A 56,419-nucleotide genomic window follows, 5' to 3' on the forward strand; every position below is an offset into this window, starting at 1 on the left:
CCATGCATCGCGGTCGACCGGACTTGGCGCTTCAGCGCTTGGCCCGGTCCCATGCATCGCGGTCGACCGGACTTGGCGCTTCAGCGCTTGGCCCGGTCCCATGCTTCGCGGTCGACCGGACCTGACGCCTCGACGCTTAGTCCGGCCGCATGCCTATCTATCAGCGCAGCGCGATCGTCATGTTCACGCCGCCGGCCGTCGCATCGTCGTCGAACCAGCGCGCGGTGACCGTCTTCGTCTGCGTGTAGAACTGCACGACTTGCTTGCCGTACGGGCCGAGATCGCCGAGCTTCGAGCCGCGCGAGCCCGTGAAGCTGAAGTAGGGCACCGGCACCGGAATCGGGATGTTGATGCCGACCTGACCGACGTCGATCTCGCTCTGGAACTTGCGCGCGGCCGCGCCGCTCTGCGTGAACAGCCCGACGCCGTTGCCCATCGGGTTGCGGTTGACGAGCGCGATCGCTTCGTCGAGCGTGTCGGCTTCGAGCACGACCACCACCGGCCCGAAGATTTCTTCCGTATAGATCGACATGTCGGTCGTCACGCCCGAGAAGATCGTCGGGCCGACGAAGTTGCCGCGCTCGTAGCCGGGCACCTTCACGTTGCGACCGTCGAGTTCGAGCTTCGCGCCGGCCTTCACGCCTTCGTCGATCAGCGACAGGATGCGTTCCTTCGCGGCCTTCGACACGACCGGGCCGACGTCGGTGCCGGCTTCCGCGCCCGCATTCACCTTCAAGAGCTTCGCCTTCTCGACGAGTTCGGGCAGCCAGTTGCGCGCCTGGCCGACGAGCACGACGACCGACGTCGCCATGCAGCGTTGGCCGGCCGCGCCGAAGCCGGCGCCGACGAGCGCGTTGATCGTCTGCTCGCGGTGCGCATCGGGCAGCACCACCGCGTGGTTCTTCGCGCCCATCATCGACTGAACGCGCTTGCCGTGCTGGCTGCCGAGGTTGTACACGTGCGTGCCGACGCGCGTCGAGCCGACGAACGAGATCGCCTTGATGTCCGGATGCGTGCACAGGCGGTCGACCACCGTCTTGCCGCCGTGCACGACGTTCAGTACACCTTTGGGTACGCCGGCCTCGATCGCGAGTTCGACGAGCTGCATCGTCGACAGAGGGTCCTGCTCCGACGGCTTCAGCACGAACGTGTTGCCGCACACGATCGCCATCGGGAACATCCACAGCGGGATCATCCCGGGGAAGTTGAACGGCGTGATGCCCGCGCACACGCCGATCGGCTGGCGCAGCGTGTAGGTATCGACGCCGCCCGCGACGTTCTCCGCGAATTCGCCTTGCTGGAGCGTGCCGATCGAGCACGCATGCTCGACCACTTCGAGGCCGCGGAAGATGTCGCCTTGCGCGTCGGGCAGCGTCTTGCCTTGCTCGGCCGTCAGCGTGTGCGCGATCCGTTCGAGATTGCGGCGCACGAGATCCTGGAACTTCAGCATGATGCGCAGCCGTGCGCCGACCGGCGTCGTCTTCCAGGTCTGGAATGCGCGCTGTGCAGACGCGATCGTGGCGTCGACCTCGTCGAGCGTCGCGTACGGCACGCGGCCGATCGTTTCCTGCGTCGCGGGGTTGACGATGTCGCCCCATTCGGTGCTTTGCGATTCGACGAACGCGCCGTCGATCAGCAGCTTGGCGGTGGGCAGGGCGAGGGTGGTCTGGGGAACTGCGGCGTTCATGGAACTCTCCGGGGAAGGAAGCGATGTTGCGATGAAAAGGCAGCCTGTATCCGCCGCACGTGCAGGCGCGGCAGACAGCAGGACGAACCGGGTTCGGACGGATGCCGGCCGGGCGTGCTCAGGCGCGCGGCGGCCGCATCAGTGCGGTACACACGAGCGCGAACACGCCGAAGCCGACGAGGTACGCAATGACGTAATGCGGCTGGCCGCCGCCGGCCTTGAGCAGCGACGTCGCGATCATCGGCGCGAAGCCGCCGCCGATCACGCCGGCGAGTTGCACCGACAGCGAGATGCCGCTGTAGCGGATTTCCGCCGGGAATTGCTGTGCGAACAGCAGCGATTCCGGCGCATAGAGGATCGGGAACACGACGCCGAGGCCGAGCACGATCGCCCACCATGCGTACGACGTCTGCTGCGTGCCGAGCATCATGAAGAACGGCGCGGCGAACGCGCACATCAGCACGAGGCCGATCGCGAACATCCGGCGCTGGCCGATGCGGTCGCTCAGGTGGCCGCACAGCGGCATCGTGACGAGCGACAGCACGGCGCCGGCCGTGATCGCGTGCAGCATCTCGGCCTTCGGCAGATGAAGCTGCTGCGTCGCGTAAGCGAGCGCGAACGTGACGACCATGTAAAACCACGTGTTCTCGGCGGCGCGTGCGCCGACGATGGTCAGCACCTCGCGCGGATGGCGGCGCAGCGCGGCCGTCACCGGCGACTTCTCGGCCTTGCCCTGGCGCCGCATCTTCTCGAAGTCGGGCGACTCGGGCACCTTCGCGCGGATGAACCAGCCGAGGCCGACGAGCGCGATGCTCGCGAGGAACGGCACGCGCCAGCCCCACGACAGCATGTCCGCTTCCGGCAGCGCGGCCACCGCGGCCATCGCGAGCGACGACAGGATCAGGCCGAGCCCGACGCCCGTCTGCGGCAGGCTGCCGAACAGCCCCTTGCGGCCCTTCGGCGCATGCTCGACGGCCATCAGCACCGCGCCGCCCCATTCGCCGCCGACGGCCATCCCTTGCAGGAAGCGCATCGCGATCAGCAGCGCGGCCGCCCAGTAGCCGATGCTGTCGTACGACGGGATCAGCCCGATGATCATGCTCGGCACGCCCATCAGCAGCAGCGTGATCATCAGCATCGACTTGCGGCCGATCCGGTCGCCGAAGTGGCCGAACACGATGCCGCCCATCGGCCGCCCGATGAAGCCGACCGCGAACGTGCCGAACGCGGCGAGCGTGCCGACCACGGGGTCCAGCGACGGGAAGAAGATGCGGTTGAACACGAGCGCGGCGGCCGTGCCGTACAGGAAGAAGTCGTACCACTCGATCGTCGTGCCGGCCATGCTGGCCCAGCCGGCCAGCAGGTAGTGCTTCGCGGTGCGCTCGGGGGCCGGCGTCGCGACTGTCGCATGCTCATCGAGGGTGGATCGGGTCTGCATGGTGTCTCCGTGGTGGGTGCCGCGGCTCATGGTCCGCAGGTCACGGTCGAGTATAGTTATGCGCAGATTCATGATGTACCGATAAAGAAACCGGTTGGATGTGCATTTATGCATATCGACGGCCGGCCCGGAGACTTCTGCCCCTTTTTCTCTCGCCGATGCGACATGCCACCGAGCCGGTTTCCGGCAACCTGAACTGGGACGACCTGCGTTTCTTCCTCGAAGTCGCGCGCACGCAGCGCGCGAGCGGCGCCGCGAAGCGGCTCGGGGTCGACTACACGACCGTCGCGCGGCGCGTTCGCGCGCTCGAGGCCGCGATGGGCACGCTGCTGTTCGACAAGTCGCGCTCCGGCGGCTTCACGCTGACGGCTGAAGGGCAGCGGCTCGTCGCGTATGCGGACGCGATGGAGACGACCGTGCAGTCCGCGTGCGACCAGGTCGCGAACACCGGCGAGGCGCTGTCGGGCCACGTGCGGATCGGGTCGACTGAAGGGTTCGGCTGCTTTTTCCTGGCGCCGCAGCTCGCGCGGTTTCGCACCGCGCATCCGCATGTGACGGTCGACCTGCTGCCGGTCCCGCACTTCGTCAACCTGCCGAAGCGCGAGGCCGACCTGGCGATCACGCTCGAGCGGCCCGAGCGCGGGCCTTACGTGGTCACGAAGCTGTGCGACTACCAGTTGCGGCTCTACGCGACGCGCGACTATCTCGCGAACCATGCGCCGATCACGTGCACGGACGATCTCGCGCGGCACGCGTTCATCAGCTATGTCGACGATCTTGCGTTCAGCAACGAGCTGCTGTACCTGGACCGCGCGGTGCCGGGCGCGACGGCCGGGCTGCGCACGACGAGCGTGATCGCGCAATATTTCGCGGCGCTGCAGGGCGGCGGGCTCGCGATCCTGCCGTGCTTCATGGCGGCCACGCAGCCGGCGCTGGTGCCGGTGCTGCCGGACGACGTGGTCGTCACGCGGTGCTTCTGGCTGACCTGCCGCGAGGATCTGCGCAAGCTGCGGCGCGTGACCGCGCTGTGGGATTACCTGCGCACGGCGGCGGAGGCGAACCGGGAATTGCTGATGGGCGAATCGGGGACGTTGAAATTCGTCGGCGAGGCCGATTAGCCGGTGATGGAGACGGCGGCGATTCGCGCGGCGCTCGCGCGGGGCAACGCGGACGCGAGGGTTATCATCGCGTCATATCCGCACCGACAGCCGTCAGGAGAGTGTCGTGGAAATTCATTCGCAGTGGACGTTCGATTGCCGGCCCGAGCATGTGTGGCCGCATTTTCTCCATGCCCGGATGGACGACACGCGGCCGTTTCTGTTCCGCCTCGGCGTGCCGAAGCCCGTCAGTTGCCGCGTGCTCGAAGGCACGCCGGCCGTCGGTAATACGCGGCAGTGCACGACCGATCGCGGCACGATCGACCAGCGGATTCTCGTGCTCGACGAGAATCGCCGGCTGCGTTACCGGATGGTGTCGTCGACGGTCTGGTGTCGCGACTGGGTTGGGCTGCTGGAGGATGAATTCACGCTGACGTCAATCGAAGGTGACAAGACACGCGTCGAGCGGCGCACGGTGTTCAGCGCGCGCGGCATCTTCAAGCCGGTTCGGCAGATCGGTTTGTGGTTCGCGTTGCAGCAGGCCCACCGATACGCGGCGCGCAACTGGCGGCGCCTCGCGATCGCGGCGAAGGGGCGTGCCGTCGCGACGGAGCCGGCACCCGGGGCCTAGCGCCTACGTGTAATAGATTTGCCCGATATCCGTGTCGCGCATTTGTCCCGTGCGTTCGGCTTCCTCGCGGGCGACGTCGAAATCGCGCTTGCAAAGATCCGGGCGGCCCAACGCATGAAAAATACTCGACGTGCGCCACGCCGGCAGCCAGTCGGACCATGAAAGCCGCACGCCGATGATCAGCGCCAGCAGGACGCCCATCATCAGCGGCCCGCCCAGCAGCATGAACAGGTCGAGCTCGAGATCGGAAAACCCGCCGTCGCCGGTCCAGAGCACCAGGATCATCATCGGGACGAGCAGGCAGTTCACGCCGATGAACGACCATTTCCAGGCCAGCCACAGCGAGCGCGTCAGGCCGGCCAGCCCCGTATCGCCACAGGTGTAATCCATGGCCATATAGCGCCGATCGGGAGACGACAGCGCAAACAGGCGGCCTTTCCGGTTGATGACGGCCACGACTTCGTCGCCGACCTCGAAGCATTGCCCGCCCAGAAAGCCGCGATATGTCGCTCCGCCGATTTCGATCTCCACCGGAAGTTTGGCCAAGATGATCCTGCCGTTCCTGCCCACGGTCACATAGGCGTTTTGCGATGCGAAGGTCTTGCTGCCGCGCAGATTCGCATACGACCACGTCGCCGGGTGCTCGATCTTGTCGGCGTCGGCGTTCAGCTTGGCCAGGATGCTGTCTTCGTTGTCTTGTTCAAACATCAGCGCGTTGGCCGCGGCGCCGTTGCCGGTCAGGGCGGCCATGATCGGCACCACGTGGTGCGTGAACCGGTAGCCGAGCGATTTTTTCCTGGCCTCCGGGTCCGCCGGCGGGACCCGATGGCTTTCGGAAGGATCCTGATCCGGGCGTTCCAGGAAGCGCAGCGCGGTCAGCTTGCCTTCTACCAGATGCAGCGGAGATGACATGTGGGCGAATCGGAAAGGGCGGTGGTTGCGGAGTCTAGCAGTCGCCGGCCTCGCCGTACCGCCCGTGCGGGAATCGTCCGGGGCCGCGGGCGTTCAACCCGGGCAACCGAGCCGATCCGCGAGTTCGTTCAGGTCCCTGACATCGAAGTCCCATGCATCGTCGGCTTCCAGGTCGGTCGTCTGGCCGGGTCCGTGTTCGGTCGGCCGCAGCACGAACGCGGTCGACAGCCCGAGCCGGCGCGCGGCGGCGAGATCGCCGTTGTGCGCCGCGACCAGGCATAGTTCGGCCGGCGAGACGCCGAGAATGTCGACCGTGTCGCTGTACACCTGCGGCGATGGCTTGTACGCGCGGACGACTTCCGCGCCGAGGATCGCGTCCCACGGCAGCCCCGCTCGTTTCGCGACGTCGACCATCAGCCGGATGTTGCCGTTCGACAGCGGCGCAATGATGAAGCGCCGCTTCAGGCGATGCAGCGCGGCGACGGCGTCGGGCCACGGGTCGAGGCTGTGCCACGCGAGGTTGAGTGCATCGATGTCCGCGTCGGGCGCGTCGACGATCCCGTAGCGGTCGAGCGTGCGCACGAGGTTCTCGCGATGCAGCACGTCGAGCCGCACGTAGCGGCGGCGGCCGCTGCGGATTTCTTCCATCGACGGCGAATATTCGGCTCGCCACGCATCGGCGAACTCGAACGGATCGAGCGCCGGCGCGTGGCGCTCCAGAAAGGTGGCGGCACCGCGTGCGACGCAGCTTCTCCAGTCGACGATCGTTCCGAAGACATCGAAAACGAGCGCCTTGATTTCGGTGGGGTTCGTCATGGCGATCCAGTGAAGGTCATTCGATGAGGACACACGTCGCCGTGCCGCCGGAATGCGCGACGCCGGTTCGATCGACATTGAATCACGGATACGAAAACGCAGCTTGGCCGGGCCGCGATGTTGTCCGGGTGCCGCCGGAACGGATGCAAGAGGCAGCGTGGGGCGCGCCGCTGCAAGCCGGAATCGGCGTCGTGGCAGACCAGCCGCGCGGTCGCCGAACAGTCGGCCTGCGCGTTCGACCCTGCCGCACGGGCGGGCGAGCACGTCGGCCGGCTGCCGCTGAAACGGTCGACGATGCCCGACACGGTCGGTGCGCCGTATGCGGCGCCCGTGAGCGGCCCGGTCGCGGCCGCGCTCGATGCGCGGAAGGCCGCGACGCACACGCAACCCGGCACGGACGATCGAAAGAGATCGAGGCAGTGCGCCGCAACAATTCGACGAATCGCTTTCGACGGATGCGTGCGGCGCGCGCAAACGCTCACGAGGCCGTCGCGCGGCGCGCAATCCTTTCGAAAGGCTGACGGTCGGCCGCAAGCGACGCATCAACCACGCGTAAGCCCTGATGCGTGCGGATGCGCGGGGTCTCACGGATTGGTGTTAAATATGTTTCGGTGCGCCATGGTTCGGCGCGCACATGGCGCGCACACGGGGCGCACCGGGTATCGGCGTAAACCCGGAGCGAAAAACGGCACGAAGGATCGATAACGAATCGGGTGCATCAGACCCGATCGGACGGACGGCAGGATTCAACTTGAATACCGAACCGCAAAGTTCTCGTTACAGCCTCGGCCTCGCGGCGGAAGTGCTCGCGTCCGAGCAGAGCGTGCTGAGGCTGATCACGCGCAACACGCCGCTGCCGGAACTGTTGATCGAGGTCTGCCGGCGCGCCGAGACTTTGCTCGGCGACGGCGCATCGTGCACGATCCTGCTGCTCGATACGGACGGTGTGCACGTGCGTGTCGGCGCGGCGCCGTCGTTGCCCGCGCAGTACAGCGCCGCGATCGACGGCGCATCGATCGGGCCCGCCGCGGGGTCGTGCGGCACGGCGATGTACGAGCGCCGGATGGTTGCCGTCGAGGACATCGAAACCGATCCGCTGTGGGCCGACTACCGTTCCGTCGCGTTGCCGCTGGGCCTGCGCGCGTGCTGGTCGGTGCCGTTCCTCGACGACGCGGGCGTCGTGCTCGGCGCGTTCGCCGTCTATCACCGCACGCCGCGCCGGCCGAGCGACGAGGAAACCGCGCTGTTGCGCGATATCGGCAACAGCGTCGGCCTCGCGGTTCACCAGGACCGGATGGTGCGGCAGCTCGCGCGCAGCGAGGAACATCACCGGCTCGTCGTCAACAGCCTGAACGAAGGGATCCTCGTCGTGTCGCGCGACGGCGTCGTGGTCGCGAGCAACCCGAGCGCGAACCGGATGATGCACGTGCAGGGCGACCTCGTCGGCCGCCGGCTGTCGACGGTGATCCTGCGCAAGCTGCGCGAGGACGGCACGCCGATCGCGCCGGAAGAATGGCCGAGCCGGCTCGCGCTCGAGACGGCCACGCCGCAGCTCGACTACACGGTCGGCTTCAGCCTGGCGGATGGCGACATCATCTGGGTGCGCGGCAACGCGGTGCCGATCGTGAAGCCGGGCGAGACGCAGGCCGACTCGGTACTCGTGTCGTTCAACGACATCGGCCCGGTGCGCGAAGCGCAGCAGCAGTTGCGCTACCTGGCGACGCGCGATGCGCTGACGGGCCTCTACAACCGCCGCTGGCTCGGCGACCGCATGCGCGAGCTGTTCGGCGGGCACGATGCGACGGACGGGCCCGCGCGCGTCGCGATCCTGTTCATCGATCTCGTCGGCTTCAAGAAGGTCAACGACACGGCCGGTCACGACGCCGGCGACGCGTTGCTGCGCAGCGTCGCGGCGCGGCTCGCGGCCTGCGCGGGCGGCCGGCATGCGCTGACGCGCGTCGGCGGCGACGAATTCGTGATCCTCGTCGAGGACTGCGACGATCCCGACCGCCTCGCGGTGCTCGCGCGCGAGGTGATCGACGCGATCGCGAAGCCGTTCGCGATCGCGAACAACGAGTACTGGCTCGGCGTGTCGATCGGGATCAGCGTCGCGCCGCGCGACGGCGACGACGCCGTCACGCTGATGCGCAACGCCGATTCGGCGATGTACGACGCGAAGCAGCACGGCCGCAACCACTTCACGTTCTTCACCGCGCAGCTCAACCTGCGGCTGCAGCGCCGCTTCGCGGTCGAGCAGTCGCTGCGGCGCGCGCTCACGTCGGACCTGCTGCGGCTCGCGTATCAGCCCGTCGTCGATGCACGCACCGGCCGCACGGTCGGCGCCGAGGCGCTGCTGCGCTGGACGAGCCCCGAACTCGGGCCGATGTCGCCGACGGAATTCATTCCGGTCGCCGAAGATACGGGGCTGATCGTGTCGATCGGCCAGTGGGTGCTCGAAACCGCGTGCCGGCAGGCGGCCGAATGGCGCCGCACGATCGCGCCCGACCTGATGGTGGCCGTCAACCTGTCGCCTCGGCAGTTCCACGAAGGGCTCGTCGAATCGGTCGACCGCTGTCTCGCGCAAACGCGGCTCGATCCGTCCGCGCTCGAACTCGAGATCACCGAAGGACTGCTGATGAACGACACCGACACCGTGCTGCCGATGCTCGAAGCGCTCACGGACATGAAGGTGCGGATCTCGGTCGACGATTTCGGCACCGGCTATTCGTCGCTTGCGTACCTGAAGCGATTTCCGCTGCACATCCTGAAGGTCGACCGCTCGTTCGTGTCGGGCGTGCCCGATCATCACGACTCGGTCGCGATCACGCAGGCGGTGGTCGCGATGGCGCATTCGCTCGGGATGAAGGTCACGGCCGAAGGTGTCGAGACGCAGGCGCAGTCGTGGTTCCTGCAGCAGATCGGCTGCGACATGCAGCAGGGCTACCTGTTCAGCCGGCCGCTCGACGCGAACGACTACGCGCGCCGGCTCGGCGCCGCGTGAGCGCGGCCAGGGCCTGTTTGCGCCAGTAACGAACCCTAGTCGTCGCGCGGCGCGCCGAACCCGCCGGCGCCGGGCGGCGTCGTCGCGTCGATCTCGACGCGGTTCTTGCCTTCGTGCTTCGCACGGTACAGCGCACGGTCGGCGGCCTCGATCAGCACGGTCGTCGGCAGGCCGGGCGCCGGCACGATGCTCGCGCCGCCGATGCTGATCGTCACGGTGTTGCCCGTCGACGAATGCGCGTGCCGCAGCCGCAGCGCCTCGACCGCGAGACGGATCTTCTCGCCGAGCAGCCGCGCGGCGCCCGGCGACGAGGCAGGCATCACGACCGCGAATTCCTCGCCGCCGAAGCGCGCGGCGAGATCGCCCGACTGCCCGAGACAGCGCTCGATGGTCGACGCGATCTGCTTGAGCACGCTGTCGCCCGACACGTGCCCGTACGTGTCGTTGTACAGCTTGAAATTGTCGACGTCGATCATCAGCAGCGACAGCTCGTTGCGCTCGCGCGTGCCGCGCCGCCATTCGGCGGCCAGGTATTCGTCGAGATAGCGCCGGTTGGACAGCCCGGTCAGCCCGTCCGAGTGCGTGAGGCGCCGCAGTTCGAGATTGGCCTCGAGCAGTTGCTGCTGCGATTGCCGCAGCGCACGATAGGCCTCGTCGCGCTGCAGCAGGTTCACGTAAGAGCGCGAGTGGTAGCGGATGCGCGCGACGAGCTCGATACGGTCGGGCAGCTTCACGAGGTAGTCGTTCGCGCCGGCCGCGAACGCGGCGCTCTTGATCACGGGCTCTTCCTGCGTCGACAGCACGATGATCGGCACGTCGCGCGTCGCCGGATTCGCGCGGTACGTCTTCACGAGGCTCAGCCCGTCGGTGCCGGGCATCACGAGGTCCTGCAGGATCACGGTCGGCCGCGTCTCGATCGCGGTGGCCATCGCGTCGTCCGAGCGCGGGCAGTAGTGGAAGTCGATGCCTTCCTCGTCGACGAGCGCGCGTCGCACGGCTTCGGCGACGATCGTCTGGTCGTCGACCAGCAACACCATTGCCGGCACGTCGGCGGGCGGCGTATGCGGGCCGCCCGGCGGGCGGGTCAGGTCGCTAGTCATGATCGATGCGGGTTGTTGCAAGGGCAGGCATGGGTGTTGCGCGTGTTCATCGTCGGGATCAGATCCGTGCGAGCGCCGCCAGTTCGCCCGCAATGCGGCCGAGCGGCAGGATCGCGCGCGCCGCGCCGAGCGTCGCGGCCGCCTTCGGCATGCCGTACACGGCGCTCGTCGCCTCGTCCTGCGCGATCGTATGGTAGCCCTTCATCCGCAGCGCCTTCAGGCCGATCGCGCCGTCGCGTCCCATCCCGGTGAGCAGCACGCCGATCACGCGGCCGGGCCAGTGCTCGGTCAGGCTGTTGAAGAACACGTCGACCGACGGGCGATACGGCGTGGCGGCCGGCTCGCGCGTGTATTCGAGCGTGCCGGCGCGCGTGATGCGCAGGTGATCGTCGGTCGCGGCGAGCAGCGCGACGCCCGGCTGCGGGCGGTCGCCTTCGCGCGCCACGCGCACGGCGAGCGGCGTCTGGCCGTCGAGCCATTGCGCCATGCCTTCGGCGAACGCGCGGTCGACGTGCTGCACGATCACGATCGGCGCGCCGAAATCGGCCGGCAGGCCGCCGAGGATCGACGCGAGCGCGCCGGGGCCGCCAGCCGATGCGCCGATCGCGACCAGCGGGCCGCCGTCGGCGCGGGTGGCGATGCCGGCAACGCGCGTGCCGCCGGGCGCATCGAGCAGGCGGCCGATCTGGTCGATCTTCGCGAGCAGCAGTCTGGTCGTGTCGCCGGCCGCACCTTCGCCGAGCCGCGGCGTGTCGACCGCGTCGAGCGCGCCGGCGCCCATCGCCTCGAACACGCGCCACGCGTTCGCGCCGATGCAGCTCGTCACGATCAGGATCGCGCACGGTCGTTCGGACCGCATGATCCGCCGCGTCGCTTCGATCCCGTCGAATTTCGGCATGATCAGGTCCATCAGCACGACGTCGGGCGGCTGCGCGGCGCACAGTTCGACGGCCTGCGCGCCGTCGGTCGCGACCCACAGCACGCGGTGCTCGGGCCGATGCGAGATCGCGCGGCGCATCGCCTCGACGGCAAGCGGGAGGTCGTTGACGATGCCGATGTTCACAAGCGGAATTCTCCGGTCGGTTCGTCGTGTTGGAGGTAGGCCGGGTTCATGGAAGGGGCTGCCTGTTCGGCGCCGACGGGCGGCATCTGCGGCCGGGCGGCACGGCATTCTTTTTGGTTGTCGACGCCCCGAATGCTGTCATGCGGCGCGGGCGGCGGCAATCGAAAAATTTGCGCGTTGCGCCGTTTCAGTGCGTTTCCGCCATGACGATGCGGCGTTTTCGGCCGGTAACGGAACCGGGCCGGCGCACGCGTGCATGCCGGGGCCACGCGATCTCGCCACGGCAGGCCGCCGAAGCACGCATGTTACCGTGCCGGCTCCGACAGGAAGAACGAGGAGAACGGGATGGCCGCGCGCGACACCACGCTCGTCAGCCGTGACCGGTACGCGCCGGTCGTGATCGAACGCGACGGCCGGTTGCTGTATCGGATCGACATCGAGAGCGGGCACGCGTCGTTCCACCGCGAGTTTCCGGTCGAGCCCGACGCGGTGCGCGTGCTGCGCGACGACGCCGAGCGCTACTACTTCCTGTTCGCGGCGCTTCATCATCCGTATCAGTTGTGCGCGACGAACCTGTCCGACGCCGAGCGCGAACGCTACTTCAGCACGATCCTGTTTGCCGGCCGCGACGAGGTCGAAGCGTTCCTGACACAGCTCGACCGCGGCAGCAACGGCGCCGTATCGAATCTGTTGAGGATCTTCACGCGGGCCGACCACGGGCAATTGCGCGCGGGCCGGTGGTTCGGCATGGGCGCCGATACGCCGGCCGCGTAGCGGGTCGCAACCGGGCACCCGGCCGGGCGACCGGCCGCGCACCGGATGCGCGGCCGCGCCGTCAATGGCTGCGCGCGTACCCCTGGATCAGCGCGCGCATCATGCCTTCGACCGTCGCGTCGAGCAGGTCGGCTTCCTGCTCGGCCTCCTCGACGAGCGCAGCATAGGCGGTCGCGAGCGTCACGCGGTCGACTTCATGGCGTTGTTCCATCAGCGTCACCATCCCGTCCTTCGCCAGATGAGCGGAGAACGCGCGGCTGCCGATGGTCTGGAATACGTCAATCATGGCGGCTCTCCCGTACGTTGCCGATGCTTTCCAGTGTAGTCGGCGCACCGTGGCTCCGCCACGCGCGGCGGCCCGCGCCGGCGGCCGCCGGCTGTGCGAATGCACGCAGGCGCGCGTCGCAACGAGCGCGCCGCGCCGGCCGACCGGCGGTCGATTCCTCCGATGAAATACCGCCGGCACACGGCCCGCGCACGGTCTCCGCACGCTTCAACGTTTACCCGAATCGGCAAATCGTCGACTTTTTATCGATAAAGTCTCGTGTTAGATTTTGCGGTCCGAGCCCGGTCCAAACCGGGCAGGCGGCGCGTCGCGAAGGCGCCGCGCGTCCAACACAAGGAGGAGCAATGCTGGTGCTGATTGGGGTGCCGATCGTCGTGATCGGTTTCGCGCTGCGCTTCAATGCGCTGCTGGTGGTCACGATCGCGGGGCTCGCGACGGGGCTGGCGGGCGGGCTGAATCTCGTCGACATCGTCAGCGCGTTCGGCAAGGCGTTCACCGAAAACCGCTACATGGGCCTCATCTGGCTGACGCTGCCGGTGATCGCGCTGCTCGAGCGCAACGGGCTCAAGGAGCAGGCGAAGCGGATGATCTCGCGCGTGCAGGCGGCGACCACGGGCCGCGTGCTGATGCTGTACTTCGTGCTGCGCCAGGCGACGGCGGCGCTCGGCCTCACGTCGCTCGGCGGCCATGCGCAGATGGTGCGACCGCTGATCGCGCCGATGGCCGAAGCCGCCGCCGTCAACCGATATGGCGAGCTGCCCGAGTCGGTCCGCCAGCAGATCCGCGCGCATGCGTCGGGCGTCGACAACGTCGCCGTGTTCTTCGGCGAGGACATCTTCATAGCGATCCAGTCGATCCTGCTGATCAAGGGCTTTCTCGAGCAGAACGGGATCGCCATCGAGCCGCTGCACCTGTCGGTGTGGGCGATCCCGACCGCGATCGCCGCGCTGCTGATCCACTGCACGCGCCTCGCGCTGCTCGACCGCCGGCTCGCGCGCGGCTTCGGCTTGCTGGCGCAGGAGGGCGCGCGATGATCGGCCTCGAATCGCTGTACACGCTCGCGGGGCTGATGTTCGCCGCGTTCGCATGCTTCAACCTGACGGACCGCACGAATCCGCGGCGCGTCGTCAATTTCGCGTTCTGGGCGATCTATGCGGTCACGTTCCTGTTCGGCGCGCTGCTGCCGCATTTCGTGACGGGCTGCCTCGCGATCGCGCTCGCGGTGATCGCCGGCTCGGGCAAGCTCGGTCGCGGCAAATCGGTCGAAGCCGGCGAAGCGGCGGCCGTGCGGCGCGAAACCCTCGCGCAGCGCTTCGGCAACCGGCTGTTCCTGCCCGCGCTGCTGATCCCGCTCGTCACGCTGGTCGGTACGTTCGCGCTGAAGCTCGTGCCGTTCGTCGATCCGAAGAGCGTGACGCTGATCTCGCTCGTGCTCGGCACGATCGTCGCGTTCGTCGTCGCGCTCGCGATGCTGCGCGATTCGCCCGTGCATGCGCTGAAGGAAGCGCGCCACACGATGGACGCGGTCGGCTGGGCCGCGATCCTGCCGCAGATGCTCGCGGCGCTCGGCGCGCTGTTCGCGCTCGCCGGTGTCGGCGGCGTGGTGTCGGGGCTCGTGAAGGACTGGGTGCCGATCGATTCGCCGTTCGCGGTCGTCGCGGCCTACACGGTCGGCATGGCGCTGTTCACGATGATCATGGGCAACGGCTTCGCCGCGTTCCCGGTGATGACGGCCGGCATCGGCCTGCCGCTGATCGTCCACCAGTTCCACGGCAACCCGGCGATCGTCGGCGCGATCGGGATGCTGAGCGGCTTCTGCGGTACGCTGATGACGCCGATGGCCGCGAATTTCAACATCGTGCCGGCGGCGCTGCTCGAACTGAAGGACAAGAACGGCGTGATCAAGGCGCAGTGGCCGACGGCCGTGCTGCTGCTGGCCGTGAACACGCTGCTGATGTATGCGTTCGCATTCCGCTTCTGACTCGATGGACGAGATTCCAATGACCGACCGACTCACGCCCGAACTCGCATCGAAATTCGCGTCGCTCGCGCTCGCGCACCTGACTCGCGAATATCCGAACAAGCTCACGCATTCGCTCGAAGGCCCGCACGACGTGCAGGGGCCGCGCGCGCTGCACCCGATTTTCTACGGCAGCTACGACTGGCACTCGTGCGTGCACGGCTACTGGCTCGTGCTGCGCGTGCTCGAACGCTATCCGGCGCTACCGGAGGCCGAACGCATCGTCGCGATCGTCGACGCGCACTTCACCGACGCGAACGTCGCCGGCGAGCGCGCGTATCTCGCGCTGCCGCACAACAGCGGCTTCGAACGGCCGTACGGCTGGGCGTGGCTGCTCGCGCTGTCCGCGCAACTCGAGCGGCTCGCGCTGAAGGGTGCGCTGCCGCAGGCCGCGCGCTGGGCGAAGACGATGGCGCCGCTCACCGACCTGTTCGTGTCGCGCTTCGAGACCTTCCTGCCGAAAGCGACTTATCCGCTGCGCGTCGGCACGCACTTCAACACCGCGTTCGCGCTGGCGCTCGCGCTCGACTTCGCGCGCGACACGCAGCGCGACGGGCTCGCGGCGCTGATCGTCGATACCGCGAAGCGCTGGCACCTGAACGACGTCGCGTGCCAGGCGTGGGAGCCGTCGGGCGACGAATTCCTGTCGCCCGCGCTGATGGAGGCCGAACTGATGCGGCGCGTGCTGCCGGCGGCCGAATTCGACGGCTGGTTCGCGCGCTTTTTGCCCGATCTCGCGCGCGGCGAGCCGGCGACGCTGTTCGAGCCGGCGACGGTCAGCGACCGCAGCGACGGCAAGATCGCGCACCTCGATGGGCTGAACCTGAGCCGCGCGTGGTGCCAGCGTGCGCTCGCCGGCGCGCTGCCGGAAGGCGACGCGCGGCGCGCGAAGCTGCTCGACGCGGCCGGCCGGCATCTCGCGAGCGCGCTCGCGCACGTGGCCGGCGATTACATGGGCGAGCACTGGCTCGCGACGTTCGCGTTGCTCGCGCTGGAAGCGTAGCGCGCGAGCGAGCGAAACCCCGCCGGCGGCAAGGTCATTCCTGCGCGGCTATACTCGCCGCTCGGGCCGCTTCGCGCAGCATGCGTCGCGCGAAGCGGCCATTCGCCAGTTCGCCGCCTCTTCATGCACAAGCTCATTTCCTACGTCGCCGCGATCCACGGGCTCGCCGGCCCCGTGTCGATCGTGTCGCACGCGACGTCGCACGACCGCTGGACCGACGACGATGTCGAGGTTACGCGCGACGAAACCGAATACCGCTTCGACAACGGCGCGATCGTGCGCCGCTCGGTCGAGCAGGACCGCGCGCCGTCCGACCTGCTGTGCGCCGAATGCTGGATCGATTACGACGTGCTCCGCCATCCCGATGCGCAGCCGATCAGCCCGTCGCGGCTGACGTTCGACAACGCATGCCGCGAAACCTTCTGGTTGCGCTACCACCTCGCGTGAACGTGTGAATGCGTGAGCGCATGAGCGCATGAGCGCGTTCGACGTACGGCACCGTGATCGACGAAGGGGCCGCGAATTGCCGCGAGCAGCAGGTGAACGATGCGTGCACGGCTGCCGGTCGGACAACCGACGCCGTCCGGCGGCGTGAAGGATTCGAGGCTCTGCTACAAGCAAGGCGTGCAGGAAGCGATGAGAATGATTTTTTGAGCTGGTTCAGTCAGGTTTCCGTGGGCCGCACGACTGCCTTTGCGTCACATGCAACACCGCTTTCCATTGCCGGACTGGCTCTCGGCGGCGACGACTCGATACACTGCCGTACCGGTTGGACGGGCCCCGGCAACCAGGCCCGAGCAAGGAGGAGACAGGACACGATGGACATCCAACGCGCAGCGGTCGTCACGTACCGCGGCAATGCGATCGAGAACACGCACGTCGCCCATGTGGCGGTGGTGGATGCAAGCGGCAGGTTGCTCGCCCGGTTCGGCGATCCGTTCCGGATGACGCTGGCGCGCTCGGCGGCCAAGCCGGCCCAGGCGCTGTCGGTGATCGAGACGGGCGCGCCCGAGCGCTTCGGCTTCGACGACGCGGACATCGCGCTGATGTGCGCGTCGCACAGCAGCGAGGACCGGCACATCGAACGCACGCGGGCGATGCTCGCCAAGGTCGCCGCGCACGAATCGGATTTGCGGTGCGGCGGCCATCCGCCGTTGTCCGACGCGGTGTACCGGTCGTGGATCAAGCGCGACTACACGCCGACCGGCGTGTGCAGCAACTGTTCGGGCAAGCACGTCGGGATGCTGGCCGGCGCGCAGGCGATCGGCGCCGCGATGGCCGATTACCATCTGCCCGACCATCCGATGCAGGTGCGCGTGAAGCATGTCGTGGCCGATGCGTGCGGCTTGCGCGACGACGAAGTCGACTGGGCGATCGACGGGTGCAACCTGCCGACGCCGGCGTTTTCGCTGGATCGGCTGGCGCGTCTCTACGCATCGCTGGCCGACGGCGCGGACAAGGTGGAGGCGGGCGGCGGCGAGATGACCGGTCGCGTTCGCGCGCTGGCGCGCATTCATCGTGCGATGACGGCGCATCCGGAACTGGTCGCCGGTGACGGGCGTTATTGCACGGTGCTGATGAACGCGTTCGACGGGCAGGTGGTCGGCAAGCTCGGCGCCGATGCGTGCTACGGGCTCGGCGTGCGTGCATCGGAGAACACGCGGCGGCTCGGCGCCGACGGTGCGCTCGGCATTTCGGTGAAGATCGAGGACGGCAATCTCGACGTGCTCTACATGGTCGTCAGCGAACTGCTCGAGCGGCTGCAGATCGGCACGGCCGCGCAGCGCGCGCAGCTGGCCGGCTTCCACCGGCCGCGGATGCTCAATACGCAGGGCGTCGAGATCGGGCACGCCACGTTCCCGTTCGAACTGCAGCCTGCCTGAGCGTCGTCACCGCGCCGATGCCGCCGGCCCGCGAACCGGGCCGTGCGCATCGGCGCCCGCCCGCTAGCTGATCGACACGAACGCGAACACAAGCGCGGACACGAACGCGCGCGCTACGCGCGAGCGCCGCGAATCTTCGCCAGTTCGACGTCCGACAGCTCGCCGATCTGCGCGAGATGTTCCGCGAGAAAGTCCTTCAGCACGCGCAGCTTCGCCGAACTGCGCCGGTTCGCCAGATACGCGATGTAGATGAATTCGCCCGTCAGCCGGTTCTGCAGCCGGTAGCGCGGCAGCACGGCTTCGAGTTGCCCGCTCGCGAGCAGGTCGCGCACCAGCCAGATCTCGAACTCCGCGATGCCGAGCCCCGCGCAGGTCGCTTCGAGCAGCAGCTCCGAATGGTCGGTGACGAGATTGCCGGCCGGCAGCACGCTGTACCGCGCGTCGCCGTGCACGAGATCCCAGCGCGGATCGCCTTCCGGGTGCACGTAGCGCAGGCAGTTGTGGTGCTTCAGGTCGTCCGGCGTCGATGGGCGCCCGCAGCGATCGAGATAGCCGGGCGTCGCGCACAGGATGCTGTCGTTGCGCGACAGCCGGTGGACGACCAGGTTGTCCAGGTAGTTCTCGCCTTCGTGAATGTCGAGATCGAAACCGCCGGCCACGAGGTCGTTGTGGTTGTCGGTGAGCCGCACGTCGAGCTGGATCGTCGGATAGCGCGCGAGAAACGGCGCGACCAGCGGCGCGAGGTGACGGCGGCCGAACGCGACCGGTGCGGTGAGCTTCAGCGGGCCGCTCGGCTGCGCATTCAGCTCGGCGACCACACGCAGCGTGTCGTCGAGATCGGAGATCAGCGTGACCGCGCGCTCCAGGTAGATGTGGCCGGCCTCGGTCAGCGTCACGCTGTGCGTCGAACGGTGCAGCAGCGCGACGCCGAGCGCGTCCTCGATCGCCGTCACCTTGCGCGCGACGGTCGACGTCGACACGTGCATCTCCTTCGCGACCGCCGAAAAACTCCCTGTTTCGACCACCTTCACGAACGCGCGCATCGCGCCGAGGTGATCGATGCCTGTCTCTCTCACGCCTTTTTTCATTCGATTCTCGCTGTTGCGTCCCACGCAAAACCGCTTTCGATAATACATAGGCGAGCTTGTTTTTGCAAAGGCATAGAATGCGAACCCGTCGCGTCGGGAAGCGGCGCACGACGAGCGGCACGAGACAGCGGCACGAGACATTCAGGAGGGCACGATGGCAGAAAACGGCTTCCGCATCGAAGCGGATCTTTTAGGTAAGCGAAGCATTCCGGATGATGCCTACTACGGCGTTCATACACTGCGCGCGACAGAGAATTTCGACATTACCGGCCGCAGCATCGCGACGCTGCCGTACCTCGTGATGGCGCTCTCGGCCGTGAAGGAAGCCGCGGCCGACGCCAACTGCGAGCTCGGGCTGCTGCCGCGGCCGTATCGCGACGCGATCGCCGCCGCGTGCGTCGAGATCCGCGAAGGGCGCCTGCACGACCAGTTCGTCGTCGACGTCATCCAGGGCGGGGCCGGCACGTCGACCAACATGAACGCGAACGAAGTGATCTGCAACCGCGCGCTCGAAATCATGGGGCACGCGCGCGGGCAGTACGAATACCTGCATCCGAACGAGCACGTCAATCTCGCGCAGAGCACCAACGACGTCTATCCGACCGCGATCCGGATCGCGACGTGCTTCGCGGTCGAGCATCTGCTCGAAGCGATGGCGCGGCTGCGCGATGCGTTCGCGGAGAAGGCCGACGCGTTCGCGGGCCTGCTGAAGCTCGGCCGCACGCAGTTGCAGGATGCGGTGCCGATGACGCTCGGCCAGGAATTCTCGACGTACGCGGTGATGCTGACCGAAGACATCGCGCGGCTGCAGGAAGCCGGCTGGCTGATTCGCGAGATCAATCTCGGCGCGACCGCGATCGGCACGGGGATCACCGCGCATCCGGAGTACGCGGAGAAGGCGCTGGCGGCGCTGCGGCGCATTACCGGGCTCGACCTGAGCACCGCGCCGAACCTGATCGAGGCGACGCAGGATTGCGGTGCGTTCGTGCAGGTCTCGGGCGTGCTCAAGCGGATCGCCGTGAAGCTGTCGAAGATCTGCAACGACCTGCGGCTACTGTCGAGCGGCCCGCGCGCGGGGTTCGGCGAGATCAACCTGCCGCCCGTGCAGGCCGGCTCGTCGATCATGCCCGGCAAGGTGAATCCGGTGATCCCGGAAGTCGTCAACCAGGTTGCGTTCGAGGTGTTCGGCAACGACCTGACCGTGACCTTCGCCGCCGAGGCCGGACAGCTTCAGCTCAACGCATTCGAGCCGGTGATCGCCAGCGCGTTGTTCCGCAGCTTCAGCCACCTGACGGCCGCATGCACGACGCTCGCGGAGCGGTGCGTGAGCGGGATCACCGCGAATCCCGAGCGGCTGCGCGAAACGATGGAGCGCTCGGTCGCGCTCGCGACCGCGCTGAACCCGTACATCGGATACAAGCGCGCGACCGCCGTGGCCGCCGAAGCGCACGCGACCGGCAAGTCGATCCGCGAGGTCGTGCTGGAGCGCGAACTGATGACCGACGCGCAACTGGACGACGCGCTTCAGCCCGAAGCACTGATCCGGCCGCGCGTGCTTTGACATCGGCCGCGCGGCGCCGGCGCGTGCCGCCGGCAGCCCGCGCGCGGCCGTTCGAAAAGCGCCCCGGAGCGGGGCGCGACACATCAATACACGGAGACACAACATGAAACACACCAGCGAGCGGCCGGCCGATGCGGCCGGCGGCGCGGATTCCCGTCACGCCGATCCCGACGCGATGTTCGCATCGCACGAAGCCGGTTATGCGAAGCATTTGAAGCCGCGGCACGTGCAGATGATCGCGATGGGCGGTGCGATCGGCACCGGCCTCTTTCTCGGCGCGGGCGGCCGCCTGCAGAGCGCGGGGCCCGCACTGGCGCTCGTGTATCTCGTCTGCGGCGTGTTCGCGTTCCTGATCATGCGCGCGCTCGGCGAGCTCGTGATGCACCGGCCGACCAGCGGCAGCTTCGTGTCGTATGCGCGGGAGTTCATGGGCGAGCGCGCGTCGTTCGTCGCGGGCTGGATGTACTACCTGAACTGGGCGACGACCGGCATCGTCGACATCACCGCGGTCGCGATCTACATGAAGTACTGGGCCGTGTTCACGGACGTGCCGCAGTGGGTGTTCGCGCTCGGCGCGCTCGGGATCGTGTCGGTGATGAACATGATCGGCGTGAAGGTGTTCGGCGAGATGGAGTTCTGGTTCTCGCTCGTCAAGGTGGGCACGCTCGCGGTGTTCCTCGCGGTCGGCGCCGTGTTCCTCGCGAGCGGCCATCCCGTTGCCGGCCAGATGCCGGGGCTTCACCTCGTCGCGGATCACGGCGGGATCTTTCCGCACGGCATCCTGCCGGCCGTGCTGATCGTGCAGGGTGTCGTGTTCGCGTATGCGAGCATCGAGCTCGTCGGCGTCGCGGCGGGCGAGACCGCCGATGCGCGCAAGGTGCTGCCGAAGGCCATCAACGGCGTGATGTGGCGTATCGCGCTGTTCTACGTCGGTTCGGTCGTGCTGTTGACGCTGCTGCTGCCGTGGACCGCATACAGCTCGCACGAAAGCCCGTTCGTGACGTTCTTCGGCAAGCTCGGCGTGCCGTACGTCGGCACGGTGATGAACGTCGTGGTGCTGACCGCCGCGCTGTCGAGCCTGAATTCAGGCCTCTATTCGACGGGGCGCGTGCTGCGCTCGCTCGCGATGGGCGGGTCGGCGCCGCGCTTCGTGTCGCGGATGAATGCGCGCGGCGTGCCGTACGGCGGGATCCTGATCACGGTCGCGATCAATGCGATCGGCGTGCCGCTGAACTACATCGTGCCGGCCCAGGCGTTCGAGATCGTGCTGAACATGGCGTCGCTCGGGATCATCACGACGTGGGGCTTCATCGTGATGAGCCAGATCCTGTTCCGCCGCGCGGTCAATCGCGGCGAGCTGAAGGCCGTATCGTTCCGGATGCCCGGCGCGCCGTTCACGTCGTGGCTCACGCTCGCGTTCCTCGTCGGCGTGCTGGTGCTGATGGCGTTCGACTACCCGGGCGGCACGTGGACCGTCGCGACGATTCCGGTTGTCGTGCTCGCGTTGGTGATCGGCTGGAAGCTTGCGAAGCGCGGTGCCGAGCGTGAGCAGGCCGTTGCGGTGCCCGCGGCCGTGCGCGCCGTCGCGGATCCTGCGCAGAACGCGTGACGGTACGTGCCGGTGAAGCCGGTCCGTTCGCGGGCCGGCTTCACCGGTGCGCTCAGTTCAACCCGGTGCGTTCGCAAACCCATCGGCCGAAATCGGCGGCCATCTCCGCGGTCAATTCGTGCCCGGCCGCGTAAAGCCGCGTGTCGTGCGCGACGCCGAGCGCCGTGAGTCTTGCATCGGCGGTGTCGGCCCATGCGACGGGCAGCTTGTCGTCGAAGCGGCCGTGCACGATCAGCGCATGCAACGGGCGAAGCGCATCGCGCGGCGCGATCAGCGGATCGATTTCCGGCAGGATGCGGCCGCACAGCACGGCGAACCCGGCGACGTCGGCCGGCGACGTGAGGCCGACGCTCGCACTCATGATGCCGCCCTGGCTGAAGCCGGCGATCACGGTCGGCAACGCGGCGCCCGCGCCGTCCTGCGCGCGCAAGGCGCGCAGCAGCGTAATCAGTTGCACGCGGCTGGCGTCCGCGCGGGCCGCATCGATTTCGGGGCCGTTCGGGCCGAAACGCACCGGAAACCACGCGTGCTGATTGGGCTCGAACGTGAGCGGGCCGCGCACGAACGCGATCTCGATGCGCGGATCGATCACATCGGCCACGTTCAGCAGGTTGGTTTCGTTGCCGCCGACGCCATGCAGCAGCAACAGGCGGGCGGCGGGGCGGCCGGCAGCCGGGCGCAGCCGGTACTGGAGGCCCGAATCGGGATCGGTGGTCAGCGGCAGGACGTCGGTCATCGCGTGGGTCCGGAAAGGGAAACGATACGACAGTCTAGAGCGTGCGGCCGGAGAGGTGAATCGCCGGGTGGCGATTGATTGTTTCCTGGAAGGAATGAATTCGGTCGCGGTTCATATCGAGGGACAGATTGTCGATTTCGCGAAGCACGGCGCGGGCCGCAGGCCGAACTATCCGCTGGCGACAGGCCAGTCGAGCGCGCCCGGGGCTGCAAGTCGAAGACCGGCTCGCCGTGCCCCGCGAAAGCTGAACGGCATGGCATGCAGGTTCGGATCTGCCGAGAGGAGGGTTCGCGCTCGCGCATTGACGAATCTGCTCACCGAACGACGCATCGATTATAAAAAAATTCCGGAACAAACCGGTTCGTGGATAATGCGTAAACGTTTTACCGATATTCAATAGGTTCGGATTACCGGTGGGCGAATAAAAAAATGAATATCCGCTACCCCGCCGATTCGGAAAAGCCAGCATCGGCATGGGCGCTGGAGCCCAGACGTTAACGGCAAAACAGCGAAAAACTTTAGTTTTTTCCCGCCGCAATTAATCATTCCAATTTTCTCAATGATCGATTGATTAACGGTCATCGGACAGTCATACACCATCCCCGATAATTCGCCGCTCATATTCTTTCAATAGACCAAAGGGCGATCGAAGCCGGATCGCTGCGGGGAGCTGTACTCATGACCATCCGTCATCGCATTACGCTGCTAGTCGTCCTGACGTTCTTTGCGCTGTCCGCGATCGGCATCTATGCCGTGTACCAGACGCGCAAGAGCGCGTCCGAAGTGCGCCAGGTCACCCGGGGTATCGTGCCGAGCGCGCTCGCGTCGGCCGATCTCGTCGCCGATGTGAAGAACATCCAGATCGCGACGATGACGCTCGTCTACGCGCCCGACGCGAATACCGCCGCGCAGGCGCGCGACGAGTTGAAGGCGAAGCAGGCCGCGCTGCGCGCCGCACTCGACGTGCAGGCGAAATCGGCGGTCGGCCGCGCGCAGGAGGGCCTCGTCACGCAGGCGAAGGACAGCGCCGCGAACTATTTCGCGGCGATCGACGACACCGTCAAGATGAAGGCGGACGGCAAGGCCGAGATGGCGCAGGCCTACCTGTTCGCGAACGTCGCGCAGTATCGCGACGAACTCGAAAGCATCGTCGGCACGCTGCGCGTCGAGAAGAACCGCCAGAAGGACGACGCGATCAGCGCGCTGAACGGGATGCTCGCGACGACGGCAACCGCGATCTCGGGCGTCGCGGGCACGGTGATCGTGCTGCTGACCGCGCTCGGCTTCGTGCTGTATCGCCAGATCACGCGTCCGCTGATCGGGATGCAGACGATGATGAGCGAGATCGCGACGAGCCAGGATTTCACGCGCCGCGTGCCGGTGGGCCGGATGGACGAGATCGGCCATTCGATCGTCGCGTTCAACGGGATGATCGAGAAGATCCAGGAGAACGCCGCGCAGCTCAAGCAGAAGACGGCCGACATCCAGGCGATGCTGCAGAACATGCAGCAGGGGATCCTGACCGTCGTCGAAGGCGGCGTCGTGCATGCGGAGTATTCGGCGTACCTCGAAACCATCTTCGAGACGAACGACATCGCGGGCCGCGACCTGATGGCGCTCGTGTTCGACGATTCGGCGATCGGTGCCGACGCGCGCTCGCAGGTCGATGCGGCCGTGCACGCATGCCTCGGCGAAGACAGCATGAACTTCGAATTCAACGCGCACCTGCTCGTCAACGAAGTCGCGAAGCGGATGCCGGACGGCCGCGAGAAATGGCTCGACCTGAGCTGGTCGGCGATCACCGACGAGACCGATACGGTCGTGCGCCTGATGTTGTGCGTGCGCGACGTGACCGAGATTCGCGAGCTGACCGCACAGGCCGGCGAGCAGCAGCGCCGCCTCGAGATGATCGGCGAGATCCTGTCGATCAGCCAGGACAAGTTCCATGACTTCGTGCACAGCGCGAACGGCTTCCTCAGCGAGAACGAGCGGATGATCCGCCAGCACGAGCGCGCCGATCACTCGATCGTCGCGGCGCTGTTCCGCAACATGCATACGATCAAGGGCAATGCGCGCACGTACAGCCTGCAGCACCTGACGAACATCGTCCACGAAGCGGAGCAGGCATACGAAACGCTGCGCCGCGCGGACGGCGGCCCCGAGTGGAACCGCGATGCGCTGATGGACGACCTGGCCCGCGTGCGCGAGGCCGTCGACCGCTATGCGACGATCAACGCGGTCACGCTCGGCCGCAGCGGCGAACCGGCGCAGGGCGGTGCCGACTACCTGATGGTCGAACGCGCGCACATCAGCGAGAGCCTGCGTGTGCTCGATGGCGCCGATCCGGCGAACGCGAACGACTGGCAGGCGGCACGCGATGCCGTGCGCCGCATGCTGAGCCAGTTCGGCACGCAGGGCATCGGCGACGCGCTCGGCGGCGTGATCGAGTCGCTGCCGTCGCTCGCGGCCGAACTCGGCAAGCCGGCGCCCGTCGTGCATATCGACAGCCACGGCCATCGCGTGCGCAGCGAGATCGGCGCGACGCTGAAGAACGTGTTCATGCACCTGCTGCGCAATTCGATCGACCACGGGATCGAATCGTCCGAAGAACGGCGCGCGGCCGGCAAGGCGGCGTCCGGCACGATCGACATCGCGGTCGGCGTGGGCGGCGGCGAGTTGTGGTTCGTGTTGAGCGACGATGGTCGCGGCCTCGCGCTCGACCGGATTCGCCGCATCGCGTGCGAGCGCGGGTGGATCGATGCGGACAACGAAGCGGCGCTTACCGACGAAGCGGTGGCCGAGCTGATCTTCCGGCCGGGCTTCTCGACCGCGCACGCGGTAACCGAGGTGTCGGGCCGTGGCGTCGGCATGGACGCGGTGCGCAACTTCCTGAAGCGCGACGGCGGCGATATCGCACTGCGCTTCACCGACGATCGCGTCGGCGCGCCGTATCGCGCGTTCGAGACGATCGTGTCGCTGCCGGCGCGCTTCGCGGCGGACGGTGCCGGTCACGGTGCCGCGCACGAGCGCGCGCGCACCGCGGACGTCGGCGCAGCGGAGTGATGGCGTGATCGTGCAGGCGTGGATGATCCAGATTGCCGCCGCGCTGGCGGGCGGCTTCGTCGTCGCGGTGGCGGCGGCGGTCGTGTCTCGCGTAACGCGCAAGCGGCTCGTTGCGGCGATGGAACGCGACGTGCATGCGTTGCGCGGCGCGCTCGACGCGGCCACCGCGAGGGCGGCAGAAGCGGCGTCGGCACATGCCGAGGCCGCCGACGCATGGGCGCAACGCGAGACGCAACTCGAGGACGCGCTGGCGCGCGAGGCATCCGCGGCCGGCACGCAGCGCGACGCGCTGCAGGCGCTGTCGGCCGACCGCGCCGCGCTCGCGCAGCATGCGATGAAGATCGCCGACGAAGCCGCGCGCCTGCGCGGGCTCGCCGGCACGTTCGAGCGCTGGCACGAGCAGATGATCTCGCTGACCACGCAGAACCAGGACATGCGCTCGAAGAACCAGGAGCTGTCGGCGATCGTCGCGCACGTGTCGATCGTGTCGCTGAACGCGTCGATCGAGGCGGCGCGTGCGGGCACGGCCGGGCGCGGCTTCTCGATCGTTGCGAGCGAGGTGCGCGGGCTGGCCGCACGCTCGCAGCAACTGTCGAACAGCTATCGCGACAGCCTGAACCGCAACGATCTCGTGACGGCCGCGACGTTCCAGGACATCCAGGCCGGCGGCAAGATGATCACGGCCGCGCTCGCGACGGTCGAGACGCTGGCCGGGCAGCTGCACACGCGGATCGAAGGAGAGGCAGCGTGATCAGCGCTCAGGCGAAAGCCGGCTTCGAGCGGATCTTCCTTGATGCGGCGCGCACGCGGCTCGCGTCCGGCGGCGCGTGCGACATCCGGCCGTCGGCCGCCGATCCGCACGATCCTGCGCGGGCGACTTCGCGATCGAAACCGAAGGTGCCGGAGTACGTCGTGGTACTGACGATCTCGGCGCTGCATTTCCGCCTGCTGCTCGCGCTGCGCTTCAGCGACGACGATGCGACGCGCGGCCATTTTGCCGGCGCGACGGCGGGCGCGAGCGGCCAGCGGCCGCTGCCCGAAGCGTTCATGGAAGTCGCGAACCTGTGCTGCGGCGCGATCAACCAGGCGCTGACCGTGTCGTTTCCCGATCTAGGAATGTCGACGCCTTGCCTGCTGGGCGGCGCGAGCATCGACTGCCTGCCCGCACTCGCGCCCGATTACGTGGCCGCCTACGATCTGACGCTCGACGGCGACGTGCGGGTCGGCGCGACGCTGTGCGTGTGCGCGAACGCGCCGGTCGATTTCCATGTGCCGGAAACGGCCACGGTGGACACCGGCGGCGAGCTCGAACTGTTCTGATCGACCATTAGGAAGGCTTGAGATGACCGAAGACCAACCCGTCAGCAAGGTGCTCGTGCTCGACGACAGCCGCACGCATGCCGACGCGATCAAGCGTTTCTGCGACGAGCACAACCTGGTCGGCCTGACCGTGCGGCGCAGCCGGCTGCTGAAGGTGCTGCGCTCGAACATCGATCTCGGCGCGATCCTGCTCGCCGAGGATTACGGCGGCTCGCCGGTCGAGAGCGCGATCATCGCGACGCAGATCGATGCGCTGCGGCCCGAGCTGCCGATCATCCTGCGCCGCGAATCGCTCGCATCGCGCGACGGGCTGCCCGACGCGCTCGCACGGGTGGCATGCGCGGCCTACGTCGCGGACGACATGACGCCGCTCAAGCGCGCGATCGACGAATACCTGTTCGGCCGCGACTACCCGAACGCGCTCGTGCGCGGCATCTCGGAGATCACCGAGGCGCGCATCGACAGCCTGTTTCCGGGCATGACGATCGAGCACGAAACGCCGTGCATCGTCCGCGACCAGATCATCTTCGGCGAGGTGTTCAGCCTGATCGCGCTCGAAAGCGCGTGGTGCCGCGGCTACATGCTGCTGCAGACGAGCGAGCAGCCGCTGCTCGACATGATCGGCGGCACGCGCGACAGCGGCCGTGCGCCGGATTTCCGCGACGTGAACAGCGTGCTCGGCGAGCTGACCAACCTCGTGTGGGGCGCGTTCAAGAACCGCTATCTCGGCGATGCGGAGGCGCTCGCGCGCCATCCGGTGCAGGTGCCGCTCGTCGTCAATCACAAGCAGAAGTTCATCTCGTTCGGCGGCGACTGTCCGCAGCTTTGCTTCAAGTACCGGATGACCGACCCGGCATCGGGGCGCTCCGTCTGTCTCGACCAGCGTTTCGTGTTCAGCCTAAGCTGGTCGCCGGAGGATTTCCGCGAATCGGTGCCGGACGTGGGGCCGATGGTCGAATCGGGTGAACTCGAATTGTTTTGAATTTTGAAGTCCGAAAGAAAGGAAGGGGAATACGACATGGCAAAGATTCTGGTGGTCGACGATTCGGGCACGGTACGCGACGAGGTCGCGGGCTTCCTGCGCAATCACGGGCTCGACGTCGCGACGGCCGTCGACGGCAAGGACGGGCTCGCGAAGCTCAAGGCGACGCCCGGCGTGCGCCTCGTGATCAGCGACGTGAACATGCCGAACATGGACGGCCTGACGATGGTCGAGAAGATCCGCGGCGAACTGGCGAACACGGCGGTCAACGTCGTGATGCTGACGACCGAAAGCAGCCCGGCGATGAAGGAGCGCGGCAAGGCGGCCGGCGTGAAGGGCTGGATCGTGAAGCCGTTCAAGGGCGACGCGGTGCTCGACGCGCTGAAGAAGCTCGCGGGCTGACGGCGGGCCGCGCGCGCCGCGGGCAGGGGCGTTACCGGGACGACGGGCCGGCGGACGAGAATTCGTCGACGACGGCCTCGATCACGGCCTGGATGCGCGCTGTCTTGTAGAGATCCGCATGCGCGACGAGCCACACGTCGAAGTGGTTGCATCGGCGCGGCATGACGCGTACCAGTTGCGGCTCGAGGTCGGCACGAAAACAGGGCAGTTCCGCCACGCCGAGCCCCGCGAGCGTGGCCTCGACCAGCATCATCGTCGACGATGTCTGGAACATCACGCGGCCGCGCGACGTCGGTTCGCCGCACAGCGCATCCCACATCGTCGGCATCACCGGCTGCTGGTACATCACGAGATCGTGTCCTTCGAACGCATGGCCCGGAGTCGGTTCGCCGCGTTCGGCCAGATAGCCGCGGGACGCATAGATGCCGCTTTCCAGATGCGCGAGCCGCCTGACGATCAGGTCCGGCGATTCCGGACGCAACGTGCGAATCGCGAGATCCGCTTCGCGCCGCGTGAGGTTGGCGATTTCCGTGGACGTCACGCACGCGACATCGATCCCGGCGTGCCTGTGGCGCAGGCGGGCGATGGCCGGAATCACGAAACGCTTGCCGAGCGAGTCGGTCGTCGCGATCCGGACGGATCCGGACAATTGGTCGTCGAGCCCCATCACGCGGCGCTCGATCGTCAGCGACGCGCGTTCCATCGTTTCGGCGGGCTCGAGCAACGCTTCACCCGCGGTCGTCAGCACGTAGAGGGCCGGGGTGCGCAGGAACAGGCGCGCGGAGAGTTCGTCCTCCAGCGCACCGATGCGGCGTCCCACCGTTGCCTGATCGACGTTCAGTTGCGCTGCGGCGGCACGCAGCGTGCCGGTGCGAGCCAGGGCCAGAAAGAAGCGGGCGTTGTCCCAGTTCATGCGGATCGGTGGTTTCGCGAGGCAAGGCGGTGGCGGAAGAGGAGATGCAATTCTGCATCATCTGGATGCGAAATTACCACTTTTCTGCATTGCGCACGGTTTCTAGACTCCCGGCATCGACCTGGAGTTTTTCATGACCGACTGTCAATCCACCTCCGTTGCCGTACCTGTACCCGCACCCGTGGCGACGGCAAGCCGCCCGACCGCGCGCGGCCGCCACCTGACGCTTGCGCTGGTCGCGATCGGGATGTTCATGGCGGTGCTCGATACGACGATCGTCAACGTCGCGCTGCCCGCCATGCGCGCCAGCCTCGGCGCGACGGTCGCGCACCTCGCGTGGATTGTCGACGCCTATACGCTCAGCTTTGCCGCGCTGATCCTCGCGGGCGGCACGGCGTCCGACCGGTTCGGCGCCGCGAACGTTTACCTGGCCGGGCTGGCGCTCTTCGTCGGTGCGTCGGCGGCCTGCGGTCTCGCGCCGTCCGTGGCGGTTCTCGTGGCCGCGCGATTCGTGCAAGGCGTGGGCGCGGCGCTTTTTCTCCCCGCATCGCTCGCGATCGTCCGCGGTACGTTCGAGGTGCCGGCCGAGCGGGCCAGGGCGATTGCCGTATGGGCCGGCATCGCGTCGGTCGCGGCGTCCGTGGGGCCCGTGCTGGGCGGCATCCTGGTGGAGGGCTTCGGCTGGCGCAGCGCGTTCCTCGTCAACGTGCCGACCGGCGCGGCCGCGTTCGCGGGGGCGGCGCTGCTCGTGCGTATGCCGGCTTCGCGGCACACGCGTCGTTTCGACTGGGCCGGCCAGTTCACCAGTGCGGCGGCGCTTGGGGCGCTGTGCTTTGCCGCGATCGAGCTGCCGACGCGCGGCCTCGGTGCGCCGGCCGTCTGGGGGGCGATGCTGGCCGCCGGGCTTGCGACAGCCGTGCTGGTCGTTGTCGAACGGCGCGTCCGCGAGCCGATGGTGCCGCCCGCGTGGTTTCGCAATCGCGTGTTCGTCGCGATGAACCTGATGGGCGGCCTGGTCTATGTCGGTTACTTCGGCCTGCTGTTCGTGCTGAGCCTGTACTTGCACGGAAGCGTCGGCCTGAATGCGCGACAGACGGGCCTGATGCTGCTGCCGCTCGCGCTGAGCCTGTCGCTCGGCAACCTGCTGTCCGGAAAGCTGCACGGACGTGCCAGTGCGGCCCGGTTGATGTCGGGTGGCCTCGGCATGGCGACGCTCGCCGTCGTGGCGCTGGCGGGCGCGCTCGCGATGCGCGCGCCGTGGCCGGTGACCTGGGCGGCGATGGCGGCGTTCGGCACCGGAACCGCGCTGTCCGTGGCGCCGATGATATCGACGGTGCTCGATCAGGTGCCGGCGGACGCGGCCGGCGTGGCGTCGGGGTTTCTCAATGCAGCCAGGCAGGCCGGAAGCCTGCTCGGGGTGGCCATCGCCGGCGCCGCGACGATGCTGCTGCCGAACCCGGCGGCGTCGCTATGGGCGGTCGCGGCGGTCAGTTCGGCTGCCTATGCGATAGCTGCGTTGGCAGCGCTGACGACGCGTGCCGGCGCGGCGAAAGGCGCCGGGCGGCGCGGCTGAAGCGCGCGCTGTCGTTTTCAACGCGACGCCGCGCACATCGGGCTGCGGCAGTCGATCGCGGGCGGCGGGTAGCGGCGGCCGACGCGCAATTTACAGCGCTCCGCGATGTCCGTATCCTGCCGAATGCCGAGGGCGGCGTGCCTGCGCGTCACACGCATCACGCCCGGCATCCATGACAATCAGGAACGGGGATTCCGATGAAAATCAAAGTCGATCGGGCAGTGCTTGCGCGCGGCGCATGCGCGGCACGGGTGGCTGCACCGATGGACGGCAAGCGCATCCCGTTCGCGCAGTACGAGGTCACGGGCTGCAACGGCCCGTACGAAGGCGTGACCGACGAAACGGGGCGCGGCGTGATGTACCGCTGCAAGACGCAGTCGAAGATCGACGTGTCGTTCCATCAGTCACGTCCGTAGGGCCGGTGCGATGGCGTCCGAATCCCGCCGCGCCGCGCCGCACACGGAGATGCCGATCGTGAAGGGCGTCGTGTTCACCGTGGCGGGCACGTGCCTGCTGATCGGTGTCGCCATGTACGCGCAGTCGACGCGCGAGTTCCTGCGGACGTCGGTCGTCGTGCCGGGCCGCGTCGTCAAGCTGAACGCGGGCCCGCATCATCCGCAGATCGCGTTCACGACGCTCGCGGGCGAGCATGTCGAATACCCGCAGGGCGGCGATGTCAGCGTGCCGGACGGCGCGACGGTCGAGGTGCGCTACGCGCCGGAGGCGCCCGCGATGACCGCGCGGATGAATACGTTCGGCGCGATCTGGGGCGGCGTGCTGACCTTCGGCGGCATCGGTGCCGTCTTTCTCCTCGGTGGCGTCGGGCAGTTGTGGTCGGGCGTGCGCGCGTGGCGTAGCGGGCGCCTGCACCCGTGACCGCCAGCGCCGCGCCGCGACTGGACGCCGCGCGGAATGTGGAGGACCATTTCATCGACATGCCGCGAACGCGCGTGTGCCGTCGCCGCCCGTTCGTGCCGCCTCCAATCCTGCCGAACCCGTCGAGCGAAACATCATGGAACCCGATCAAGAGACTGCCGAGCCGATCCTGTTGCGCGAGGTGCGCGACGGCGTCGTCACGCTGCGGCTGAACCGGCCGCAGCAGTTCAACGCGTTGTCCGAAGCGATGCTCGCGAGCCTGCACGACGCGTTCGGTGCGCTGGCGGCCGATCCGCACGTGCGCTGCGTCGTGCTGGCCGCGCAAGGCAAGGCGTTCTGCGCGGGCCACGACCTGCGGCAGATGCGCGGCAAGCCGGAGCTCGACTACTACCGCTCGCTGTTCGCGCAGTGCAGCCGCGTGATGCTCGCGATGCGCGCGTTGCCGGTGCCGGTGATCGCGCGTGTGCAGGGCATCGCGACGGCCGCCGGCTGCCAGCTCGTCGCCGCGTGCGATCTGGCGATCGCGGCGGATACCGCGCGTTTCGCGGTATCGGGCATCAACGTCGGGCTGTTCTGTTCGACGCCGGCCGTCGCGTTGAGCCGCAACGTCACGGCGAAGCGCGCGTTCGACATGCTCGTGACCGGGCGCTTCGTCGATGCGGCGACGGCCGCCGCGTGGGGGCTCGTCAACGAGGCCGTGCCCGAGGACGCGCTCGATGCGGCCGTCGCGCGCAAGGTCGCTGAGATCGTCGCGAAGAGCCCGGCCGCGGTGCGCTACGGCAAGCAGATGTTCTACCGCCAGCGCGAGTTGCCGCTCGACGAAGCGTATGCGTATGCGAGCGACGTGATGGCGCGCAACATGATGGAAGAGGATGCGGGCGAAGGGATCGACGCGTTCCTCGAGAAGCGGAAGCCGACGTGGCGTTCGTAGGAGCACGCCCCGGATGTGCATGTCGAGCGGCGCGGAAGCGCCGTAACCAACGCGTTTTCTCCGGCTCGGGTTTCCCGTCCGCCGGAACGCGAACGGGCCGCCCGAGGCGGCCCGCAAGTGAAGCGGCATGCGCGGCGGCGCGGTAGTGCGCCGCGGCATCGACGTCGATTAGCGTCCGTAGCTCCCGGTCCGCAGCGCCGGCTGCGCGGTCGATGCGCCGGGCGGCACGAGCACGACCGGCACGCGGCGCGCGAGCGCGCACATCAGCTCGTAGCCGATCGTGCCGCTGGCTTCCGCGACATCATCCACCTTCACCTGGTCGCCCCACAGCTCGACGCTCGACCCGATGCCCGCGTTCGGGCACGGCGTCAGGTCGACGGTCAGCATGTCCATCGACACGCGGCCGACGACGCGCGTCATCACGCCGTCCACCGCGATCGGCGTGCCGGTCGGCGCGTGGCGCGGATAGCCGTCCGCGTAGCCGCACGCGACGACGCCGATCCGCATCGGCCGGTCGGCCGTGAAGCGGCGGCCGTAGCCGACGGTTTCGTCCGGCGACAGCGTCTGCACGCCGATGATCCTGCTCGTCAGCGTCATCGCGGCCATCAGCGGCGTGTCGGCGATATGCCGCGCCGCGCCCGTCGGCGACGCGCCGTACAGGATCGTGCCGGGCCGCACCCAGTCACGGTGCGCGCGCGGATGCCACAGCACGGCCGCCGAATTCGACACCGAGCGCTCGCCCGGAATCCCGGCCGTGGTCGCGTCGAACTGATCGAGCTGCCAGTCGACCTCGCCTTCGTCCGCGTTCGCGAAATGCATCATCAGCGTGATCTTGCCGATCGACGGTGCGCTCGCCGCGCGCTCCCACGCGGCGCGGAACGCGGCGGGCCGGTAGCCGAGCCGGTTCATTCCCGAATTCATCTTGAGCTGGATGTCGATCGGCTGCCGCGGCTTCGCGGCGATCAGCAGGTCGAGCTGCTCGTCGCAGTGCACGGCCACCGTCAGCCGGTGGCGATCGGCCAGCTCGACGTCGGCCGGCTCGAAGATCCCTTCGAGCAGCAGCACGGGTTTGTCCCAGCCGAGCTCGCGCACGCGCACGGCTTCGTCGAGATCGAGCAGACCGATGCCGTCGGCGGCCGCGAGGCCCGGGTAGATCCACTCGATGCCGTGACCGTATGCGTTGGCCTTGATCACGGCCCACACGCGCGATTGCGCGGCGGTGCGGCGGATGAAGTCGAGGTTGTGACGGATGGCGTCGGGGCGGATATGGGCGACGATGGGACGGGGCATGGCGATGGCTCGGGTCGGATGTCGTTCGGCGCGCGGCGGCGCGCCCGGATCGGCAAGGCTGGCGCGGTGACGCGCCAAGCCAGTGATGAGCGCTATCTTATTGGTGTTCGACCAGTTTTTATTAACGTATTTGTGGATGATTTGGTGGAAATTTGGGTGGCGGGCCACGCCGGCCGCGGCCGTCGGCGGCACGTGCAGCCGAGTCTCCCGTCTAGAAAACCGGTGCGCGAACGGCGCGGCGCAATGCTAAGCTCTCGGCGATCTTGTCATTGAACAATGTAATCATAAAGGAGGAGACTTTGATGACGACGTCCCAGCTGTGCCTGTTCATCGTGGCGCTGTTGCCGTTCCCGCTGACGTTCCTGGCCAAGGCGCGCAAGGGCTACGACAACCGCACGCCGCGCGACTACCTGGCGAAACTCGAAGGCTGGCGCGCGCGGGCGCAGGCCGCGCACCAGAACGCGTGGGAAGCGCTTGCGCTGTTCACGGCCGCGCTGGTGGTCGCGTGGCACAACGGCGCGAACGCGCACCACGTCGACCAGCTCGCGATGGGTTTCGTCGCGATCCGCGTCGCTTATACGCTGATGTACCTGCTGAACTGGGCGTCGCTGCGTTCGCTCGTGTGGTTCGCCGGGATGGCGTGCGTCGTCGCGCTGTTCTTCGCCACGCCGTAACGGGCCGTCAAGAGGCGATGCCGGCTTCGCGGGTGCGGCCACCCCGGCACGCCGCCGCGTTGAAACGCCGCTGACACGCGGCACGAACGAGCATGCGGCCCGTGGCGAATGCGCTCGCGGTTGCGCTGCCGTCATCCCGCCGCACCCGTCGCTCGGGATGGCAAACCCGGCGGCCCGCACCAAGCGTCGCCATCCTCGCTTCACGTCCAGCCATCTGCCCGCGCGGCGCGACCCGGCTCGGGCGCTCCGCCCCGGCCATCTCCCCATTCCTCCGATCTATTCGGCCCGCGCGGCCCGGGTTTGTCTCGATGAAATTCCCCGTTGCGTACTTTTTTGTTGTCGTAGTATCGCCGTTGACAACACATGTTGCACTAAGATCTAATTTGACATCGCATGTTGCGGTGCGGCCTGATGTCGTCGTTCCCGCCGGCCGGCTGGCCGGCTACATCGCTCAATCATGCGGAGAGAAACCATGAGTCGCCGTTCCTTCCTGAAAGCCGTCGCGGTCGTTGCCGCGCTCGGCGCAAGCCTCGCGCACGCGGATACCAAGACGCTCGTCGTCGGCACCGATACGTCGTTCATGCCGTTCGAGTTCAAGCAGGGTGACAAGTACGTCGGCTTCGATCTCGACCTGTGGGCGGAGATCGCGAAGGACCAGGGCTGGAAATACACGATCCAGCCGATGGATTTCGCGGGCCTGATCCCGGCGCTGCAGACGCAGAACATCGACGTCGCGCTGTCGGGGATGACGATCAAGGAGGAGCGCAAGAAGGCGATCGACTTCTCCGCGCCGTACTACGACAGCGGCCTCGCGGCGATGGTGCAGACCGGCAACACGACGATCAAGTCGATCGACGACCTGAACGGCAAGGTGATCGCCGCGAAGACGGGCACCGCGACGATCGACTGGATCAAGGCGCACCTGAAGCCGAAGGAGATCCGCCAGTTCCCGAACATCGACCAGGCCTACCTCGCGCTTGAAGCCGGCCGTGTCGACGCGGCGATGCACGACACGCCGAACGTGCTGTTCTTCGTGAACAACGAAGGCAAGGGCAAGGTGCAGGTCGCGGGCCAGCCGGTCAGCGGCGACAAGTACGGGATGGGTTTTCCGAAGGGCAGCCCGCTCGTGCCGAAGGTCAACGCGTCGCTCGTGAAGATCAAGGCCGACGGCCGCTACGCGCAGATCTACAAGAAGTGGTTCGGCGCCGAGCCGCCGAAGATGTGAGCGTGACGGCGCAACAGCGCGCGGCCGTGCGGCCGCGCCGGTCTTGATTCGAACGGGGAGCGACAAGTGAATTTCGATTGGTCGGCGATCTGGGCGGCGTTGCCGGACCTGATGGACGGGGTCCGGTTGACGGTGTTCATCGCATTTTTCGGGCTGGTGGGCGGGTTCATCGTCGGGATGGTCGCGGGGATGTTCCGCGCATACGGACCGAAGGCGATGAACGTGCTCGCACAGGTCTACATTGAACTGATTCGCGGCACGCCGATCGTCGTGCAGGTGATGTTCCTGTATTTCGCGCTGCCGTTGCTCGCGCACATCCGCATCGACGGCCTGACGGCCGCGATCATCGCGATCACGGTGAACTCCGGCGCGTATCTCGCGGAAGTGGTGCGCGGCGCGCTGCTGTCGATCCCGAAGGGGCTGACGGAAGCGGGGCTCGCGATGGGCTTGTCGATGCCGCGCGTGCTGCTGAAGGTGGTCGGGCCGCTGGCGTTCCGGCGGCTGATTCCGCCGCTCGGCAACCAGTGCATCGTGAGCCTGAAGGACACGTCGCTGTTCATCGTGATCGGCGTCGGCGAACTGACGCGCAAGGGGCAGGAAATCATCGCGGGCAATTTCCAGGCGGTCGAGATCTGGAGCGCCGTTGCTGTCATCTACCTGCTGCTGACCGGCGCGATGACGCTGACGCTGCGGCTCGTCGAAAGGAGCATGAGAATTCTATGAGTATTATCGAATTCCAGAACGTGTCGAAGAGCTTCGGCCACGTGCCGGTGCTGCAGCACATCGACCTGAAGATCGACGCGGGCGAGGTGGTCGTCGTGATCGGTCCGTCGGGTTCGGGCAAGTCGACGATGCTGCGCTGTATCAACGCGCTCGAGAAAATCACCGGCGGCGAACTGCTCGTCGATGGCCAGAGCGTGCGCGGCAACGCGACGACGATCCGCAACATCCGGCTCGAAGCCGGCATGGTGTTCCAGCAGTTCAACCTGTTTCCGCAAATGACCGCGCTCGAGAACGTGATGTTCGGGCCGACCCAGGTGCGCGGCGCATCGCGCGCCGAAGCACGCGACCAGGCGATGGCGCTGCTCGACAAGGTCGGCCTCGAATCGCGCGCGAATCATTACCCGTCCGAGCTGTCGGGCGGCCAGCAGCAGCGTGTCGCGATCGCGCGCGCGCTCGCGATCCGGCCGCGGCTGATGCTGTTCGACGAGCCGACGTCGGCGCTCGATCCGGAGTTGCGCCACGAAGTGCTGAAAGTGATGCAGGATCTTGCTACCGAAGGAATGACGATGATCGTCGTCACGCACGAGATCGGCTTCGCGAAGCGGGTCGGCACGCGCCTGCTGTTCATGGATCAGGGTGGCATCGCCGAGGACGGCCATCCGGTCGACCTGATCGACCGGCCGCCGACGCCGCGCCTGAAGGAGTTCCTGAAACACGTGTCCTGAACGAAACCGAAACATTCGACATGCCGCTTTCCCTTACCCCCGTCATCGCCGGCGCGCCGTTCGACATCGGCGTGCGCCTCGGTGAACTCGCCCGTCCCGTGTTCGATGCGTACATGCAGCAGAGCAGCGCGTGGCAGGCCGTGCGCCGCTGGCGCGGCCATCCGTTCGTCGGCGCGCTGCGGCAGGCCGCGCTGGCCGCGTATCCCGATCTCGTCGCGGAACTGGACGGGATCGCGGCGGGCGTCGGCTGGCCGGCCGAGGACATCTTCCTGTGGAACTGCCGCGGCGAGCTGATCCACAACGCGCCGGACGGTTGCACGACGCTCGCCGCGCGCGGCGCGGACGGCACGCGCTGGATCGCGCACAACGAGGACGGCGACCCGTTCCTGCGCGAGCGCTGCCTGCTCGTCGACGTGCAGCCTGCGGGCAAGCCGGGCTTCATCAGTTTCTACTACCCCGGTTCGCTGCCGGGCCATACGTTTGCCGCGAACCGCGCGGGCATCGCGCAGGCGATCAACAACCTGCGGATCCGCACGCCGGCACCCGGCGTGCCGCGGATGATCCTCGCGCGCGCGGTGCTCGACGCGACGTCGCTCGACGCGGCAGCCGACGTGCTGCGCCTGCATGCACGCGCGAGCGGCTTTCATCACACGCTCGGCGCGACCGGCGATGCGCGGCTGCTGAGCATCGAAGCGAGCGCCGCGCGCTGTTCGGTGATCGACGTCGCGCGGCTCGCGGGCCATGCGAACCATCTCGTGCATCCCGGTTGCGAAGCAGAAGCACAGATCGTCACGCAATCGTCGGCCGACCGCCAGCGGCGCGTCGACGCGCTGACGCCCGGCATCGACGCGATCCACGAAGCCGCGCTGCTGCGCGTGCTCGGCGATCGCGCGCCGGAAGGGCTGCCGATCTATCGCGACGACCCGGCCGACCCGGACGACGAGAACACGCTCGGAACCGCGGTGTTCGCGATCGGCGCGGCGGCGATCGATTTCACCATTCACCAGCACGGCACGCAGCGTTTCGCGACGCGCATCGTGCCGTCCGGGCGCGCGCACGGCGCGTCCTGATCCATGAGGCAACGCATGACGACCGTTTTTCATCGCGCCCCGCGCGCGACCTTGCCCGTCGCCGTCGCAGGCGACGGCATCGAGATCATCGACTCGACCGGCAAACGCTATATCGACGCATGCGGCGGCGCGGCCGTCTCGTGTCTCGGCCACAGCAACCAGCGCGTGATCGACGCGATCAAGCGCCAGGCGCAGCAACTGCCGTACGCGCATACGTCGTTCTTCACGACCGACGTGGCCGAGGAACTGGCCGACCGGCTCGTCGACGGCGCGCCGGCCGGCCTCGAACACGTGTATTTCGTGTCGGGCGGCTCCGAGGCGATCGAGGCCGCGCTGAAGCTCGCGCGCCAGTATTTCGTCGAGAAGGGCGAGCCGCAGCGCCGCCATTTCATCGCGCGGCGCCAGAGCTATCACGGCAACACGCTCGGCGCGCTCGCGATCGGCGGCAACGCGTGGCGGCGCGAGCCGTTCCTGCCGTTGCTGATCGAAGCGCATCACGTGAGCCCGTGTTATGCGTATCGCGACCAGCAGGCGGGAGAAACCGACGAAGCGTATGCGCAGCGCCTCGCGGACGAGCTCGAGCAGAAGATCGTCGAACTCGGCGCGGAAAACGTCGCGGCGTTCGTCGCGGAAACGGTGGTGGGCGCAACGGCCGGCGCGGTGCCGCCGGTGCGCACGTACCTGAAGAAGATTCGCGCGGTGTGCGACAAGTACGGTGTACTGCTGATCCTCGACGAGATCATGTCGGGGATGGGGCGCACGGGCTACCTGTACGCGTGCGATGAAGACGGCGTCGCGCCAGACCTGCTGACGATCGCGAAAGGGCTCGGCGCGGGCTACCAGCCGATCGGCGCGACGCTTGTCAGCGACCGCATCTACCGGACGATCGTCGACGGGTCGGGTTTCTTCCAGCACGGTCACACGTACCTCGGCCACGCGACCGCATGCGCGGCCGCGCTCGAGGTGCAGCGCGTGATCGCCGACGAGAAGCTGCTCGACAACGTGAAGGCGCGCGGCGAGCAGTTGCGCGCGTCGTTGCGCGAGCATTACGGCGCGCATCCGCATGTAGGCGACGTGCGCGGCCGCGGGCTGTTCGTCGGCGTCGAGCTCGTGCGCGATCGCGACAGCAAGGCGACGTTCGATCCCGCGCTGAAGCTGCATGCGGCGGTCAAGCGCGAGGCGATGCAGCGCGGCCTGATGGTGTATCCGATGGGCGGGACGATCGACGGCGTCCACGGCGATCACATCCTGATCGCGCCGCCGTTCATCTGCACCGCGCAGCAGATCGATACGATCGTCGAGCGGCTGTCGGGCGCGATCGACGCGGCGCTCGCCGCGGCCGGTGCGTGACGGCATCGATGCACTGAACTCTTACCGGAATCACCATGACAGACAGACTGCCACCGTTCGATCCCGCGTCGGCCACCGATGCACAGAAGGCCGTGCTGGCCGACATTCTCAGCGGCCCGCGAGGCAACCTGAACGGGCCGTTTCTCGGCTGGATCGCGAGCCCCGAGCTGGCCCAGCACGCGCAGAAGCTCGGCGCGTTCTGCCGCTACCGCACGGGCCTGCCGCTGCGACTGTCGGAGCTCGCGATTCTCGTGACGGCCGCGCGCTGGCGCTCGCAGGCCGAGTGGCACATCCACCATCCGATCGCGCTCGACGCGGGTGTACCGGCCGCGACCGCCGACGCGATCCGGCGCGGTGTCGAACCTGCATTCGAGTCGGACGACGATGCGCTGATCCATGCGTTCGCGAGCGAGCTGTACGACACGCGGCGTGTCAGCGACGCGACGTTCGCGCGAGCGGAAGCGCGCTTCGGCCACGAAACCGTCGTGAATCTCGTTGCGCTGCTCGGCTATTACGCGCTTGTCGCGATGACGCTGAACACGTTCGGCATGCGCGCGGACGGGCAAACCGATCTGCCGTTTCCGGAGTGATCGCCGTGCAAGTGGCCGTGCATTGATCGTGCCGGAACAGCGGCCGCGATACGTCTGACGATCGCGCCGCCGGCATCAATGCAACGAAATGTATTCATGCGGGATCAATGGCCGATGGCCGCGTATCATGGCTTGTTCACGTCGATATGATCGGTGAGCAAGCATGACGAGTACCCGCAAAACCTTGATGATCGCCGGAGGGCTCCTGGTAGCCGCTGCCGGCACTGCATACGTGATGCTCCTGCGCGCGGACCACCGTGCGATCGAAGACGCCGGCATCGGCGATTCGGCCGCGCCGGTTGCCACGGCGCCCGCGAACAATGATCACGCAGTGCAGGGTGCCATCGCGCCGCCGGCACCGGCTGCCGCGACGGCAGCCCATGCCGATACGGCACCGAAACAGGCGGCTGTCCCGCCGCCTCCCGCCGCACCGGTGACCGCACCGGCAGCACCCGCGCGCGTCAGCGCTGCACCTGCATCTGTCCCCGCCGTTCCGGTTGTCAGCGAGAAAGCGCAGCCGGTGGCGAAGCCGAGCGCACCGCCGCCGAAGGTGAACGTCGTGACGGTCGATGCGCAGGATTCGACCCCGCCGGCCGCACAGCAGGCGCAACCGGCTCAGCCGGCCGCGCCGGCGCAGGTCACGCAACGCGCGCCGCGCAAGCGTGACGGCCTCGAACGCCATGCGGCCGCAGCGCCTGCCGCACCGAAATCCGCAACGAAATCCGAAACGCCGGAGACGGCCGAGCTCGTCAGGGAATCGGCGAAGCTCGATCCGTCGTTGCCGCCGCCGCCGATGTCGTCGATGTCGTCAAGTTCCGGTTCGTATCGGCAGGGCGGTTCGTCGTCGGGCGCGAACCCGGTTGCCGCCGCGATGACCGAGCAACTGGTCAGGCAGTCGAGCAGTCTCAATTCGCCGACCGGCAGCCCGGCCGCCAACGCGAAGTGATGTCGGCGGCGGTATGGAAAGGGGGGCGGGACGATGGGCAGTCGTGCGAGCGGTCCGGCGCGGCTGCCATGGATCGTTCATGCGACGGGTAGATATCGTTCCACCAGCCTGGCCCAGAAAGCGGAACCGACGACCAGGTTTTCGTCGTTGAAGTCGTAGGTCGCGCTATGCAGCGTGTTCCCGCCGTCGGTCGGACCGTTGCCGATCCGCAGGAATGCGCCGGGGCAGGCTTGCAGCATGTAGGCAAAGTCCTCGCTGCCCATCAACGGAGCCATCTGTTCCGTCACGCGCGCCTCGCCCACCAGCTCTTTCGCGACTTCGATCGCAAGCTCGGTTTCGGCGTCGGCGTTCGTCACGACCGGGTAGCCTTCCACATAATCGACGACGGCACGGAGGCCGTAACTGTCGGCCTGCGCGTGCACGAGCTCGGTGATTCTTTCCTTCAGCATCCGGCGGACATCCGCGTCGAACGACCGAACGCTGATGCTCAACTCGACTTCGCCCGGAATCACGTTCGGGGCCGATCCTCCGGCGATCTTGCCGATCGTCACGACCGCGGACTGCGTCGGATCGACGTTGCGCGAAACGATGGTCTGCAATGCCATCACGATACTGCCTGCCGCGACGATCGGGTCGTTGGCCAGGTGCGGGCGGGCAGCGTGCCCGCCCTTGCCGATGACCTTCACGAAGACACGGTCGCCCGCGGCCATGAAATGCCCCTTGCGGAACATGAACGTGCCCGCCGGCGCGCCCGGATGGTTGTGCATGGCGAACACCGCGTCGCAGGGAAAGCGCGTGAAGAGCCCTTGCTCGACCATGCGCTTGGCCCCGCTGTCGAATCCGCGTTCCTCGGCCGGCTGGAAGATCAGATGCACGGTGCCGTCGAATCGCCCGCGTTGTGCGAGGTGTCGGGCCGCGCCGAGCAACATCGCGGTATGGCCGTCATGGCCGCATGCATGCATTCGTCCCGGGTGGAGGCTCTTGTGACCGAACGTATTGCGTTCGTCGATCGGTAGCGCGTCCATGTCGGCGCGGATTCCGATACGACGTTCGCTCGAACCCAGCCGGAGCGTGCCGACCACGCCGGTGCCGGCAATGCCTGTCGCGACCGAATAGCCGTATTCCTTCAGGCGACTTGCGACGATTTCAGCTGTCTGCACTTCCTCGAATGCCAGTTCGGGGCAGCAATGCAGCGTATAGCGCAGCCTGCGCATGTCGTCGGCAAGCGGCTGCAGATCGGGGATGGAACTGAGGTCGGGTAATAGCATGTGCGGTCCGGGGAAAATGCGGCTGACTAGAAGGGGCCCCAATGCATCGCGACGCCGGTCGCGATGGCGACGATGCAGATCGCGAACCAGGCAATCAGCAGCGGCATGACGAAACGTACCCACTTGAAGTACGGGATGCCGGACGTAGCGAGGACGGCCATCAGGACGCCGGAAGTCGGGTTGAAGCAGTTGATGAAGCCTTCGCCGAGCAGTACGGCCTGCACCGTGACCTGTCGGGTCAGGTGCAACGTGTCGCCAAGGGGCGCGAAGATCGGGACGAGCACCGCCGATTCGCCGGACCCGGACGAGATGCCGACATGGATCAACGCGGCGCTCAGGAACATGCAGATCGCGGCCAGTGAGGAATCGAGCGGTGCGAGCATGCCGGCGAGCATGTTGACGATCGGGTCCATGATTCTGCCGTCGCCGAGCACGATCGAGATGGCCCGCGCCATGCCGACCACGAGCGCGCCCTTGACGAGCCCGCCGCAGCCGTGGAGGAACGTGTCCGCGATCGAGCCCGGGCGCATGCCGCTCACGATCCCGGCGGCGATCGCCATGACGAGAAACATCGCGATCATTTCGATTTCGGCCCAGTTGCGCGTCGACGAACCGTAGACGAAAACCGCAAGGCAGACGAGCACGATGCCGACGACGGCGCGTTGCCGGGCGTCGAACCGTCGCGTGGACAGGGGCGACAGGGCACCGGGCGCCCGGATCGCCGAGTCGGAAACCGTCGCGTCGTTCATTCGACAGGCACGGATGCGTACGACGAGGAAAATGACGGTGGCCGCCAGAAACGCGACATAGATGCACACCCGGAACGTCATGCCGGAAAACATCGGCAGGCCGGCCAGGCGTTGCGACAATCCGGTCGTTACGGGGTTGAGGATGCCCGTGTTGAAGCCGGCATATGTGCCGAGATAGATCATGCCGGCGCCGGTTTCTTTCGGCAATTGCATCGACTCTGCGAGCAGCAGTCCGAGCGGGACGAACGCGACGACCGAATTCGTCACCACGCCGAGTGTGCCGAGCAGCGAAAAAATGCAGCAAACGACGACCACGGCGACGTACGATCGTGTGCGCTCCCCCGGTGCGACCAGCGCGAGTGCACTGCGGACGGCGCCCGTCGATTCGAGTACGGCCAGTGCGCCGCCGGTGAACAGGATGAGAAAGATGATGGGCGCGGAAGTCGTCATCCCCTTGGCCAGCGCGACGAACATCTCGCCCGGCATCACGCCGTGCGTGGCAACCGGTTTCAGGCTGTTCGGAACGACGAAGCTGATACCGTTGCTGACCGTTCGCGCAAACTCGCCTGACGGCACGACCCAGGTCGCGATGGCGGCCGCCACCAGCATGACGAACAGCAGCACATAGGGGCTGATCGGCTCCTTGCCGTCGCGCGCGCGGGTGGGCTGGCGCGGTTGCTGCGTGCCGTCGACAAGCCGGCTGGCGTCGTTCATGTTGCTCCTCCGTTGATGTGCTCGAGTGGTCAGCCACCCTGTTTTCGGTCCGGCGCGGCTGTCTGCTTGCCCGGGCCGGCTCCGGGGCGGAGTATCGGCGAAATTCCGTCTGGAAAGTTGCTTCTATCGCTGCGAAAATGTTGCATTGAAGGCAACACTGGAGTCGGCATTGGATACGGTCGAACGGAGTCTCTCGGAGCGCACGCTGCAATATCTGGTCGCGATCGCAACGTACGGCGGAATGCGTCAGGCGGCGCTCGGTCTGGATGTGAACGTGTCGACGATCAGTCGGCAGGTTGCCCTTGCCGAGCGCGAGCTCAGGCTGTCGCTGGTGACCCGTCGCGGGCGAAAAATGGAGTTGACGGAAGCGGGGCAAATGGCGGTCGATTATTTTCGCGACTGCGAACGCAGCGCCCGCCGGTTTCGTGCGCAGCTCGACGAATATCGCGGCCTCAAACGGGGGCAGGTCACGATCGCCGCCGGCGAAGGGGCGGTTGCGAGCCTGGTCTCGATGGTCCTCAAGCCTTTCCTGGAAAAATATCCGGGTATCACCGTGGAGTTGCGCACCGGTTCGCTTCCGCAGCTCTTGTCGATGACCCGGGAGGATCAGGTCGATATCTGCGTATCGATCGGTGCCACGACGGATCCGACATTGAACGCGCGCCTGTTCCAGAGCGAGCCCATCTGCGCGATCTTCTCGGTAGATCATCCGATGGCATCGCGCAAATCGGTGAAGATGGAAGCGCTCGCCAACGAGCGCGTGGTCTTCATGCCTGCCGAGTTCGGGCTGCAGGCCCATGTCGATGCGATCCTCGCCGATATCGGGCGCACGTATGTGCCTGCATTCCGCTGCGACCGGTTTTCGACGGCAGTCGCGATTGCGGCGCAGAATCTCGCCGTTGCGTTCATGACACGCGGGGCGGCCCAGGAGAGGATCGCGGCGGGCCAGGTCGCCGCGGTGCCGATCGATCATCCGATCGCACGCTCGTTCGATCGTTATGTGGTCACGCGTGCGGGGCGGCGACTCGGTCCGGCCGCGAACTATCTGCGGCGGGAAATCGTGAGGTTGATGTCGACCGTGTAGCGACGAAAGCGGGCTTTGACCTGCATTCCACCGCCACTCGGCGAAGATGCAAAAAAAGGACCCCGCACGCCGACCAAAGCATGCGGGGCCAAGAGAGACAAGCCGTTGCGACGATGTGCTGACGTGCGTTAAGCGGCGACCGCTTCTTCGGCCTGCGGCTGAACGGCTGCTGCAGGCGTCACGTCCTGCCGGATCAGGTGGTCGAACGCGCCGAGCGATGCCTTCGCGCCTTCGCCGACCGCGATCACGATCTGCTTGAACGGCACCGTCGTCACGTCGCCGGCCGCGAACACGCCCGGCACCGACGTCGCGCCACGCGCATCGACGACGATCTCGCCGTGCTTCGACAGTTCGACCGTGCCCTTCAGCCATTCGGTGTTCGGCACGAGGCCGATCTGCACGAACACGCCTTCGAGATCGATGCGCTGCGTTTCGCCCGAGCGCAGATCCTTGTAGACGAGCCCGTTCAGCTTGCTGCCGTCGCCGGTCAGCTCGGTCGTCTGCGCCTGCGTGACGATCGTCACGTTCGGCAGGCTGCGCAGCTTGCGCTGCAGCACTTCGTCCGCGCGCAGTTGTGCGCCGTATTCGATCAGCGTGACTTCCTTCACGATGCCGGCGAGGTCGATCGCGGCCTCGACGCCCGAGTTGCCGCCGCCGACCACCGCGACGCGCTTGCCCTTGAACAGCGGGCCGTCGCAGTGCGGGCAGTACGCGACACCGCGATTGCGGTATTCGCGCTCGCCCGGCACGTTGATTTCGCGCCAGCGCGCGCCGGTGGCGAGGATGATCGTCTTCGCCTTCAGCACCGCGCAGTTCGCGAGGCGAATCTGGTGCACGTCGCCCGGGATCAGCGCGTCGGCGCGCTGCACGTCCATGATGTCGACGTCGTATTGCTTCACGTGCTGCTCGAGCGCGGTCGCGAACTTCGGCCCTTCGGTTTCCTGCACCGACACGAAGTTCTCGATCGCCATCGTGTCGAGCACCTGGCCGCCGAAACGCTCGGCGACGACGCCCGTCGCGATGCCCTTGCGCGCCGAGTAGATCGCCGCGGCCGCGCCTGCCGGGCCGCCGCCGACGATCAGCGTATCGAACACCGGCTTGTTTTCGAGCGACTTCGCGGCACGCTCGCTCGCACCCGTATCAAGTTTCGCGAGGATTTCCTTCACGCTGCTGCGGCCCTGGCCGAACGATGCGCCGTTCAGGAACATCGTCGGCACGGCCATGATCTGGCGCGACTCGACTTCATTCTGGAACAGCGCGCCGTCGATCGCGACGTGGCGGATGCGCGGGTTGATCAGCGACATCACGTTCAGCGCCTGCACGACTTCCGGGCAGTTCTGGCACGACAGCGAGAAATACGTCTCGAACGCGTAGTCGCCGTCGAGCGCGCGGATCTGTTCGATCACGTCGTCGTCGAGCTTGATCGGGTGGCCGCCGGTTTGGAGCAGCGCGAGCACGAGCGACGTGAATTCATGACCCATCGGAATGCCGGCGAAGCGGATGCCGGCCGGCTTGCCGGGCTCGCCGATCGAGAACGACGGCTTGCGCTCGGCGTCGTCGCGGCGTTCGGCCACGGTCACGCGATCCGTCAGCGACGCAATCTCGTTCAGCAGCGCCAGCAGTTCCTGCGATTTCGCGCTGTCGTCGAGCGAGGCGACGAGTTCGATCGGGCGCGTGATTTTTTCGAGGTACGCTTTCAGTTGGTTCTTGAGATTGGCGTCGAGCATGGCGTTTCGGATTCCGTATTAATGATTATGGTCGGGCACGTCGTGCCGGAGGGGGGGCGGCCGCGCGATGCGGCGGCCCGCCGTCGCGCGCCTCGTGCGAGGCGCGCGGAGCGATCGTCAGATCTTGCCGATCAGGTCGAGCGACGGGGTCAGCGTTTCCGCACCCGGCGTCCACTTGGCCGGGCACACTTCACCCGGATGCGCCGCGATGTATTGCGCAGCCTGCACCTTGCGCAGCAGTTCGCCTGCGTCGCGGCCGATGCCGTTGTCGTGGATTTCGCACAGCTTGATCTCGCCTTCCGGGTTGATCACGAACGTGCCGCGCAGCGCCATCCCTTCTTCCTCGATCAGCACGTCGAAGTTGCGCGACAGCGTGAGCGTCGGGTCGCCGATCATCGGATACTTGATCTTGCCGATCGTGTCCGACGTGTCGTGCCATGCCTTGTGCGTGAAGTGCGTGTCGGTCGACACGCCGTAGATTTCGACACCCAGCTTCTGGAATTCCGCGTAACGGTCGGCGAGGTCGCCCAGCTCGGTCGGGCAGACGAACGTGAAGTCGGCCGGGTAGAACACGACGACGGACCACTTGCCCTTGAAGTTCTCTTCGGAGACGGGCACGAATTCGCCGTTGTGGTATGCGGTTGCCTTGAACGGCTTGATTTGGGTGTTGATGATCGGCATGGGGTGGTTTCCTTTGCTTCAGTGGTGAGTGGAGTGTTGCCAGTATCCGGGTTCACCCTGATTTGGGGAAATTGCTTGTTTCAATCCAGGGCATCGGGAATTTCTATCTGCTTCCGGCCCTTGATTGGGTGGGGCGGGTGGGGAGGCGCTTTTGACGCTTGGGCGGGCGGGGTGAGGGCGTAGTGCTCCGTGCAGGGGCACGGCTCGCGCCCCGGGCTTCGCTCAAATCCCGGCCATCTTCCTCAACCACTCCGCCAGCCGCCGTGCCCCGTCCGGCATGTCCGCATCCTCGCGCGTGCACAGGTAATAATCGCGCCCGTCGTCGAGCGCATGGTCGAACAGCTTCACGAGTTCGCCGTTCGCCAGTTCGCGCTCGACCAGCGGCGCGCGCAGCAGCGCGGCGCCGAGATCCGCTCGCGCAGCGCTCAGCGTCAACTGGCCATCTTCGAACATCGGCCCGACCGCGTGCGACACATGCCGCACGCCGGCGCCCTGCAGCCAGTTGACCCATGTGCTGCGATCCTCGTCGTGCACGAGCGGCGCATGCGCGAGATCGGCCGGCGTGCGGAACGGCCCGTGGCGCTTCAGGAACGACGGGCTGCACATCGGCACCATCGCGCCCGGCAGCAGCCGCTCGCAGCGGTAGCCGGGCCAGTCGCCGGTGCCGAAGCGGATCGACAGATCCGACGCATCGCTTCGATAGTTGCGGTGATGCGCGTACAACACGGTCACGTCGACATCCGTGTTGTCGGCCAGGAACGCGTGCAGCCGCGGAATGAACCAGCCGATGCCGAGCAGCGGGATCAGGCTGACGGTGATCTGCCGCAGCGACGAGCGGTCACGCACGAAGCGCGTCGCGCTGCGCAGCACCGAGAACGCGGCGCTGATCGAACGGTAGTAGTCGCGCCCTTCGTCGGTGAGCGCGAGCAGCCGGCCCTCGCGCACCGTCAGCGGCGTCTGGATGAACGCTTCGAGCAGTTGCAGTTGATGGCTGACCGCCGACGGCGTGATGTCGAGTTCGCCCGCCGCCGCGGTGACCGACCCGAGGCGTGCAAACGCTTCGAACGCACGCACCGCGCGCAACGGCGGATCGTGCGGCAATTGTTCGATATTTTTCATGTATCGAATTTTATCGAAAAATCAGGGTAAGCGGCAACAATAAAATGTCTTGTATTTACAATGTGTTGAGTTAATGTGTCGAGAACGGCATAAGCATCCAACAATTGGGTATTTGGGGTTTGGGTGCTGAATATTTAATATTTTTCATGTCTTAATTCGAGTCACCGATCCCCCGCACATGAAAATCGCCTTCCTTCACGCCAGCCTCGTTTTCTCGGCGGCCGCCCTGGTCGCCTCCGTTCCCGCGTTCGCGCAGTCCACGCCGCAGACGGTCCTGATCGGTCTCGCCGCGCCGCTCACCGGCCCGTCCGCGCGTATCGGCAAGGATCTGCAGAACGGCGCGCAACTCGCGATCGACGACGCGAATGCCAAGCATCCGAGCATCGGCGGCAAGCCGGTGGTCTACAAGCTCGTCGCGGCCGACGACCAGTCCGATCCGCGCACGGCCGTCGCGGTCGCGCAGCAGCTCGTCGACCAGCACGTGATCGGCGTCGTCGGTCACTGGAACACAGGCTGCAGCGTGCCGGCGTCGCGCGTGTACCGCGACGCGGGGATTCCGCAGATCGCGCCGGCGTCCACCGGCCATCAATACACGCGGCAGGGCTACGCAACGGCGTTCCGCATCATGGGTCACGACGATGCGGGCGGCAACTTCACCGGCGCGTATGCGGTGAAGACGCTGAAGGCGAAGCGTATCGCCGTGATCGACGATCGCACGTCGTTCGGCGCGGGGCTGGCCGACCAGTTCATCAAGGGCGTGCAGGCGAACGGCGGCGCGATCGTCGATCGCCAGTACGTGAACGACAACACGACCGACTTCAGCGGCGTGCTGACCGCGATCAAGGGCAAGCGCGCGGATCTCGTGTTCTTCGGCGGCCTCGATGCGCAGGCCGCGCCGATCGCGCGCCGGATGCGCCAGCTCGGCGTGAACGCGCCGCTGCTCGGCGCGGGCGGCTTCGTGAGCCAGACCTTCCTGTCGCTCGCGGGCAAGGACGGCGATGGCGTGACAGCGCTCGAACCAGGCCTGCCGCTCGACCGGATGCCAGGCGGGAAGGCGTTCGACACGCAATACCAGGCGCGTTTCCGTGCGCCGATCGAACTGCATGCGCCGTTCGCGTACGACGCGGCGGCCACGCTGATCGCGGCCGCGCAGAAGGCCGGCACGACGCAGCCGGCGAAGCTGGTCGCGGCGGTCCGCGCGATCGACCGGCCGGGCGTGACGGGCCGGATCGCGTTCGACGGCGAAGGCAACCTGAAGGACCCGGCCTTCACGATCTACCAGGTGCGCAGCGGCAAGTGGAGCGTCGTCGACGTGCTCGGCGGCGCGCGCACCGCAACGAAATAAACGAAGCAAGGAGACGACCCCATGACCGACCCGACCCAGGCATCCGCCGCCGCACCCGAGGACGCGCGCCTCGGGATCCTCGCGCGGCGCCGCATCGAAGCGGAAATCATCAAGCCGATCTACGAGATCATGAAGCGCGAGTTCGGCGCCGAGCGCGCGCAGGCCGTGATCGCGGAAGCCGTGCGCGGCGCGGCCGTCGATGCGGGCCGCACGTTCGCAGCGCAGGAGCCTGGCGGCACGAGCGTGAAGTCGTTCATCGCGCTGCAGGTGCTGTGGGAGAAGGACGATGCGCTCGATGTCGAGGTGCGGCGCGCGGACGACGCGCACTACGACTACGACGTGCATCGCTGCAGCTATGCGGAGATGTATCACGCGATGGGGCTCGGCGAGATCGGGCACCTGCTGAGCTGCGCGCGCGACAGTTATTTCATCCAGGGCTATGCGCCGAACATCGCGCTCACGCGCACCAGCACGATCATGCAGGGCGGCAAGCGCTGCGATTTCCGCTACGCACTGCAGAGCGCGCCGGAGAACGGCGATGCGTGACGACAACGTGAGCACGCCGCGCGTCGACGGCGACCGTCTGTGGGCGTCGCTCGACCGGATGGCGCAGATCGGCGCGACGCCGAAGGGCGGCGTCTGCCGTCTCGCGCTGACCGATCTCGATCGTGAGTCGCGCGACCTGTTCGTGCAGTGGGCGCGCGACGCCGGCTGCACGGTGCGGGTGGACCGGATGGGCAACGTGTTCGCGCGCCGCGCGGGCCGCAATCCCGACGCCGCGCCGGTGCTGACGGGCTCGCACGCCGATTCTCAGCCGACGGGCGGCCGCTACGACGGCATCTACGGCGTGCTCGGCGGGCTGGAGGTCGTGCGCGCGCTGAACGACGCGGGCATCGAGACCGAACGCCCGATCGACGTCGTGATCTGGACCAACGAGGAAGGTTCGCGCTTCGCGCCGGCAATGGTTTCGGCCGGCGTGTTCTCGGGCGTCTATACGCTCGAATACGGGCTGTCGCGCACCGACAGCGCGGGCAGGACGATCGGCGAGGAACTGGAGCGGATCGGCTACGCGGGCGCCGAGCCCGTCGGCGGTTATCCGGTGCACGCGGCGTACGAACTGCATATCGAACAGGGCGCGATTCTCGAACGGGCCGGCAAGACGATCGGCGTCGTGACGGCCGGGCAGGGGCAGCGCTGGTACGAGGTGACGCTCACCGGTGTCGATGCGCACGCCGGCACGACGCCGATGGACTTCCGTCGCGATGCGCTGGTCGGCGCCGCGCGGATGATCTCGTTCGTCGACGCGCTCGGCCGCCGTTACGCGCCGTACGCACGCGCGACGGTCGGGATGATCGAAGCGCGGCCGAATTCGCGCAACACGGTGCCGGGCGGTTGTTTCTTCACGGTCGAGTTCCGTCACCCGGACGATGCGGTGCTCGACGAGCTGGACGCGGCACTGCGGTCGGAACTTGCCCGCGTGGCGGACGAGACCGGCCTCGGCGCGCGGATCGAACAGATCTTCACATATCCGCCGATCCCGTTCGCGCCGCGCTGCATCGACGCGGTGCGTGACGCGGCGCAGGCGCTCGGGCTGTCGCACATGGACATCGTGTCCGGTGCGGGGCATGACGCGTGCTACGTTGCGCGCGTCGCGCCGACCGGGATGATCTTCGTGCCGTGCGTGGACGGGCTGAGCCACAACGAGGCCGAAGCGATTACGCCCGAATGGGCGGCGGCGGGCGCCGATGTGCTGTTGCGTGCGGTGTTGCTGAGCGCGCAGGAAGCCTGAGCTCGACGAAGGCGGCCCGGCGGGCGGGTGTTCGCCGGCAGTTCGCACGCGTTCGGATCGCCGTTCGGCGGGACCGTCGCCCTGAGCGGGTGCGTCTGCGCGGCGTCGATCGAGGCGATGGTGAACAGCGTGTCGCCTGACGTCATCAACTCCATTTATTGTCCGGCCGCGCGTTACTTGCCCGCCTTGCGCCGCGCCATATACGCGAGGTACGCGACGATCTGCTCGAGCTCCCGGTCGCTCAGCTGATCCGGCGGAAACGCCGGCATGCTCCGGCCCGGCCAGTCGCGCACCGACGCCGGGTTGCGGATGTAGCGGCGCAGCGCGGCGGGCTGGAAGTAGTCGACCGGATTCATCGGTGTGTTCAGGTCGGGGCCTGCATGGCTGCTGCCCGCGCCGTTGACGCGGTGGCACGCGAGGCATTGCGTGATGAACAGGCGCTGGCCCGCGCGGGCCGGATCGCTTTCGGGCAGCGCGGAATCGACGGCGAGCGACGGCCAGCGCGCGACGGGCGACGATTCGATCGTGACGCGCACGATCTGGTACGGCCACTGCTCGCCGCGCACCGACGACGCGTCCGGCCCGAGCCACACGAGATAGAACGGCCCCGCGCTGACCTGCTTGCCGGGCAGCTTCGGCCACGGATGGGCCGGCTCTTCGATCGCGAGCCATGCGACGGCGCCGGCCGGCGCGCGGCGGCGCACGAGATCGAGCGGCAGTTGCGCGGCGAAGCCGTCGGCCGCGCGCGTTTCGAGCACGCCGTCGGCCGGCAGCGGCGCGTCGCCGAGCAGCGCGGCGAACGGCACGGCGCGGAACGTCATCGGCCGTCCGTACGCGATGTCGCGCGGCACGTGGATCGCCGTCGCATCGGGGCGCGCGAGCAGCGTCTGCCGCGTGACGGCGCGGGCCGTGCCGTCGGTCTCGAGTTCGAGCGCGGACTGGGCCGACGCGCGTTGTCCGATCAGGCAAATCGTCAGCAGCACGAGCGAAAACCATTGGCGCTTCAGCATTCGTTCTCCGGGAAGGGGCGTTGCGGCGGCGGCAGGACGCGCAAGCCGCGGCCGATGGAAGGAATCGGGCGACAGTCTATCCGGTACGCGCGGCGCTGGCGACTTCGGCGCGGGCCGCGCGACGCCGCGCTCGCGGTGGCGTCAACGACTCGAACACTGCGTTTCCGCCTTCGGCAGCGGCGTGTCCCGCCCCGGTTCGAAATCGGCTTCGCGCGCGCCCGACGGTGTCAGCGACACGAAATGCATCGCCGCGCCTTGCGCCGGGAAACCGGCGATGCCCGTCGTGCCCCACGGAATCGGCGAACGCTGCACGCCGCTCACCGAAATCTCCGCCGGCGCAAGTGCCAGCGTCAGCAGCCGCCCGTCGCTGGTCGGCACATACGCATGCGTGCCGGAGACACCGATGCCGGATTCGCGCACCGATGCCGGCAGGCAGTCGAGCGTCGCCGTGCGGCGGCCGTCCGGGTCGATCAGCATCGCGACGCCGTGATTGTCCGCGGTCGTCGTGACGACGATGAAGCGGTCGATCGCCGGCACATAGGCCGACGCGTATACGTAGTACCGGATCGCGTCGTTCAGCGACCCGAGTTTTTCGAGCTTCGCCGTGACCGGATCGAACATCGCGTATTCGAGCGTCGCGTCCGTGCTGCCTTCGATGAATTTCTGCCAGACGAGCAGCGCGTTGCGCGGCGAGCCGGCGATCACGGGCCACCATTCGCGGCGGTGCGGCGCGACCGACACGTGATTCAGCACACGCCCAGCCGCATCGTAGGTTTTCAGGTAGACGCCGTTGCCGGTGCCGAGGTTGTCGACCCCGCCGCCGTCGACCCAGTCGGTGGAATAGAACACGACGAAGCGTTCGCCGACCGTCGCGACATGCCCCGAGTGGCCGCCCGACTCGACGTCGTTCGGGTAGGGCTTGATCGGCTTCAGGTCGCGGCGGTAGATGCCGTAGCGCTGGCTGACTTCCTGCGGCGCGTTCCAGCCGTCCTCGAACGTGACGAAGATGTCGCCGCGCGCGTTCTGCGCGATCGATACGGGTTCCTGCGCCTCGGGGCGGCTGATGAACGGTCGGACGTGCAGCAGGTGCGGCTTGCCGGGCAGCCATTCGCCGACGTACACGTCGTGCGGCCAGTTGCCGTTGCGCATCGCGCCGCGCGGCACGATGCCCGAGCTGCTGAAGAATACCCAGCGTTTGCCGTTGCCCGCGTCGGCCACGCCGATACCGTGCATGAAGCGCCGCGGGTCGCCGGTGTCCTTCGACGCTGCCGGGCCCTGAACGGTGACCGTATGCACGGCCGGCGCGACGGCGCGGGCCGACGGCGGCGCCGCGACGATGCAGCACGCGCCGCAGAGCGCGGCCGCGACGCGCCGAGCCGCGTTCGGCCGCGCGCCCGCCTGCGCCGCGCGCGTTCGCTCCGTCATTCGACGGTCACCGATTTCGCGAGGTTGCGCGGCTTGTCGACGTCGGCGCCGCGCGCGCAGCCGACGTGATACGCGAGCAGTTGCAGCGGGATCACGTTGACGATCGGCGACAACAGGTCGCCCGATTCGCGCACGCGGATCAGGTGCGTATCGCGATCGGCGTCGATCGCGAGCTGGTTGCCGGCGAGCACGTAGAGCCGCCCGCCGCGCGCGCGCACCTCGGCCATGTTGGACTTCAGCTTCTGGAACAGGCGGTCGTCCGGCGCGATCGTGACGACCGGCATCGCGCTCGTGACGAGCGCGAGCGGCCCGTGCTTCAGCTCGCCGGCCGGATAGCCTTCCGCATGGATGTACGACACTTCCTTGAGCTTCAGCGCGCCTTCCATCGCGATCGGGAAGTGAATGCCGCGCCCGAGGAACAGCGCGTTCTCGGTGCGCGCGAACTTCGCGGCCCAACCCATGATCTGCGTTTCCAGCGCGAGCGCGTGGCTGATGCGCTCGGGCAGCGCGTGCAACTGCTTCAGGTGCATCGCGACCTGTGCGGCGTCGAGCCGGCCGCGCAACCGAGCGAGCGTCAGCGTCAGCACGAACAGCGCGACGAGCTGCGTCGTGAACGCCTTGGTCGACGCGACGCCGAGCTCGATGCCGGCCCGCGTCAGGAAGCGCAGCGGCGCGTTGCGCGCGATCGTGCTGGTTGCCACGTTGCAGATCGCCATCGACAGTTCCTGGCCCATTTCGCGCGCACGCTCGATCGCGCCGATCGTATCGGCCGTTTCGCCCGACTGCGAGATGCCGACCACGAGCGTGCGCGGATCGGCCACGGTGTCGCGGTAGCGGAATTCGCTGGCGATCTCGACCTGCGCGGGCACGCCCGCGATGCTTTCGAGCCAGTACTTCGCGGTCAGGCCCGCGTAGTAGCTGGTGCCGCAGCCGAGCAGCAGCACGCTCCGGACGTTCGACAGCTGCGCGCGCGTGTTTTCGCTCGCGTCGAACAGCGCCGGCGAGATCGTGTCGATGCCGTCGAGCGTGCTGGCGATCGCCTTCGGCTGTTCGAAGATCTCCTTTTGCATGAAGTGCTGGTACGGGCCGAGTGCGGCGTCGCCGTCGCGCGCCTTCACGTGGCACAGCGGGCGCTGCGCTTCGTTCCCGCCCGAGTCGACCACGGCGATGCGGTCCGGCGTGATCAGCGCGACGTCGCCGTCTTCCAGGTAGACGAAACGATCGGTCAGGTCGCCGAGCGCCGCGCAGTCCGACGCGAGGTAGTTCTGTTCGGCGCCGATGCCGATCACGAGCGGCGAGCCGGCGCGCGCGGCGACGAGGCGCTGCGGCTCGCGCGCGCTCAGCACCGCGATCGCGTACGCACCGTGCAGCCGCTTGACGGCGCGCATGACGGCGTCGAACAGGTCGTCGCGATAGACGCTGTGGATCAGGTGCGCGATCACCTCGGTGTCGGTTTCGCCGCGAAACGTATAGCCGAGCTGTCGCAGTTCGGCGCGCAGCGCGTCGTGGTTCTCGATGATGCCGTTGTGCACGACCGCGATCGTGTCGCCCGACATGATCGGGTGCGCGTTCATTTCCGACGGCGCGCCGTGCGTCGCCCAGCGCGTATGCGCGATGCAGGTCTGCGCTTCGAGACCGAGCGTCATCACACGATCCTGCAGGTCCGTCACGCGCCGCAGCGTGCGCTCGCTGCGCAGGCGGCCGTTGCCCTGCACGGCGATGCCGCACGAATCGTAGCCGCGATACTCGAGCCGGCTCAGCGCATTGACCAGTTGCGGCACCTGATTGCCGATGCCGCTTGCTCCGACGATTCCGCACATGATTCACCTCGTCCACAAGAAGTTGCCGGCCTGCCGGCGATGCACGGCGGCGCGGCGTCAGGAGCGGCGCCGCGCCGCACGGATATCGCCCCGTGCGCGGCGGCGCGTCTCCGCTGACCTATTCGCGGGGCGGCGGCCCCGCGTGGGCTACCCATTCGATGCCGGAAATCGACCCGTTCGCGTCGTGCGACGCGACGAGAATGCGCGTCATGCGCCGCGCGCCGCGCCGGCGTGCGCCGGTCAGCGCGGTCGGCGGCACCGAACGCACCTTCGCGCTGGCCGAGCGCCGCAGCATCTTCGACACGCGCAGCCGGTACGCGAGCGGATGCA

The 56,419-nt window shown here is 67.5% G+C and carries 53 protein-coding genes (1 of these 53 cut by a window edge); 33 read left to right on the forward strand and 20 right to left on the reverse strand.

The window, feature by feature from the left end; translation table 11 throughout:
- Positions 1-160: 160 nt before the first annotated feature.
- A complete protein-coding gene (locus OEJ37_RS13270) occupies positions 161-1,687 on the reverse strand; it encodes a CoA-acylating methylmalonate-semialdehyde dehydrogenase (RefSeq protein WP_263344503.1) in 1,527 nt (508 codons plus the stop codon).
- Positions 1,688-1,805: 118 nt separating this feature from the next.
- Positions 1,806-3,125: an MFS transporter gene (locus tag OEJ37_RS13275; protein WP_175917762.1), complete on the reverse strand. Its 1,320-nt coding sequence runs from the start codon at positions 3,123-3,125 to the stop codon at positions 1,806-1,808.
- A gap of 158 nt (positions 3,126-3,283) precedes the next feature.
- Between OEJ37_RS13275 and OEJ37_RS13280 the strand changes: the two genes are divergently transcribed.
- Both OEJ37_RS13280 and OEJ37_RS13285 read left to right on the forward strand, forming a co-directional pair.
- Positions 3,284-4,243 (forward strand): LysR family transcriptional regulator, encoded by a 960-nt coding sequence (locus OEJ37_RS13280; RefSeq protein ID WP_263344504.1) that lies wholly within the window; start codon positions 3,284-3,286, stop codon positions 4,241-4,243.
- A gap of 106 nt (positions 4,244-4,349) precedes the next feature.
- Positions 4,350-4,853 carry a hypothetical protein gene (locus OEJ37_RS13285; protein WP_263344505.1) on the forward strand — a complete coding sequence of 168 codons (504 nt, stop codon included), beginning with the start codon at positions 4,350-4,352 and terminating at the stop codon, positions 4,851-4,853.
- Between the two features lie 3 nt (positions 4,854-4,856).
- Here OEJ37_RS13285 and OEJ37_RS13290 read toward each other — a convergent pair whose 3' ends face one another.
- Together OEJ37_RS13290 and OEJ37_RS13295 are read right to left on the reverse strand one after the other, a co-directional pair.
- Positions 4,857-5,765: a hypothetical protein gene (locus OEJ37_RS13290; protein WP_263344506.1), complete on the reverse strand. Its 909-nt coding sequence runs from the start codon at positions 5,763-5,765 to the stop codon at positions 4,857-4,859.
- Positions 5,766-5,858: 93 nt separating this feature from the next.
- Positions 5,859-6,581 carry a haloacid dehalogenase type II gene (locus OEJ37_RS13295; RefSeq protein WP_263344508.1) on the reverse strand — a complete coding sequence of 241 codons (723 nt, stop codon included), beginning with the start codon at positions 6,579-6,581 and terminating at the stop codon, positions 5,859-5,861.
- A 751-nt stretch (positions 6,582-7,332) separates the two neighbouring features.
- Between OEJ37_RS13295 and OEJ37_RS13300 the strand changes: the two genes are divergently transcribed.
- Positions 7,333-9,582, forward strand: coding sequence for a putative bifunctional diguanylate cyclase/phosphodiesterase (locus tag OEJ37_RS13300; protein ID WP_263344509.1), 2,250 nt, complete (start codon positions 7,333-7,335; stop codon positions 9,580-9,582).
- A 35-nt stretch (positions 9,583-9,617) separates the two neighbouring features.
- Here the strand turns inward: OEJ37_RS13300 and OEJ37_RS13305 are convergent, their stop codons facing one another.
- Positions 9,618-10,682: a diguanylate cyclase gene (locus tag OEJ37_RS13305; RefSeq protein ID WP_263344510.1), complete on the reverse strand. Its 1,065-nt coding sequence runs from the start codon at positions 10,680-10,682 to the stop codon at positions 9,618-9,620.
- A 58-nt stretch (positions 10,683-10,740) separates the two neighbouring features.
- A complete protein-coding gene (locus OEJ37_RS13310) occupies positions 10,741-11,745 on the reverse strand; it encodes a chemotaxis response regulator protein-glutamate methylesterase (RefSeq protein ID WP_263344511.1) in 1,005 nt (334 codons plus the stop codon).
- 345 nt (positions 11,746-12,090) lie between these two features.
- Here OEJ37_RS13310 and OEJ37_RS13315 point away from each other — a divergent pair, with 345 nt between their 5' ends.
- Positions 12,091-12,519: a hypothetical protein gene (locus OEJ37_RS13315; RefSeq protein WP_263344512.1), complete on the forward strand. Its 429-nt coding sequence runs from the start codon at positions 12,091-12,093 to the stop codon at positions 12,517-12,519.
- Positions 12,520-12,580: 61 nt separating this feature from the next.
- Here OEJ37_RS13315 and OEJ37_RS13320 read toward each other — a convergent pair whose 3' ends face one another.
- Positions 12,581-12,805, reverse strand: coding sequence for a hypothetical protein (locus tag OEJ37_RS13320; RefSeq protein ID WP_047901264.1), 225 nt, complete (start codon positions 12,803-12,805; stop codon positions 12,581-12,583).
- A gap of 344 nt (positions 12,806-13,149) precedes the next feature.
- Here OEJ37_RS13320 and OEJ37_RS13325 point away from each other — a divergent pair, with 344 nt between their 5' ends.
- The 5 genes from OEJ37_RS13325 (at position 13,150) to OEJ37_RS13345 (ending at position 17,711) form a co-directional block, all read left to right on the forward strand.
- A complete protein-coding gene (locus OEJ37_RS13325) occupies positions 13,150-13,839 on the forward strand; it encodes a DUF969 domain-containing protein (RefSeq protein ID WP_047901263.1) in 690 nt (229 codons plus the stop codon).
- Complete coding sequence (locus tag OEJ37_RS13330; protein WP_263344514.1) at positions 13,836-14,786, forward strand: DUF979 domain-containing protein; 951 nt, start codon at positions 13,836-13,838, stop codon at positions 14,784-14,786. Before OEJ37_RS13325 ends, OEJ37_RS13330 begins: the two co-directional genes overlap by 4 nt.
- A 19-nt stretch (positions 14,787-14,805) precedes the next feature.
- Positions 14,806-15,828 carry a DUF2891 domain-containing protein gene (locus OEJ37_RS13335; RefSeq protein WP_175917769.1) on the forward strand — a complete coding sequence of 341 codons (1,023 nt, stop codon included), beginning with the start codon at positions 14,806-14,808 and terminating at the stop codon, positions 15,826-15,828.
- A 123-nt stretch (positions 15,829-15,951) separates the two neighbouring features.
- Positions 15,952-16,275 (forward strand): hypothetical protein, encoded by a 324-nt coding sequence (locus OEJ37_RS13340; protein ID WP_034179847.1) that lies wholly within the window; start codon positions 15,952-15,954, stop codon positions 16,273-16,275.
- A 371-nt stretch (positions 16,276-16,646) separates the two neighbouring features.
- A complete protein-coding gene (locus OEJ37_RS13345) occupies positions 16,647-17,711 on the forward strand; it encodes an asparaginase (RefSeq protein WP_263344515.1) in 1,065 nt (354 codons plus the stop codon).
- 113 nt (positions 17,712-17,824) lie between these two features.
- On the opposite strand, the gene OEJ37_RS13350 is transcribed toward OEJ37_RS13345, so the two are convergent.
- Positions 17,825-18,799 carry a LysR family transcriptional regulator gene (locus OEJ37_RS13350; protein WP_174420435.1) on the reverse strand — a complete coding sequence of 325 codons (975 nt, stop codon included), beginning with the start codon at positions 18,797-18,799 and terminating at the stop codon, positions 17,825-17,827.
- A gap of 154 nt (positions 18,800-18,953) precedes the next feature.
- Here OEJ37_RS13350 and aspA point away from each other — a divergent pair, with 154 nt between their 5' ends.
- Both aspA and OEJ37_RS13360 read left to right on the forward strand, forming a co-directional pair.
- A complete protein-coding gene (gene aspA, locus OEJ37_RS13355) occupies positions 18,954-20,360 on the forward strand; it encodes an aspartate ammonia-lyase (RefSeq protein ID WP_263344516.1) in 1,407 nt (468 codons plus the stop codon).
- 103 nt (positions 20,361-20,463) lie between these two features.
- Positions 20,464-21,969 (forward strand): amino acid permease, encoded by a 1,506-nt coding sequence (locus OEJ37_RS13360; RefSeq protein WP_263344517.1) that lies wholly within the window; start codon positions 20,464-20,466, stop codon positions 21,967-21,969.
- Between the two features lie 52 nt (positions 21,970-22,021).
- Here the strand turns inward: OEJ37_RS13360 and OEJ37_RS13365 are convergent, their stop codons facing one another.
- On the reverse strand, positions 22,022-22,705 hold the full coding sequence (locus OEJ37_RS13365; protein ID WP_263344518.1) for an alpha/beta hydrolase: 684 nt from the start codon (positions 22,703-22,705) through the stop codon (positions 22,022-22,024).
- 67 nt (positions 22,706-22,772) lie between these two features.
- Here OEJ37_RS13365 and OEJ37_RS13370 point away from each other — a divergent pair, with 67 nt between their 5' ends.
- The 6 genes from OEJ37_RS13370 (at position 22,773) to OEJ37_RS13395 (ending at position 28,472) form a co-directional block, all read left to right on the forward strand.
- Positions 22,773-23,105 (forward strand): hypothetical protein, encoded by a 333-nt coding sequence (locus OEJ37_RS13370; protein WP_263344519.1) that lies wholly within the window; start codon positions 22,773-22,775, stop codon positions 23,103-23,105.
- A 278-nt stretch (positions 23,106-23,383) separates the two neighbouring features.
- On the forward strand, positions 23,384-25,768 hold the full coding sequence (locus OEJ37_RS13375; protein WP_263344520.1) for an MCP four helix bundle domain-containing protein: 2,385 nt from the start codon (positions 23,384-23,386) through the stop codon (positions 25,766-25,768).
- A 10-nt stretch (positions 25,769-25,778) separates the two neighbouring features.
- Entirely contained in the window at positions 25,779-26,519 is a 741-nt protein-coding gene (locus tag OEJ37_RS13380; RefSeq protein WP_411859264.1) for a methyl-accepting chemotaxis protein, read from the forward strand.
- Entirely contained in the window at positions 26,516-27,088 is a 573-nt protein-coding gene (locus OEJ37_RS13385) for a hypothetical protein (RefSeq protein ID WP_175917775.1), read from the forward strand. The genes OEJ37_RS13380 and OEJ37_RS13385 overlap by 4 nt, the downstream gene beginning before the upstream one ends.
- Positions 27,089-27,110: 22 nt before the next feature.
- The gene (locus OEJ37_RS13390) at positions 27,111-28,070 is read left to right on the forward strand and encodes a chemotaxis protein CheX (RefSeq protein WP_175917776.1); all 960 of its coding nucleotides are present in this window, start codon (positions 27,111-27,113) and stop codon (positions 28,068-28,070) included.
- Positions 28,071-28,106: 36 nt separating this feature from the next.
- The gene (locus tag OEJ37_RS13395; RefSeq protein WP_006486240.1) at positions 28,107-28,472 is read left to right on the forward strand and encodes a response regulator; all 366 of its coding nucleotides are present in this window, start codon (positions 28,107-28,109) and stop codon (positions 28,470-28,472) included.
- A gap of 31 nt (positions 28,473-28,503) precedes the next feature.
- Here OEJ37_RS13395 and OEJ37_RS13400 read toward each other — a convergent pair whose 3' ends face one another.
- Positions 28,504-29,385: a LysR family transcriptional regulator gene (locus tag OEJ37_RS13400; protein ID WP_174420442.1), complete on the reverse strand. Its 882-nt coding sequence runs from the start codon at positions 29,383-29,385 to the stop codon at positions 28,504-28,506.
- A gap of 133 nt (positions 29,386-29,518) precedes the next feature.
- Here OEJ37_RS13400 and OEJ37_RS13405 point away from each other — a divergent pair, with 133 nt between their 5' ends.
- The 4 genes from OEJ37_RS13405 (at position 29,519) to OEJ37_RS13420 (ending at position 32,765) form a co-directional block, all read left to right on the forward strand.
- On the forward strand, positions 29,519-30,958 hold the full coding sequence (locus tag OEJ37_RS13405; RefSeq protein ID WP_263344521.1) for an MFS transporter: 1,440 nt from the start codon (positions 29,519-29,521) through the stop codon (positions 30,956-30,958).
- A gap of 197 nt (positions 30,959-31,155) precedes the next feature.
- The gene (locus OEJ37_RS13410) at positions 31,156-31,374 is read left to right on the forward strand and encodes a hypothetical protein (protein ID WP_263344522.1); all 219 of its coding nucleotides are present in this window, start codon (positions 31,156-31,158) and stop codon (positions 31,372-31,374) included.
- Between the two features lie 10 nt (positions 31,375-31,384).
- On the forward strand, positions 31,385-31,834 hold the full coding sequence (locus OEJ37_RS13415; RefSeq protein ID WP_175917779.1) for a DUF3592 domain-containing protein: 450 nt from the start codon (positions 31,385-31,387) through the stop codon (positions 31,832-31,834).
- A gap of 136 nt (positions 31,835-31,970) precedes the next feature.
- Positions 31,971-32,765, forward strand: a complete 795-nt coding sequence (locus OEJ37_RS13420) for an enoyl-CoA hydratase (RefSeq protein ID WP_263344523.1) — start codon at positions 31,971-31,973, stop codon at positions 32,763-32,765.
- Positions 32,766-32,933: 168 nt separating this feature from the next.
- On the opposite strand, the gene alr is transcribed toward OEJ37_RS13420, so the two are convergent.
- Positions 32,934-34,055 (reverse strand): alanine racemase, encoded by a 1,122-nt coding sequence (alr, locus tag OEJ37_RS13425; RefSeq protein WP_263344524.1) that lies wholly within the window; start codon positions 34,053-34,055, stop codon positions 32,934-32,936.
- A 302-nt stretch (positions 34,056-34,357) separates the two neighbouring features.
- On the opposite strand from alr, the gene OEJ37_RS13430 reads away from it, so the two are divergent.
- The 8 genes from OEJ37_RS13430 (at position 34,358) to OEJ37_RS13465 (ending at position 41,358) form a co-directional block, all read left to right on the forward strand.
- Complete coding sequence (locus OEJ37_RS13430) at positions 34,358-34,729, forward strand: MAPEG family protein (RefSeq protein ID WP_174420448.1); 372 nt, start codon at positions 34,358-34,360, stop codon at positions 34,727-34,729.
- A gap of 472 nt (positions 34,730-35,201) precedes the next feature.
- Positions 35,202-35,954 (forward strand): glutamine ABC transporter substrate-binding protein GlnH, encoded by a 753-nt coding sequence (gene glnH / locus OEJ37_RS13435; protein ID WP_047903570.1) that lies wholly within the window; start codon positions 35,202-35,204, stop codon positions 35,952-35,954.
- 66 nt (positions 35,955-36,020) lie between these two features.
- Positions 36,021-36,677 carry a glutamine ABC transporter permease GlnP gene (gene glnP / locus OEJ37_RS13440; protein WP_175917783.1) on the forward strand — a complete coding sequence of 219 codons (657 nt, stop codon included), beginning with the start codon at positions 36,021-36,023 and terminating at the stop codon, positions 36,675-36,677.
- Positions 36,674-37,402 (forward strand): glutamine ABC transporter ATP-binding protein GlnQ, encoded by a 729-nt coding sequence (gene glnQ, locus OEJ37_RS13445; RefSeq protein ID WP_263344525.1) that lies wholly within the window; start codon positions 36,674-36,676, stop codon positions 37,400-37,402. The genes glnP and glnQ overlap by 4 nt, the downstream gene beginning before the upstream one ends.
- Positions 37,403-37,422: 20 nt before the next feature.
- Positions 37,423-38,472, forward strand: a complete 1,050-nt coding sequence (locus OEJ37_RS13450) for a C45 family autoproteolytic acyltransferase/hydolase (RefSeq protein WP_263344526.1) — start codon at positions 37,423-37,425, stop codon at positions 38,470-38,472.
- 15 nt (positions 38,473-38,487) lie between these two features.
- Positions 38,488-39,822: an aspartate aminotransferase family protein gene (locus OEJ37_RS13455; protein ID WP_263344527.1), complete on the forward strand. Its 1,335-nt coding sequence runs from the start codon at positions 38,488-38,490 to the stop codon at positions 39,820-39,822.
- A gap of 35 nt (positions 39,823-39,857) precedes the next feature.
- The gene (locus tag OEJ37_RS13460; RefSeq protein WP_072436524.1) at positions 39,858-40,412 is read left to right on the forward strand and encodes a carboxymuconolactone decarboxylase family protein; all 555 of its coding nucleotides are present in this window, start codon (positions 39,858-39,860) and stop codon (positions 40,410-40,412) included.
- 163 nt (positions 40,413-40,575) lie between these two features.
- Positions 40,576-41,358: an extensin gene (locus tag OEJ37_RS13465; RefSeq protein WP_263344528.1), complete on the forward strand. Its 783-nt coding sequence runs from the start codon at positions 40,576-40,578 to the stop codon at positions 41,356-41,358.
- Between the two features lie 77 nt (positions 41,359-41,435).
- Here OEJ37_RS13465 and OEJ37_RS13470 read toward each other — a convergent pair whose 3' ends face one another.
- A complete protein-coding gene (locus tag OEJ37_RS13470) occupies positions 41,436-42,626 on the reverse strand; it encodes a M20 aminoacylase family protein (protein ID WP_263344637.1) in 1,191 nt (396 codons plus the stop codon).
- 26 nt (positions 42,627-42,652) lie between these two features.
- Positions 42,653-44,089 (reverse strand): YfcC family protein, encoded by a 1,437-nt coding sequence (locus tag OEJ37_RS13475; RefSeq protein WP_263344529.1) that lies wholly within the window; start codon positions 44,087-44,089, stop codon positions 42,653-42,655.
- A 169-nt stretch (positions 44,090-44,258) separates the two neighbouring features.
- Between OEJ37_RS13475 and OEJ37_RS13480 the strand changes: the two genes are divergently transcribed.
- Entirely contained in the window at positions 44,259-45,173 is a 915-nt protein-coding gene (locus OEJ37_RS13480) for a LysR family transcriptional regulator (RefSeq protein WP_175941792.1), read from the forward strand.
- Between the two features lie 128 nt (positions 45,174-45,301).
- Here the strand turns inward: OEJ37_RS13480 and ahpF are convergent, their stop codons facing one another.
- From ahpF to OEJ37_RS13495, 3 genes are all read right to left on the reverse strand, one after another.
- Positions 45,302-46,900 (reverse strand): alkyl hydroperoxide reductase subunit F, encoded by a 1,599-nt coding sequence (ahpF, locus tag OEJ37_RS13485; protein WP_263344530.1) that lies wholly within the window; start codon positions 46,898-46,900, stop codon positions 45,302-45,304.
- A gap of 117 nt (positions 46,901-47,017) precedes the next feature.
- On the reverse strand, positions 47,018-47,581 hold the full coding sequence (gene ahpC / locus OEJ37_RS13490) for an alkyl hydroperoxide reductase subunit C (RefSeq protein WP_034179823.1): 564 nt from the start codon (positions 47,579-47,581) through the stop codon (positions 47,018-47,020).
- 222 nt (positions 47,582-47,803) lie between these two features.
- Positions 47,804-48,700 carry a LysR substrate-binding domain-containing protein gene (locus OEJ37_RS13495; RefSeq protein WP_174380996.1) on the reverse strand — a complete coding sequence of 299 codons (897 nt, stop codon included), beginning with the start codon at positions 48,698-48,700 and terminating at the stop codon, positions 47,804-47,806.
- A 178-nt stretch (positions 48,701-48,878) separates the two neighbouring features.
- Here OEJ37_RS13495 and OEJ37_RS13500 point away from each other — a divergent pair, with 178 nt between their 5' ends.
- From OEJ37_RS13500 to OEJ37_RS13510, 3 genes are read left to right on the forward strand one after another with little or no spacing between them, the layout of a single operon-like run.
- On the forward strand, positions 48,879-50,045 hold the full coding sequence (locus OEJ37_RS13500) for a branched-chain amino acid ABC transporter substrate-binding protein (RefSeq protein WP_263344531.1): 1,167 nt from the start codon (positions 48,879-48,881) through the stop codon (positions 50,043-50,045).
- Between the two features lie 21 nt (positions 50,046-50,066).
- A complete protein-coding gene (locus OEJ37_RS13505) occupies positions 50,067-50,591 on the forward strand; it encodes an L-2-amino-thiazoline-4-carboxylic acid hydrolase (RefSeq protein ID WP_263344532.1) in 525 nt (174 codons plus the stop codon).
- Positions 50,584-51,834 (forward strand): Zn-dependent hydrolase, encoded by a 1,251-nt coding sequence (locus OEJ37_RS13510; protein ID WP_263344533.1) that lies wholly within the window; start codon positions 50,584-50,586, stop codon positions 51,832-51,834. Before OEJ37_RS13505 ends, OEJ37_RS13510 begins: the two co-directional genes overlap by 8 nt.
- 173 nt (positions 51,835-52,007) lie before the next feature.
- Here the strand turns inward: OEJ37_RS13510 and OEJ37_RS13515 are convergent, their stop codons facing one another.
- From OEJ37_RS13515 to OEJ37_RS13530, 4 genes are all read right to left on the reverse strand, one after another.
- Positions 52,008-52,844 (reverse strand): c-type cytochrome, encoded by an 837-nt coding sequence (locus tag OEJ37_RS13515; RefSeq protein WP_263344534.1) that lies wholly within the window; start codon positions 52,842-52,844, stop codon positions 52,008-52,010.
- Positions 52,845-52,985: 141 nt separating this feature from the next.
- Positions 52,986-54,269, reverse strand: a complete 1,284-nt coding sequence (locus OEJ37_RS13520; protein ID WP_263344535.1) for a hypothetical protein — start codon at positions 54,267-54,269, stop codon at positions 52,986-52,988.
- Positions 54,266-56,089 carry a glutamine--fructose-6-phosphate transaminase (isomerizing) gene (glmS, locus tag OEJ37_RS13525; RefSeq protein WP_263344536.1) on the reverse strand — a complete coding sequence of 608 codons (1,824 nt, stop codon included), beginning with the start codon at positions 56,087-56,089 and terminating at the stop codon, positions 54,266-54,268. Before glmS ends, OEJ37_RS13520 begins: the two co-directional genes overlap by 4 nt.
- A 118-nt stretch (positions 56,090-56,207) precedes the next feature.
- A protein-coding gene (locus OEJ37_RS13530) for a Biofilm PGA synthesis auxiliary protein PgaD (protein WP_263344537.1) crosses the window boundary here: on the reverse strand, positions 56,208-56,419 show its 3' portion. Its footprint extends 277 nt past the window's final position; 212 of the gene's 489 nt are visible here — the last part of the coding sequence; its start codon lies beyond the right edge, outside the window — the gene reads right to left on this strand; it ends in the stop codon at positions 56,208-56,210.

Origin of the sequence: Burkholderia sp. BKH01, assembly GCF_025685725.1 — a bacterium.
Lineage (GTDB): Bacteria > Pseudomonadota > Gammaproteobacteria > Burkholderiales > Burkholderiaceae > Burkholderia > Burkholderia pyrrocinia_C.

Bases quoted from the DNA above. Each gene is read 5' to 3' on its own strand.
- OEJ37_RS13335 (WP_175917769.1), top strand. From the start codon at position 14,806: ATGACCGACCGACTCACGCCCGAACTCGCATCGAAATTCGCGTCGCTC.
- OEJ37_RS13465 (WP_263344528.1), top strand. From the start codon at position 40,576: ATGACGAGTACCCGCAAAACCTTGATGATCGCCGGAGGGCTCCTGGTA.
- OEJ37_RS13400 (WP_174420442.1), bottom strand. From the start codon at position 29,385: ATGAACTGGGACAACGCCCGCTTCTTTCTGGCCCTGGCTCGCACCGGC.
- OEJ37_RS13290 (WP_263344506.1), bottom strand. From the start codon at position 5,765: ATGTCATCTCCGCTGCATCTGGTAGAAGGCAAGCTGACCGCGCTGCGC.
- OEJ37_RS13390 (WP_175917776.1), top strand. From the start codon at position 27,111: ATGACCGAAGACCAACCCGTCAGCAAGGTGCTCGTGCTCGACGACAGC.
- alr (WP_263344524.1), bottom strand. From the start codon at position 34,055: ATGCCCCGTCCCATCGTCGCCCATATCCGCCCCGACGCCATCCGTCAC.
- OEJ37_RS13470 (WP_263344637.1), bottom strand. From the start codon at position 42,626: ATGCTATTACCCGACCTCAGTTCCATCCCCGATCTGCAGCCGCTTGCC.
- OEJ37_RS13295 (WP_263344508.1), bottom strand. From the start codon at position 6,581: ATGACGAACCCCACCGAAATCAAGGCGCTCGTTTTCGATGTCTTCGGA.
- OEJ37_RS13275 (WP_175917762.1), bottom strand. From the start codon at position 3,125: ATGCAGACCCGATCCACCCTCGATGAGCATGCGACAGTCGCGACGCCG.
- glnQ (WP_263344525.1), top strand. From the start codon at position 36,674: ATGAGTATTATCGAATTCCAGAACGTGTCGAAGAGCTTCGGCCACGTG.
- OEJ37_RS13450 (WP_263344526.1), top strand. From the start codon at position 37,423: ATGCCGCTTTCCCTTACCCCCGTCATCGCCGGCGCGCCGTTCGACATC.
- OEJ37_RS13345 (WP_263344515.1), top strand. From the start codon at position 16,647: ATGGACATCCAACGCGCAGCGGTCGTCACGTACCGCGGCAATGCGATC.
- glmS (WP_263344536.1), bottom strand. From the start codon at position 56,089: ATGTGCGGAATCGTCGGAGCAAGCGGCATCGGCAATCAGGTGCCGCAA.
- OEJ37_RS13495 (WP_174380996.1), bottom strand. From the start codon at position 48,700: ATGAAAAATATCGAACAATTGCCGCACGATCCGCCGTTGCGCGCGGTG.
- OEJ37_RS13270 (WP_263344503.1), bottom strand. From the start codon at position 1,687: ATGAACGCCGCAGTTCCCCAGACCACCCTCGCCCTGCCCACCGCCAAG.
- OEJ37_RS13325 (WP_047901263.1), top strand. From the start codon at position 13,150: ATGCTGGTGCTGATTGGGGTGCCGATCGTCGTGATCGGTTTCGCGCTG.
- ahpF (WP_263344530.1), bottom strand. From the start codon at position 46,900: ATGCTCGACGCCAATCTCAAGAACCAACTGAAAGCGTACCTCGAAAAA.
- OEJ37_RS13475 (WP_263344529.1), bottom strand. From the start codon at position 44,089: ATGAACGACGCCAGCCGGCTTGTCGACGGCACGCAGCAACCGCGCCAG.
- OEJ37_RS13415 (WP_175917779.1), top strand. From the start codon at position 31,385: ATGGCGTCCGAATCCCGCCGCGCCGCGCCGCACACGGAGATGCCGATC.
- OEJ37_RS13395 (WP_006486240.1), top strand. From the start codon at position 28,107: ATGGCAAAGATTCTGGTGGTCGACGATTCGGGCACGGTACGCGACGAG.
- OEJ37_RS13505 (WP_263344532.1), top strand. From the start codon at position 50,067: ATGACCGACCCGACCCAGGCATCCGCCGCCGCACCCGAGGACGCGCGC.
- aspA (WP_263344516.1), top strand. From the start codon at position 18,954: ATGGCAGAAAACGGCTTCCGCATCGAAGCGGATCTTTTAGGTAAGCGA.
- OEJ37_RS13340 (WP_034179847.1), top strand. From the start codon at position 15,952: ATGCACAAGCTCATTTCCTACGTCGCCGCGATCCACGGGCTCGCCGGC.
- OEJ37_RS13350 (WP_174420435.1), bottom strand. From the start codon at position 18,799: ATGAAAAAAGGCGTGAGAGAGACAGGCATCGATCACCTCGGCGCGATG.
- OEJ37_RS13520 (WP_263344535.1), bottom strand. From the start codon at position 54,269: ATGACGGAGCGAACGCGCGCGGCGCAGGCGGGCGCGCGGCCGAACGCG.
- OEJ37_RS13280 (WP_263344504.1), top strand. From the start codon at position 3,284: ATGCGACATGCCACCGAGCCGGTTTCCGGCAACCTGAACTGGGACGAC.
- OEJ37_RS13460 (WP_072436524.1), top strand. From the start codon at position 39,858: ATGACAGACAGACTGCCACCGTTCGATCCCGCGTCGGCCACCGATGCA.
- OEJ37_RS13360 (WP_263344517.1), top strand. From the start codon at position 20,464: ATGAAACACACCAGCGAGCGGCCGGCCGATGCGGCCGGCGGCGCGGAT.
- OEJ37_RS13430 (WP_174420448.1), top strand. From the start codon at position 34,358: ATGACGACGTCCCAGCTGTGCCTGTTCATCGTGGCGCTGTTGCCGTTC.
- ahpC (WP_034179823.1), bottom strand. From the start codon at position 47,581: ATGCCGATCATCAACACCCAAATCAAGCCGTTCAAGGCAACCGCATAC.
- OEJ37_RS13365 (WP_263344518.1), bottom strand. From the start codon at position 22,705: ATGACCGACGTCCTGCCGCTGACCACCGATCCCGATTCGGGCCTCCAG.
- OEJ37_RS13405 (WP_263344521.1), top strand. From the start codon at position 29,519: ATGACCGACTGTCAATCCACCTCCGTTGCCGTACCTGTACCCGCACCC.
- OEJ37_RS13500 (WP_263344531.1), top strand. From the start codon at position 48,879: ATGAAAATCGCCTTCCTTCACGCCAGCCTCGTTTTCTCGGCGGCCGCC.
- OEJ37_RS13315 (WP_263344512.1), top strand. From the start codon at position 12,091: ATGGCCGCGCGCGACACCACGCTCGTCAGCCGTGACCGGTACGCGCCG.
- OEJ37_RS13420 (WP_263344523.1), top strand. From the start codon at position 31,971: ATGGAACCCGATCAAGAGACTGCCGAGCCGATCCTGTTGCGCGAGGTG.
- OEJ37_RS13455 (WP_263344527.1), top strand. From the start codon at position 38,488: ATGACGACCGTTTTTCATCGCGCCCCGCGCGCGACCTTGCCCGTCGCC.
- OEJ37_RS13305 (WP_263344510.1), bottom strand. From the start codon at position 10,682: ATGACTAGCGACCTGACCCGCCCGCCGGGCGGCCCGCATACGCCGCCC.
- OEJ37_RS13330 (WP_263344514.1), top strand. From the start codon at position 13,836: ATGATCGGCCTCGAATCGCTGTACACGCTCGCGGGGCTGATGTTCGCC.
- OEJ37_RS13410 (WP_263344522.1), top strand. From the start codon at position 31,156: ATGAAAATCAAAGTCGATCGGGCAGTGCTTGCGCGCGGCGCATGCGCG.
- OEJ37_RS13510 (WP_263344533.1), top strand. From the start codon at position 50,584: ATGCGTGACGACAACGTGAGCACGCCGCGCGTCGACGGCGACCGTCTG.
- OEJ37_RS13515 (WP_263344534.1), bottom strand. From the start codon at position 52,844: ATGCTGAAGCGCCAATGGTTTTCGCTCGTGCTGCTGACGATTTGCCTG.
- OEJ37_RS13375 (WP_263344520.1), top strand. From the start codon at position 23,384: ATGACCATCCGTCATCGCATTACGCTGCTAGTCGTCCTGACGTTCTTT.
- OEJ37_RS13320 (WP_047901264.1), bottom strand. From the start codon at position 12,805: ATGATTGACGTATTCCAGACCATCGGCAGCCGCGCGTTCTCCGCTCAT.
- glnH (WP_047903570.1), top strand. From the start codon at position 35,202: ATGAGTCGCCGTTCCTTCCTGAAAGCCGTCGCGGTCGTTGCCGCGCTC.